We start from the raw sequence: 56348 nt of genomic DNA on the forward strand, positions 1-56348 counted from the left end.
CGCCCTCCAGCTGGCCGTCGAGGCCCGCGACGCCCGCCGGCCGCTCTCCATCGGCCTCCTCGGCAACGCGGCGGAACTGCTTCCCCGCATGCTCGCCGAAGGCGCCCCGGTCGACATCGTCACCGACCAGACCAGCGCGCACGACCCGCTCGCCTACCTCCCGCTCGGTGTCGACTTCGACGACATGGCCTCGTACGCCGCCGAGAAGCCGGCCGACTTCACCCAGCGGGCACGCGAGTCGATGGCCGCGCACGTCGAGGCGATGGTCGGCTTCATGGACGCGGGCGCCGAGGTCTTCGACTACGGCAACTCGATCCGTGGCGAGGCCCAGCTCGCGGGCTACGCCCGGGCGTTCGACTTCCCGGGCTTCGTGCCCGCGTACATCCGACCGCTCTTCTGCGAGGGCAAGGGTCCCTTCCGCTGGGCCGCTCTGTCGGGTGAGGCGTCCGACATCCACAAGACGGACAAGGCGATGCTCGAACTCTTCCCGGAGAACGAGTCGCTGCACCGCTGGATCAAGATGGCCGGCGAGCGCGTCCACTTCCAGGGGCTGCCCGCCCGCATCTGCTGGCTCGGCTACGGCGAGCGCGACAAGGCCGGCGAGCGCTTCAACGACATGGTGGCGAGCGGCGAACTGGCCGCCCCGCTGGCCATCGGGCGCGACCACCTGGACTGCGGCTCGGTCGCCTCGCCGTACCGCGAGACCGAGGCCATGCTCGACGGCTCCGACGCGATCGCCGACTGGCCGCTGCTGAACGCCATGGTCAACGTGGCGTCCGGGGCGTCCTGGGTGTCGATCCACCACGGCGGCGGCGTCGGCATGGGGCGCTCCATCCACGCGGGTCAGGTCACCGTCGCCGACGGTACGAAGCTCGCGGGCGAGAAGATCCGCCGCGTACTGACGAACGACCCGGGCATGGGTGTCATCCGCCACGTCGACGCCGGATACGACATCGCGGAGTCGGTCGCCGAGGACAAGGGCGTACGCGTCCCGATGACGGAGGGCGAGTGACCGCCACCGCGGACAACACCCACGCGGCCACCTCCTTCCATGAGATGTGGCGCGACCTCGCGCCCATCGGGCGCCACGCGGACTCCGGTGGATACCGGCGGTACGCCTGGACCGGTGCCGACGCGGACTGCCGGGACTGGTTCCGTACGCAGGCGGAGGCCCGAGGCCTCACCTGCGAGGTGGACCGCAACGGCAACCAGTGGGCCTGGCTCGGTGACCCCCTCGCGGGCGACGCCGTCGTCACCGGCTCGCACCTGGACTCCGTGCCGGACGGCGGCGCCTTCGACGGCCCGCTCGGCGTGGTCTCCTCCTTCGCCGCGCTCGACGAACTCCGCCGCAGGGGAGCGGAGTTCGCCAGGCCTCTGGCCGTCACCAACTTCGGTGACGAGGAGGGGGCCCGCTTCGGGCTCGCCTGCGTCGGCTCCCGGCTGGCCGCCGGGCAGCTGACCCGGGAGAACGCCCGTCTGCTCCGCGACGGGGACGGGGTGTCGCTGCCGCAGGCCATGGCAGCCGCCGGATACGACCCGGACGCCATCGGCCCGGACCCCGAACGGCTCGCCCGTATAGGCGCGTTCGTCGAACTGCACGTGGAGCAGGGGCGCGCCCTCGACCTCACCGGCGACCCGGTCGGCATCGCCTCCGCCATCTGGCCGCACGGACGCTGGCGCTTCGACTTCCGGGGCGAGGCCAACCACGCGGGCACCACCCGGCTCGCCGACCGCCGCGACCCGATGCTCACGTACGCGGAGACCGTGCTCGCCGCCCGCAGGGAGGCGGAGCTCGCCGGCGGTCTCGCCACCTTCGGAAAGATCGCCGTCGAGCCGAACGGCGTCAACGCCATCCCCTCCCTCGTGCGCGGCTGGCTCGACTCCCGCGCCGCCGACCAGGCCACCCTGGACACCGTCGTCACGGCCGTCGAGCGCGCCGCCCGTGACCACGCGGAGCGGGCCGGGATCGACCTGGACGTCGTACGGGAGTCCGTCACCCCGGTGGTGGAGTTCGAGCACGCCCTGCGGGACGAGATCGCCAGGCTCCTCACCGCCCGCCCGTCCCACGACACCGACCGGCCCGTACCCGTGCTCGGTACCGGAGCGGGGCACGATGCGGGCATTCTGTCCGCTTCGGTGCCTACCGCCATGCTGTTCGTCCGCAACCCCACCGGCATCTCGCACTCGCCGGCCGAATACGCCGCCGAGGACGACTGCGTGGCCGGTGTGCTCGCACTCGCCGACGTACTGGAAGGCCTCGCGTGCCGCTGACAACCGAGCCGGGCCCGGTGCCGGCCGCACCCGTCTCCACCACCTACTGGCTCTCCCAGGCCTGGCTCGGCGGTCACGTCGAGCCAGGCGTGGTCCTGGACGTCGCCGGCGGACGGATCACCGGTGTGCGCACCGGCGTCGGCACACCCCCGCCCGGCGCCGCGGTGCTGCGCGGACTGACGCTCCCCGGGCTGGCCAACACCCACTCGCACGCCTTCCACCGGGCCCTGCGCGGCAGTGTCCAGGTGGGCTCCGGCACCTTCTGGACCTGGCGCGAGCTGATGTACGGGACGGCCTCCCGGCTGACCCCCGACACCTACTACGACCTGGCCCGCGCCACGTACGCCGAAATGGCCCTGGCCGGCATCACCTCCGTCGGCGAATTCCACTATCTGCACCACGCGCCGGGCGGCACTCCCTACGAGAACCCGAACGCGATGGGGGAAGCGCTCATCGCCGCCGCCGCCGAGGCCGGAATCCGCATCACCCTGCTGGACACCGCCTACCTCGCGGCCGGATTCGGTGAGAAGCCCGGACGCCAGCAGCTCCGCTTCTCCGACACCACCGCCGACGCCTGGGCCGAGCGCGCCTCCCTCCTCAAGGGGGACGACCACGCGCTGATCGGCGCCGCCATCCACTCCGTACGGGCGGTGCCGGCCGGGCAGCTCGCCACCGTCGCCGAGTGGGCCGAGGAGAGGGAAGCGCCGCTCCACGTCCACCTCTCCGAGCAGACCGCGGAGAACGAGGCCTGCCTCGCGGCCCACGGCCGCACCCCCACCCGGCTGCTCGCCGACCACGGGGTGCTCGGCCGCCGCACCACCGGCATCCACAACACGCACCTCACCCCCGAGGACATCGGTCTGCTGGGCTCCTCGGTCACCGGCACGTGCATGTGCCCGACCACCGAACGCGACCTCGCCGACGGCATCGGACCCGCCGTCGCCCTCCAGCGCGCGGGCTCCCCGCTCTCGCTGGGCAGCGACAGCCACGCCGTGATCGACCTCTTCGAAGAGGCGCGGGCGATGGAGCTCAACGAGCGCCTGCGCACCCATGTGCGCGGCCACTGGACGGCATCGGCCCTGCTCCGGGCCGCATCCGCCACCGGGCACGCCGCACTCGGCCGCCCGGAAGCGGGCATCATCGAACCCGGTGCGCCCGCCGATCTCACCACCGTCGCCCTGGACTCCGTCAGAACAGCGGGACCGCCGCCCCGGCTGGCAGCCGAAGCGGTCGTATTCGCCGCCTCCGCCGCAGACGTGCGGCACACGGTCGTGGCAGGGCGGCACATCGTCCGGGACGGTCACCACACCCGGGTGCAGGACGTGCCCGCAGCACTCGCCTCGGCCATCGCGGCCCTGCACGGCTGATCCAGGAACCTCCGGACCCTCGCGCAAGGAGAAAAAGACTCCTCATGACGACGACCGCCGTCATCAACATCGCCAGCCTGGTCACCAACGACCCCTCCCTCGGAAACGGGACCCCCCTGGGCCTGATCCGGGACGCGGCCGTCGTCATCGAGGGCGACCGCGTCGTCTGGACCGGTGAATCAAGCAAAGCACCCGCCACTGACAACGCCGTCGACGCGGGCGGCCGGGCCGTGATCCCGGGCTTCGTCGACTCCCATTCCCACCTCCTCTTCGCGGGGGACCGCACCGAGGAGTTCAACGCCCGGATGTCCGGCGTGCCCTACACCGCGGGCGGCATCCGAACGACCGTGGCCGCCACCCGCGCCGCCTCGGACGACGAACTCGCCGCGAACGTCTCCCGCTACCTCGCCGAGGCGGTACGGCAGGGCACCACCACCTTCGAGACCAAGTCCGGCTACGGCCTCACCGTCGAGGACGAGGCCCGGGCCCTGCGCATCGCCGCCGACCACACCGAAGAGGTCACCTACCTCGGCGCCCACGTCGTACCACCGGACTACGCCGACGACCCGGCCGGCTACGTCGCCCTGGTCACCGGTCCGATGCTGGACGCCTGCGCCCCGTACGCCCGTTGGATCGACGTCTTCTGCGAGAAGGGCGCCTTCGACGGCGACCAGGCCCGCGCCATCCTCACCGCGGGCCGCGCCAAGGGGCTGCACCCGCGCATCCACGCCAACCAGCTCGGTCACGGACCCGGCGTCCAGCTCGCCGTGGAGCTCGACGCGGCGTCCGCCGACCACTGCACCCATCTGACCGACGCGGACGTCGACGCGCTGGGCCAGGGCGACACGGTCGCCACTCTGCTGCCGGGTGCCGAGTTCTCCACCCGGGCGACCTGGCCCGACGCCCGCCGCATCCTCGACGCGGGCGCCACCGTCGCCCTCTCCACGGACTGCAACCCGGGCTCGTCCTTCACGTCCTCCATGCCCTTCTGTATCGCCCTCGCCGTACGGGACATGGGCATGACGCCGGACGAGGCGCTGTGGTCCGCCACCGCGGGCGGCGCCGCCGCGCTGCGCCGTACGGACATCGGCGGCATCACCCCGGGCACCCGCGCCGATCTGGTCCTCCTCGACGCGCCGAGCCATGTCCACCTCGCCTACCGGCCGGGAGTGCCGCTGGTCAGCGCGGTCTGGCAGCGCGGACAGCGCGTCCTCTGAGCCCCGTTGACCCGTCCGTTCCTCTGACAAGGCCCCACACATGCGGAAGGACCCGCCCGTTGTCGGGCAGGTCCTTCCGCAAGAATTCACCGGCCGGGCCGGGAATGTGCTGGGCCGGGAAGTGCCGGGCCGGAATGGGCCGGGCCGGGAACGCCCCGTCCGGCAGGTCATTCCTCCAGGGTCAGGCCCTTCCTGAGCTTGACCAGGGTCCGCGAGAGCAGCCGGGACACGTGCATCTGCGAGATGCCGAGCTCCTCGCCGATCTCCGACTGCGTCATGTTGGCGACGAAGCGGAGGGAGAGGATCGTCCGGTCACGCATCGGGAGCGAGGCGATGAGCGGCTTCAGGGACTCGACGTACTCGATGCCTTCGAGCCCGTGGTCCTCGTAGCCGATCCGGTCCGCCAGCGCGCTCTCGTGATCGTTCTCCTCGGGCTTGGCGTCCAGCGAGCTCGCGGTGTACGCGTTGCTCGCGACCATGCCCTCGACGACCTCGTCGTCGGTGATGCCGAGGCGCTCGCCGAGCTCCGTCACGGTGGGCGCCCGGTCCAGCTTCTGGGAGAGCTCGTCGCCCGCCTTGGCCAGGTCGAGCCGCAGTTCCTGCAGGCGACGCGGGACGCGCACGGACCAACTGGTGTCGCGGAAGAAGCGCTTGATCTCGCCGATGACGGTCGGCATCGCGAACGTCGGGAACTCGACGCCGCGGCTGAGCTCGAATCGGTCGATCGCCTTGATCAGCCCGATCGTGCCGACCTGGACGATGTCCTCCATCGGCTCGCTGCGGGAGCGGAACCGGGAGGCGGCGAACTTGACGAGGGCCATGTTCAGCTCGACGAGCGTGTTGCGTACGTACGCGTACTCGTGGGTGCCCTCTTCGAGGGATTCGAGCCGCGCGAAGAGGGTCTTCGACAGCGCCCTCGAATCCACGGGCCCCAGTTCGGCGTAGGGCGGGATCTCGGGCAGGTCCTCCAGCCACTCCAGAACCTCCAGCCCCTTGCCGTACTCGGCGGCGGAGGCATCGGCGCTGTCGGCGCCGTCAGTGCTGTCGGCTGTGCTGGTCATACCGGTGGAGCTGGTGGTGCCGGTCTTGCTGGTGGTGCCGGTGGTGCTGGTGCGCGGGCCGGGTACGGCGATCGCGGCAGGGGGGTCGGAATCGGTCGGTCCCTGAGGACATATCGACGGCACATCGTGGGTACGCGCTACGTCGAGCCGGGGTGACATGCTTCTCCTCCATCGGTCTCGGCATATGGCTGCCGATGCCCATACGTGTTCCTGCGGTGAAGCGGCGCCTCCAAAGCCACGAAAATTGTTACCCCCTACCCTTACCCGCTTCCTGCTGGGACTTACAAGCTTCAAATCACCCACTATGTCTGCTTTGTCAAGGTCTTCGGCTACCGCGTGGCGTACTAAACGCGTAGAGTTTTACGAACGTCGGCGACAGCTGGGCGGACAGCCGCGCACATCTCCGCGCGGATGGTTACGGACGACAAAGAGGAACGGCATGGACCGCGGGACGGTCGGCAGTGCGAACCGGGGTCGGCTTCAGGTCGAGGTCCGGACCGAGGGGCGCAGCGAAGTGGTGACGCCGGTGGGTGAGCTCGATCACCACACCGCGGATCTGCTGCGGGAACCTTTGGAGAATGCGGTCGAGCAAGGGCGCGTGCGCCTGGTGGTCGACTGTTCGCAACTCGAGTTCTGCGACTCCACCGGGCTGAACGTGCTGCTCGGCGCCCGTCTCAGCGCGGAAGCCGCCGGAGGTGGCGTCCATCTGGCCGGTATGCCTCCCGTGGTGGCGAGAGTCTTCGAGATCACCGGGGCCGAAGCGGTTTTCACCGTCCACGCCTCGCTCGAGGACGCTCTCAACTCCTGACCGCGCACGCACCTCCGCAGTCCCCGGCGCACCGGGTGTCGCTCTCGTCATGCGATCGCGTGGACCAAGTGGGTGTTGTCACGATTCCCCCGGGCAGGAGACATCTCGATGGCGTCCCTGACAGCCCGCACACTCTGTATCTGATCAGTATCCGTTCAATGGCGACATGTTGAATCGGTGAGGTGAAGCGCTGATGAGCACCACCCGGCAGCATCCGCCGGGCGACCTCGGCCGCGAGCCGGACGACGCGGGGCGAGACTCCGCCGCTCCGGAGAGTCGGCAGTGGCGCACGATCTCACTGGGACAGGCCAGTGGCATCGTGCCCATGGCCCGGGATTTCGCCCGGCAGGCCCTGTACGACTGGGGCTGGCTCCCGGCCGCGGGCGCCGACCGGCGTGCTGCCGCAGAGGACGTGCTGCTGGTCGTCTCCGAGCTGGTCACCAACGCGTGTCTGCACGCGGAGGGCCCCGAGGAGCTCCGCATCGCGTGCACGCCGAAGGCGCTGCGGGTGGAGGTCGTCGACCGCGGCGCGGGCCAGCCCGAGCCCCGGAGCCCGCACCGCGCGGGACGGCCGGGCGGTCACGGCATGTTCATCGTGCAGCGCCTCTGTCTGGACTGGGGCGTCACGCGCGCGCCCGACGCGCCGGGCAAGACCGTCTGGGCGGAGCTGGCCGCGCCCGCGTGATGCCGCCGGGCCGGGCAGGCCCCGGATCGGCACGCCGAAGAAGCACGCACAGCGACACCTGAAGAAGCACCACGGCGACACCCGAAGAAGCATCACGGCGACACCCGAAGAAGCATCACGGCGACACCCGAAGAGCGCACCGGATCGGTGCGCTCCTTTGTCTTCCCTCCAAAAGGCCCCAGGCGTACCTTGGGCGCCAAATCTGATGCGTCGTCAGTAAAACGCGGCCGTACGGAATCACGCGGCCCGCTCGGCGACTCCCGGCATGAGGGGAACTCGAGGTGTCGAACCAGTCGAACCGGAAGAGGACAGCTCTCGCTGCGGTGTCCGCGATGGCGGGCGCGGCGGTGCTGCTGGCGGCGCCCGTCGCCCATGCCGAGGTCGTGGACGTCAACTACCAGTGCCAGACGCCGATCGGCCCCAAAGGCGCGGTGTCGCCCATCGACATCAAGGGCGTCAGGAGCGGCAGTGGCTACACGCTCACCATGTCCTTCCAGAAGGGCGTCTCCTCCAGCCCGGTGGAGCTGGGCAAGGGCGCCATGAAGCCGAGCGCGGTGATCGAGACGGGCGGCGCCGAGAGCGGCAGGATCCAGGTCAGCGGGCCGGCGAACACGGCAGCCGTTCCCGCCAACACCCCCATCAAGATCAGCGACTTGTCGGGCACGTACACCCCGAAGAAGTCGGGCAAGGTCACCTTCACCGCCGGGGTGCTCACCATCAAGGCCCTGGGTACGACGACGACCTGTACGCCGAAGAACAACCCCAAGCCCTCGCTCGAACTCGACGTGACGGGAGGCGTCCCGGCCGCGCAGGACGCCCCGGCGGGCGGCGGCGAGCTCCCGAAGACCGGCCCCCTCGACTCGGCCGCCGCGCTCGGCACGCTCGGCGGCACCGTCCTGCTGACCGGCGCGGCCGGAGTGCTGTGGCTGACCCGGCGCGGACAGCGCGCCACGGGCTGACCCGAGCCCGCCCCACCCAGCCAGGCCCGCCGCAAGCACCCGTACCAGGGGAGCCGCCCATGTCGCTGTCGACCGGCCACGCCGCCCGTGCGGCGCTCGCCGTAATCCTGTGCGCCCTCGCCGTGACCCCGGCAGCCGGCACCGATCGCCGGGACGCCGCCCCGCAGGGCTGGTCCGCGGGACCCACCGGCGGCGGTGCGCGGCCGAGCGGCGACGGACGGCCGTACTTCTACCTGGAGGGCGCCCCCGGCGCCGTACTGGAGGACAGGCTCTCGGTGACCAACCCGGGCCGCACCCCGGTCACCGTGCGGCTGCGGGGCGCCGACGCGTACGACACGACGGACGGCGGCTTCGCCGTACGGGAGAAGCGCCCGACCGGTACGGGGGCCTGGCTGCGGCTCGCCTCGCGCGAGGTGACCGTACCCGCCAGGACCCGCGCCGAGGTCCCCTTCGCCGTCACCGTCCCGTCCGGCGCGGCACCCGGTGACCACCCCGGCGCCGTCCTCGCCGCGAGCGGGGGGCGCGAAGTGGGCGTGCGCCTGCATCTGCGGGTGAGCGGGCCGACGCTGGCCGCGCTCACCGTCGAGGACGTCACCGTTTCCGGGCAGACCATCCGTTACGCCCTCGTCAACCGGGGGAACGCCGCACTCGTGCCGCGCCTGGCCCTCACCGCCGAGGGCCTGACCGGAGCGTTCCCGGCCCGGAAGGCCCGCACGCTGCCGGTGGAACTCCTGCCCGGACAACGGGTCGAACTGACCGAAGTCTGGCCCGACGCGCCCGCCTTCGACCGGGTCACCGTCCGGCTGCGCGTCACGGCGGCGGGAGGAGCGCGCGGTGAGGCGTCGGCGTCGGCGGTGTACGTCCCCTGGGTCCCCCTGAGCGTCGGCGCGCTGCTGGTGCTCGTGGCGACCGGCGCGGGTGCCTGCGCGTTACGCCGACGCGGGCGTGGGCGCCGTGAGGCTCCCGAAGACGGCCCGATCGACCCGCCCGCGGACCATGAACCAGCCACCCCGGACCGGCACTTGGCGAAGACAGGAGCGCACTCGTGACCACAGCGCCCGGAGCGGTGCCCGTCCGGTTTCCCGTCCTCCTGCTCGTCCTTCTGCCGGCCCTCCTGTTCCTGCCCGCTCCCTACGCCTCGGCCGCCGAAGGGAAGCCCGCCGTCACTCTTTCCGCCCCTCAGGCGGGCAAGGGCGGCGAGATCACCGTCAAGGGCCGTGACTGGCGCCCCGACACCCTGCTGATGATGCTGATCTGCGGACAGGCCACGGCCGCCGGGGGCGTGATCGGCGGCACCAACTCCTGTGCCAACGCCGAGGGCCGCGCCGTCACCACCGACGAGGCGGGCGCCTTCACCAAGGACATGCCCGTAGCCGAACCGCCCGTGCCCTGCCCCTGTGTCGTACACGTGGCCACGGTCACCGGTGAACAAGCCACCGCCGACGCGGTCTTCGTGGTCGCGGGGCACCCCACCGCCCCACTTCCCCAGGAGACCGGGGGCGGGAAGCTCGCCGTGCTGGCGACCACCCGGCTGGCGGGCGACAGCGGGCTGCTGACCTGGTTCGGGGCGCCGGCCTCCCGGAAGCTCGTCTTCACGGTCGGCAACCTCGGCTCCGCGCCGGTCAAGGACCCCGTTTTCGAGATCGGCACCGCGCACGGCGTCTACGCCCCGCAGTGGGAGGAGCGGCAGTGGCGCGGCACCGTCGCACCCGGCCGCAAGGCGCAGATCGAGCTGCCCGTCGAGCTGGCCGCCGGCGCGCACGGCGACTACCAGGTCTCCCTGCGGTACGGGACGAAGGTGCTGGCCGAGCAGCCGTGGCGGGTGGGCCGCCCCTGGGGCGTCACGCTCTTCTGGATCCTGCTGTGCGTCGTCGTACCGGCTGCCGTCTTCCGTGTCGGCATGGCCGTCGTCGACAAGGTACGGCCCCGCCCCGCCGCGAGCCGTTCGCCTCTCGTACGTCACCGCCCCCGGCGGCGTACCGGAGCCGCCTCGCGCGTGAGCACCACGACCACGGCACCGCTGCCGTGGTTCACCCCGGATTCCGCACCGTCCGAGAACAGACCCACGACGAAGGGACATTCGTGAGCACGCAACGGAGGATGAGCGCGGCGGGAGTCGCGCTGATGCTCGGCGGGGCGGGGATTCTGCTGGCCGCGAGTCCAGCCCAGGCCGCCGACGTCTCGTACGCGACGGAGTGCATTCCGCCCCCGATTTCCGGACTGCCACCCGTCCAGGGCACCACGAAGGTGCGGCTGACCGCTCCGGCGGAGGCCAAGGTCGGGGACGAGGTCGAGGTCGTCTGGAAGACGGTCGAGGCCGCCTCCAGGAACCCCGATGTGCTGGACCTGGACAAGGACACGGTGAAGCCGACGGGCAGGGTGAAGCTGGGCGGGGCGGCGAGCGGCGAACTGAGGCTCGAAGGTCCGCGGCAGAACCCGCCGATTCCCAAGAGCAGCCCCATGGTGCTGCCCGACATGAAGGGCACGCTGAAGCTGGAGAAGGCGGGCGAGCTCACGCTGACGCCCGGGGCGTACGACATCAACGTGTCCAAGCCGATCTCCACGGACACCAAGTGCGCTCCCAAGGAGGCGGTCCAGCCGGGCGTCACCATCAAGGTGACGGAGGGCGGCACCACATCCGGCGGCACCACATCCGGCGGCACCACATCCGGCGGTACGACATCCGGCGGCACCACCGCAGGAGGCACGACAGCGGGCGGCACCACCTCCGGCGGCGGTGATGCCGGCGGTACGGCATCGGGCGGTACGACATCCGGCGGGTCCGGCGGCTCCGGCGGCTCCGGCGGCTCCGGCGGGGGCCCCGGTGGCGGCACCGACTTCGAGGGCAAGGAGATCGCCGTCGCGTACACGTGCAAGACCCCCATCGGGGACAAGAACGCCACCTCCCCCGTGAAGATCAACGCCAGGAAGAGCGGCGGCGGCTACGCCCTCACGGTGAAGTTCGGCAAGTCCGTGATGGACAGCCCCATCGACATTCCCGCCGACTCGGTGAAGCCCTCCATGGAGGTCGGGCTGGGCGGCGCGGACAAGGGCACCGTGCATGTCGAGGGCCCCACGAACAAGGCCCCCATCAAGGGCGGCGCCCCGATCGAGATCCCCGACCTGACCGGCACGTACAAGCCGGGAGCGAGTGGGAAGTCCACGCTCAGCCCCGGTGTCCTCACGGTCGCGGCGCTCGGTACGACGACGACCTGCACCCCGCCGGCCGGGGTGGCGGTCTCGCTGGAGCTCGACACCGCGGCTCAGCCGGGCGGTGCGTCCGGCGGCGGATCGTCGGCGGGCGGCGCCGCGGCAGGCGGTACGGACTCCGGCGGCGGCCTCGCGGACACCGGGGCCGAGGAGGACGGCGCACTGCGGGCGCTGGGTCTGGTCGCCGGTACGGCGATCCTGCTCGGCGGCGCGGTGTTCACCTTCACCCCGTGGCGCAGGCTGCGCGCAATGCGCTGAGGCCGGAGGGCCGGGGGCGTCGGCCGGAAAGAGGAAGCTCTTCCGGCCGACGCCCCCGAGGCCTGCCCGAAGCACCCGGCCCACCTTGCCCATTCAAGATCGACAACGATAGGTTTCCCTATGCCTCTTCGCAGGAGCGAAGAGATGTCGCGGAGGTGCGGAGCAATGGCGGTCTTGACCAACCGCCCGTGCCGCACGAGTTGAGAATAGGAACAACATGAACGTGACCTGGGGGAAGAGGGCTGTGACGGGTGCGCTCGCGGCTCTGCTGATGACGTCCGGACTGGCGCTGGCCACCGCCGTACCGGCCGAGGCGGCCGGAGCGAAGTACACCTGCAAGGCAAAGGCCAGCCTTTCGCTGGGGCGTCCGGTGTCGACCTCCGCCTGTAAGAAGTCCGCCAAGGGGAAGACCGTCAAGAAGCACCGTGCCGTGCTCGTCTGCGACGTCGTGCGCGGGCGCGGCGCCGAGCACACCATTGCGTGGACGGTGAAGGGCGACTGGAAGAAGCCCACCCAGAAGTCCTCGGTGAAGTGCGGATTCAGCAGCTTCCTGCGAAGCGTCAAGGTGGAGACCAAGTAGCGGTAGCTCCCTGACGGACGACGGTCCACGAAATACGGAACGGGTCCGCACGAACCTCTCGTGCGGACCCGTTCCCTGCGTTGGTGCGCTTACTTGACGTTGCCCATGAGTGCGCGGATCTTCCTGCCCGCCACCATGAACGCGAGGCCTGCGGCGACCGCCACGATCGCCTGCAACGTGTAGTAGGCGGCGTCGCCCAGGGGCGCGTTGAGCTTCGTGGTCCAGCCGTTCAAGGCGTTGCCCGTCGACGTGGCCAGGAACCACAGGCCCATGATCTGGCCCACGAACATCTTGGGAGCCAGCTTCGTGGACAGCGACAGGCCGACGGGGGAGAGGCACATCTCCCCCATGGTCTGCGCCAGGTAGACGGCGAGCAGCCAGAAGACGGTGACCTTGCCGGTCTCGCTGTTGGCCGCGGCGGCGCCCGCCAGGCCCATGATGCCGAAGGAGCCACCGATGAGGAGCATCGCCAGCGCGAACTTCATCGGGGTGCCGGGCTCACTGTTGCGCGTGGCCAGCTTCACCCAGAGCGTGGCGAAGATCGGAGCCAGGATGATGACCATCGCGGGGTTGACCGACTGCAGCCAGGAAGCCGGGAACTCCCAGCCGCCGATGAAGCGGTCCGTCTTGTTGTCGGCGAAGATCGTCAGTAGCGAGCCGGACTGGTCGTAGATCATCCAGAAGAGCACGGCCGTGACGAAGAACCATACGTACGCCTTGATCTTCGGCCGGTCCTCGGCGGTCAGCGCCGGGTCGCGGAAGATCGAGGCGAAGTAGATGATCGGCACGACGACGCCCAGCACGGCCAGGACGTTGACGATGTGCTCGATGTCGTAGGTGCCCAGCGCGAGGTCGAGCAGCAGCGCGGCGACCGCGAGGCCGGACCACAGGCCCACCTTGCGGAGCATCCCCTTCCGCTCCTCGGGGGAGGCCGGTTTCGCGGGCACCTTGCCGATGTCGCCGAGGTGCTTGGAGCCCAGGACGTACTGGATGACCGCGAGGCTCATCCCGACACCGGCCACACCGAAGCCGAGGTGCCAGTTGACGTGCTCACCGAGGTAGCCGACGATCAGCGGCGCCGCGAGGCCACCGATGTTGATCGCCATGTAGAAGAGGGTGAAACCGGCGTCGCGACGCGCGCTGGACTGGCCCTCGTAGAACTCGCCCACCATCGCCGAGATGTTCGGCTTCAGCAGCCCCGTACCGACCGCGATCATCGCGAGGCCGAGGAAGAACGCGAGGTCGCTCGGCACCGCGAGGGTGAAGTGGCCGAGCGCGATGACGATGCCGCCGACCAGAACGGCCTTGCGGGCACCCCAGAGGCGGTCGGCGACCCAGCCGCCAGGCATCGCGGCCATGTAGACGACGGCGTTGTACACGCCGTAGATGGAGGCGGCGAGCGCCTCCCGGCCCTCAAGGGGGCCGTCGAGCACGGCGGCCACCAGGTACAGGGTGAGGATGGCCCGCATTCCGTACCAGGAGAAGCGTTCCCACATCTCCGTCATGAAGAGGGTGGCCATACCGCGGGGGTGGCCGAAGAAGGTCTTGTCGCCGGGACTGGCCGAGTCCTTCGTCAGACTGGACGCCATGGTCGATCCTTGCTGGTCGGGACGCGTCGCCTCGTGAGCGGTACGCGCCCGGTGGGGGGTGGCCGGCACCGGCGCGGCCGTGCCCCGCCCTCTCCACTCGAAGGGGACCGGCTCAGGTCATCGCTCTCCGTGCGGAGTCGATGCCGGAGCCGGAAGGCCGACCGAATCGGGATCCACACCCGCCGCGCGTGAGCGCGCCGGGCCCGGCCCACAGGTCATGCGCCCTCAGGGCCGGCGGGTACCGGCCCGCACAGAAAAGTGACCCTTGGCGCTCATGGCGGCCCAAAGGTCCTTCGGCAGTGCATCAGGCGTCGGAACACCATACGACACGACAGTGCGGCATATGAAAGGACTTGAGACATGGATCACAGGTGATATCGGCGCCATGCTCCCCTATTCGAAGGCGCGAGCTGGATTCGCATCCCAGGTACAGAGGTCCTCGCCAGCGCCTCACTTCCCGCGCCCCGTGCGGACTACCATCACTGCATGACCCGTGTACTGCTCGCCGAGGACGACGCGTCCATCTCGGAGCCACTGGCCCGCGCACTGCGTCGGGAGGGCTACGAGGTCGAAGTCCGGCAGGACGGTCCGACCGCACTGGACGCCGGACTCCAGGGAGGCATCGATCTCGTCGTGCTCGACCTGGGGCTTCCCGGCATGGACGGCCTCGAAGTCGCACGCCGGCTGCGCGGCGAGGGGCTCGCCGTACCGATCCTGGTGCTCACCGCGCGCGCCGACGAGGTCGACACCGTGGTGGGACTCGACGCGGGAGCCGACGACTACGTCACCAAACCCTTCCGTCTCGCCGAACTGCTGGCCCGGGTCCGCGCCCTGCTGCGCCGCGGCGCCACCGAGCCCGCCGTGCCGACCGCCACCCACGGTGTCCGGATCGACGTCGAGTCGCACCGGGCCTGGATGGGCGAGGAGGAACTCCAGCTCACCGCCAAGGAATTCGACCTCCTGCGCGTCCTCGTCCGGGACGCCGGCCGGGTCGTCACCCGCGACCAGCTGATGCGCGAGGTCTGGGACACGACCTGGTGGTCCTCCACCAAGACGCTCGACATGCACATCTCCTGGCTCCGCAAGAAGCTCGGCGACGACGCCGCCAATCCCCGCTACATCGCGACCGTGCGGGGCGTCGGCTTCCGGTTCGAGAAGAGCTGACGTACAGAGACAGTCATGCGCCGTCGACTGATCAACTCCACGCTCGCCGTGGTGCTCGTGGTGATCGCCGTCTTCGGCGTCTCCCTCGTCCTGGTGGAGAGCCGCACCATCAGCACCAGCGCCCAGGAGAGCGTCGACTCCGAGGCCCTGCGGCTGATCAGCGTCGTCGACAGCCGGCTCCTCGGCGAGGAGCGGATCACCCCCGGCGTCCTGGCCGAGCAGGTCGACTCCAGCCGCTACGCACGGGTCGAGATCCCGGACCGGGCGCCCATCGAGGTCGGCGAGCGCCCCAGCGGCAGTGTCATCCGCAGTACGGCGACGGGGGAGCAGGGCGAGAAGGTCACCGTCGAGGAGTCCGGTTCGGCCGTCACCCGCGAGCTCGGACGCACCCTCCTGATCATCGGCGCGGTGGCACTCCTCGCGATCGTCTCCGCGGTGCTCCTCGCCGTACGCCAGGCCAACCGGCTCGCCTCACCGCTGACCGACCTCGCCGAGACGGCTGAACGCCTCGGCTCCGGCGACCCGCGCCCCCGCCACAAGCGCTACGGCGTTCCGGAGCTGGACCGCGTCGCCGACGTCCTGGACTCCTCCGCCGAGCGCATCGCCCGGATGCTGACGGCCGAACGCCGCCTCGCCGCCGACGCCTCGCACCAGCTCCGTACCCCGCTGACCGCGCTCTCCATGCGGATCGAGGAGATCTCGGTGACGGAGGACCTGGAGACGGTGAAGGAGGAGGCCCACATCGCCCTGACGCAGGTCGAGCGGCTCACCGACGTGGTGGAGCGGCTCCTGACGAACTCACGCGACCCGCGTACCGGCTCCGCCGTCGTCTTCGACCTCGACGAGGTCGTCAAGCAGCAGATCGAGGAGTGGCGCCCCGCCTACCGCAGCGCGGGCCGCGCCGTCGTCTGCTCGGGCAAGCACGGACTGCGGGCCGTCGGGACGCCCGGCGCGGTGGCGCAGGTGCTCGCCGCGCTGATCGAGAACTCGCTGATGCACGGAGGCGGCACCGTGGCGCTGCGCACCCGCGTCACGGGCAACCAGGTGGTCATCGAGGTGACGGACGAGGGCCCGGGTGTGCCCGCCGACCTCGGTGCGCGGATCTTCGAGCGCACCATCAGCGGCCGCAACTCCACCGGGATCGGCCTCGCCGTCGCCCGGGACCTCGCGGAGGCGGACGGCGGGCGGCTGGAGCTGCTCCAGCAGCAGCCCCCGGTGTTCGCCCTCTTCCTCAGCAGGGTGGCCAGGAAACGCAAGGAGCCGGACCGCCCGGTGCGCTGACTTACCGGTACCGCGCTCCCGACCCGCCCGTGCCGCGCTCTCAGTTGTGTACGGGACCGGACTCCACCCGGTCGTGTACGGGACCGGTTCCCACCCGGTCGGGCACGGGACCGGACTCCGCCCGGTCGGGCACGGGACCGGACTCCGCCCGCGAAACCTGCTCGACCAGCGGTACCGGTGCACCCTCCGTGGCCACGACCGCCTCCGCTACGTCCTCTTTGGCAGGCAGCGCCCTGAAGACCCAGGTCCGGTACGACCAGAACCGGAACAGGGTCGCGATCCCGATACCGACGATCTTGAAGATATTGTTCTGGAGCGGGGTGTCCCAGCCGAACCAGTACGTCGCGGCGTAGAGCACGCCGACCTCGATCACCGCACCCACGGCGCTGAACGCCAGGAAGAGCATCAGCTCCCGCGTCCGGCGTCTCTTGTCGCGGTCCCGGTAGGTCCAGTAACGGAAACCCACGTAGTTGAAGAGGATGGCCACGCAGGTCGCCATCAGGCCCGCCCGGACCACGGGAATCTCCGTCGTGCGCCAGATCAGGTTGGAGACGGCGATGTTGACCAGCACCCCGACGGCACCGACCGCGCCGAACTTGGCGACCTCCCGGCCCAGCTGATCGATGCGGGCCCGCAATGCGCCACGTTCGTCCATGGTGATCGCTCAGCCCCGTCCGTTCGGTTTCGTCAACTCAGCCATGCTAACCAGCCCTCCCGTGTGATGCCGGTGAGAGCGGCTGAGGGCGGCGACGCCGTGACATGCGTCCGCCGTCGGATGCTGTCGGACCGCTGCCCCCGTCCGCTGCCGGTCCACCGTCCGGGAAGCCCCGGCGCGCCGGATACTCTGGAGGGGTGACGTTCCCGGTAGTCGGCATGGTCGGCGGCGGTCAGCTCGCCCGCATGACCCATGAGGCGGGTATCCCCCTCGGCCTGAAATTCAAGCTCCTCAGTGACACCCCCCAGGACTCGGCCGCTCAGGTGGTGAGCGAAGTCGTCATCGGCGACTATCGCGACCTGGACACGCTGCGAGCCTTCGCACGCGGATGTGACGTGATCACCTTCGATCACGAGCACGTCCCGACGGAGCACCTGCGCGCCCTGGAGGCGGACGGCATCCCCGTCCGCCCCGGCCCCGACGCCCTGGTGCACGCCCAGGACAAGGGGGTGATGCGGGCCAAGCTCACCGAGATCGGTGCGCCCTGCCCCCGCCACCGCCTGGTGAAGGACCCGGCCGACGTCGCGGCCTTCGCGGCCGAGGCCGGCGGCTTCCCCGTGATCCTCAAGACGGTCCGCGGCGGCTACGACGGCAAGGGCGTGTGGGTCGTGCGCTCCGAGCAGGACGCCGCCGAACCGTTCCAGGCCGGCGTTCCCGTCCTCGCCGAGGAGAAGGTCGACTTCGTACGGGAGCTGGCGGCCGGCATCGTCCGCTCGCCGCACGGCCAGGCCGTCGCCTACCCGGTCGTCGAGTCGATCCAGGTCGACGGCGTCTGCGACACCGTCATCGCGCCGGCCCCCGGGCTGGACGAGAGGCTGGCGGGCGAGGCCCAGCAGCTCGCCCTGCGCATCGCCGCCGAGCTCGGAGTCGTCGGCCACCTCGCCGTCGAGCTCTTCGAGACCCGCGACGCGGACGGGACTCCCCGCATTCTCGTCAACGAACTGGCGATGCGCCCGCACAACTCCGGGCACTGGACCCAGGACGGTGCGATCACCTCGCAGTTCGCCAACCACGTCCGGGCGGTCCTGGACCTCCCGCTCGGCGACCCGCGCCCGCGCGCCACGTGGACGGTCATGTGCAACGTCCTCGGCGGGGACTACCCGGACATGTACCAGGCGTACCTGCACTGCATGGCCCGCGACCCGCAGCTCAAGATCCACATGTACGGCAAGGACGTGAAGCCCGGCCGCAAGGTCGGACACGTCAACACCTACGGCGACGACCTGGCGGACGTGCGGGAGCGCGCCCGGCACGCGGCCGACTACCTGCGAGGAACAATCACCGAATGACCTCCCCCGGTACCGCCCCCGTCATCGGCATCGTCATGGGCTCGGACTCCGACTGGCCCGTCATGGAAGCAGCCGCGAAGGCCCTCGACGAGTTCGAGATCCCCTACGAGGTGGACGTCCTCTCCGCCCACCGCATGCCGCGCGAGATGATCGCGTACGGCGACGCGGCCGCCGACCGCGGTCTCAAGGCGATCATCGCGGGCGCGGGCGGCGCGGCCCACCTGCCCGGCATGCTCGCCTCCGTGACCCCGCTGCCCGTCATCGGGGTTCCCGTCCCGCTGAAGTACCTCGACGGCATGGACAGCCTGCTCTCCATCGTGCAGATGCCCGCCGGAATCCCGGTCGCCACCGTCTCGGTCGGCGGAGCGCGCAACGCGGGCCTCCTCGCCGCCCGCCTCCTCGCCGCCCACGACAGCGAGCTGCGGACCCGGATGAAGGACTTCCTCCAGGAACTGAACGACCAGGCCACCGAGAAGGGGAAACGGCTCCGGGCCAAGGTCGAGGGCTCCGACTCCTTCGGCTTCGGGAAGTAGGGGACCGTGGACCATCTGGACCGGGCCCGGGAACTCCTCGCCGTCCACCCCGTCGTCGACGGCCACAACGACCTGCCGTGGGCCCTGCGCGAACAGGTCGGCTACGACCTGGACGCCCGGGACATCGCCACCGACCAGACCGGCTCCCTGCACACCGACATCCCCCGGCTGCGCGCCGGCGGCGTCGGAGCGCAGTTCTGGTCGGTCTACGTCCGCAGCGACCTCGCCGGTGACGCCGCCGTCAGCGCCACCCTGGAACAGATCGACGTCGTCACCGAGCTGCTGGCCCGCTACCCCGCGGACCTGCGGCGCGCACTGACCGCCGACGACATGGAGATCGCCCGCGCCGAGGGCCGTATCGCCTCCCTGATGGGCGCCGAGGGCGGCCACTCCATCAACAACTCGCTGGGCACCCTGCGCGCCCTGCACACGCTCGGCGTGCGCTACATGACGCTGACGCACAACGACAACATCGACTGGGCGGACTCGGCGACCGATGTCCCGCGCGTCGGTGGCCTGTCGGCGTTCGGCCGCGAGGTCGTACGCGAGATGAACCGCATCGGCATGCTGGTCGACCTCTCCCACGTGGCCGCCACGACCATGCGCCAGGCGCTCGCCACCTCCACCGCGCCGGTGATCTTCTCGCACTCCTCGGCCCGGGCGATCTGCGACCACCCGCGCAACATCCCCGACGACGTGCTGGCCCAGCTGCCCGCCAACGGTGGTGTGGCCATGGCGACCTTCGTACCGAAGTTCGTCCTCCCGGCCGCCGTCGCCTGGACGCTGGCAGCCGACCGCAACATGCGCGAGCACGGTCTGCACCACCTGGACACCACCTCGGCGGCGATGCGCGTCCACGCCGACTTCGAGGCGGCCTACCCGCGCCCCGAGGCCACCGTCGCCACGATCGCCGACCACCTCGACCACATGCGCGAGGTCGCCGGGATCAACCACATCGGCATCGGTGGCGACTTCGACGGCACGGCCTTCCTCCCGGAGGGCCTGCGGGACGTCGCCGGCTACCCGAACCTGATCGCGGAGCTCCTCGGCCGCGGCTGGTCCGACGCCGACCTCGCCAAGCTGACCTGGCGCAACGCCGTACGGGTGCTGCGCGACGCGGAAGCCGTCGCCCGCGACCTGAGCGCGCGTTACGGCCCCTCCCACGTCACGATCGGTGAGGTGGACGGGCACGCGATGTGAGACGCCCTCGTCACGGGCCCGGGCGCACCCGGGCCCGTGACCGAGCACGATCGAGCGCAGCCCGCACCCGGCCCCCGGCACCGCCGGGCCACGCGACTACGCCTTCGGCCGTCCCATGGCCCGGTACGTCCAGCCCGCCTCACGCCACACCGCGGGATCAAGCGCGTTGCGCCCGTCCAGAATGATCCGCCGGGCCGCCACCTCGCCCAGTTCCGCCGGGTCCAGCTCACGGAACGCCCGCCACTCCGTCAGGTGCAGCACCACGTCCGCGCCGCGCACGGCGTCGAGCACCGAGTCCGCGTACGCGAGCGTCGGGAACAGCCGACGGGCGTTGTCCATGCCCTTGGGGTCGAACACCGTGACCTGGCCGCCCTGGAGGTGGATCTGCCCGGCCACGTTGAGCGCCGGTGAATCCCGTACGTCGTCCGAGTCCGGCTTGAACGTCGCTCCGAGCACCGCCACCCGCTGCCCCAGGAACGAACCGCCGCCCACGGCCTCCCGCGCCAGCTCGACCATGTGCCCGCGGCGCCGCATGTTGATCGAGTCGACCTCGCGCAGGAACGTCAGCGCCTGGTCCGCGCCCAGCTCACCCGCGCGGGCCATGAACGCCCGGATGTCCTTGGGAAGGCAGCCGCCACCGAACCCGATGCCCGCCCGCAGGAACTTCTTCCCGATGCGGTCGTCGTGCCCGATCGCCTCGGCCAGCTTCACCACGTCACCGTCGGCCGCCTCGCAGACCTCGGCCATGGCGTTGATGAAGGAGATCTTGGTGGCGAGGAACGAGTTCGCGGACGTCTTGACCAGCTCGGCGGTCGGATAGTCCGTCACCACGAACGGCGACCCTTCCCCGACCGGCCCCGCGTACACCTCACGCAGCAGCTTCTCGGCCCGTTCGCTCCGCACCCCGACCACGATCCGGTCCGGGTGCAGCGTGTCCTGGACGGCGAAGCCCTCCCGCAGGAACTCCGGGTTCCACGCCAGCTCGGCATCCGCACCCACCGGAGCCAGTTCGGCGAGCCGTGCCGCGAGCCGCGCGGCGGAGCCCACCGGCACCGTGGACTTCCCGACGACGAGGGCCGACCGGGTCAGCTGCGGCGCGAGGGACTCGAAGGCACTGTCCACATAGCTCATGTCGCAGGCGTACTCGCCGTGCTTCTGCGGAGTGTTCACGCAGACGAAGTGGACGTCACCGAAGGCGCCCACTTCCTCCCAGGAGGTCGTGAACCGCAGCCGGCCGGTAGATCCCTCGATGCCCGCGACATGCTTGCGCAGGATCTCTTCGAGCCCCGGTTCGTACATCGGCACCTTGCCCGCCGAGAGCATCTCGATCTTCTCCGGCACGACGTCGAGCCCCAGGACGTCGAAGCCCAGCTCCGCCATGGCCGCGGCGTGGGTGGCGCCGAGGTAGCCGGTGCCGATGACAGTGATCTTGAGGGCCATCGAGTGCTCCAGGGAGATACGGACAGGCGTGCGGAGCCGAGCATAGTCGGGCCCTGGATCCCGGTATTTCCCCCACCCCGGCCCCCGGGCGGCCCCCACCCGCCCGCCACGCGCCCGGTCCCATCCCCTACATGCCCGCTACAGACCCTCTTTGTCCCACCCCTGTCGTCAAGCTCACGCGCCGTCCGCGTATGCCATTGCGCGCCCGGCCCACTAAAATTGGGTTACTTAACGGTAGTTAGCACATTTGGGGAGTGAGAGTCTTGGCGGGTTCGACCGATTTCGACCTGTACCGTCCGGCGGAGGAGCACGACATGCTCCGCGACACGGTCCGCTCGCTCGCCGAAGCGAAGATCGCCCCGTACGCGGCAGCGGTCGATGAGGAGGCCCGCTTCCCGCAGGAGGCCCTCGACGCCCTCGTCGCCGCCGACCTGCACGCGGTCCACGTGCCCGAGGCGTACGGCGGCGCCGGCGCCGACGCGCTCGCCACGGTCATCGTCATCGAGGAAGTGGCCCGCGCCTGCTGCTCCTCCTCCCTCATCCCGGCCGTGAACAAGCTGGGCTCGCTCCCGGTGATCCTCTCCGGCTCCGAGGACCTGAAGAAGAAGTACCTGGGCCCGCTCGCCAAGGGCGAGGCGCTGTTCTCGTACGCCCTCTCCGAGCCGGACGCCGGTTCGGACGCGGCGGGCATGAAGACCAGGGCCGTCCGCGACGGCGACTTCTGGGTCCTCAACGGTGTGAAGCGCTGGATCACCAACGCGGGCGTCTCCGAGTTCTACACGGTCATGGCCGTCACCGACCCGACGAAGCGCTCGAAGGGCATCTCGGCGTTCGTCGTCGAGAAGTCCGACGAGGGCGTCTCCTTCGGTGCCCCGGAGCGCAAGCTAGGCATCAAGGGCTCGGCGACCCGCGAGGTCTACCTCGACAACGTCCGTATCCCCGCCGACCGCATGATCGGCGAGGAGGGCACGGGCTTCGCCACGGCGATGAAGACCCTGGACCACACCCGCATCACGATCGCGGCCCAGGCGCTCGGCGTCGCACAGGGCGCCCTCGACTACGCCAAGGGCTACGTCCAGGAGCGCAAGCAGTTCGGCAAGCCGATCGCGGAGTTCCAGGGCGTGCAGTTCATGCTCGCGGACATGGCCATGAAGATCGAGGCCGCCCGCCAGCTTACGTACGCGGCCGCCGCCAAGTCGGAGCGCGGCGACAGCGACCTCACGTTCGCCGGCGCCGCGGCCAAGTGCTTCGCGTCGGACGTCGCCATGGAGGTCACGACGGACGCGGTCCAGCTGCTCGGAGGCTACGGCTACACGCGTGACTACCCGGTGGAGCGCATGATGCGCGACGCGAAGATCACGCAGATTTACGAAGGTACGAACCAGGTTCAGCGGATCGTCATGGCAAGGAACCTGCCGTAGCAGGGTTTTCGCAGGTCAGTCGCCTTTTCCGGTGATCCCGGAGAGGTGATCGGCTTCCGGTCCGTTCGGGCCCGTTCCGGACCCTTCCTGGGCGTCATGCTGGGGGAATCCTGGGCGGACTCTGGCCCCGGAACGGCTGCTGACCTGCATAAACGACAAGGCCCCCGGCGTGATGCCGGGGGCTTTTCGTATGGGCTGGGTCAGGCGACTTCGTCTCGCTCGGTGGGGTCGTCCGCGTCGGGGGTCAGCATGGTGGCGATGGCTGCGCGCCCTCGCTGCTCGGCACCCTCGAAGATGTAGTGATAGTGCTCGCGGAGCACGTCCGTGCTGCTGTGCCCCATCCAGTCGGCAACGTCGTTCTCAGGGACGCCCGCATAGAGCAGCCGGGACCCGTAGTAGTGCCGCATGGAGTGCGGCTTGCAGTAGGTCACCTCACCCTTCGTCAGGGCGACCAGCCAGATTTGCCGGTAGAAGTACGAGGCGTACAGGTACCCGGTGCGAGTGACGTTGGGGAACAGCAGGCGCTCTGATCCCCAGACGCCGTGGTTCTTGATGTGCCTGCGCAGCTCGAAGGCCACGTTCGGCGGAAGGGGCACCACTCGCCCCGGCTCCTCTTCGTCACGGGCCTTGATGTGCCGCCGCTGTAGCGCGCTGTTCTTTCCTGACTCGGATTCACCGTCCTCCGCTATCTGGAAATCGACGCGTAGGACCCCGGCCTGGAAGTCGATCTGATCGCGTGAGACCGCCATGGCCTCGCCGATCCGGAGACCGCATCCCGCCATGAGCCAGAGCATCGCCCGATATCGGGGCGGGACCCCGTTCAGCATGGCCAGCACTTCCCGAGTCGTCAGCCGCCGGGCGTTGCTCTTGTGCTCGCGTATTTCTTTGGCACGGCTGCCTGCGTGCCTGATCTTCTTGCACGGATTGCGCCCGATGATTTCGTTGACGACAGCCCAATCCATCATCCCGGAGAAGAACGAAAACCGCTGACGCCGAGTCCGGGCAGAGAGGTTTCTGTCCTGCTCCATCCACAGCAGCCATTGTTCGATGTCCGCGACCTTCAAGGACACGATGGAGCGGGCCTTGAAGAACGGTTCCAGGGTGGTGTTCTGGATCGATCTGTACTGCTTCTTGGTGCTGTTCTCCAGCCTCCTTTGCTGCGTCCACTGCTCCCAGACACTCGTCACCGGCTGCTTGCCCAACCTGTCATCCAGGTAGGTACCAGCGTCGAGTTCCTGTTCCTTGCGCTGGTCGTCGGCGCGCTTCTTAGTCTCAAAGGATTTTTGCCGCTGCTTCCCATCCGGGTCGTACCAAAAGGTCGTCCACTTCTTCGGGTCGTCTGTCGACCTTGCTACCCAAGCCCTTGCCACTGGCGAGCCCACCCCTTCAGCCATCGAGCCCGCTGACCGGGCCCTCACTAAGTCTGCGTCATGACCACCCAGGGTTGTCAACACAGGGTGGACCACCCTGTGTGGTGCTACAGTGGGAGGTGTGGAAGCAGATGAGAGCGGGTTTGAGATCAGTCAGCAGCAGGGAAGTTGGGTAGTACGGATGTGGTGGCCGACCGGCCCTGTGACAGGTGGCCCGCAGCGGATGACCGTGGAGCCTGCTGCGGACGCGCCCACTCGTGACGTTGCCCGAGGCATCTCTACGACCGTGCTGCGCAGGCTGGACATCGCGGCAGCGATGAACGTAGCCAAAGTGGCTCCAGAGGCTCAGCGCACGCTGGAGGACGTGGCTCGGAAGCTCGAAGAGGGCGGACGGGTCGCTGGTGAGATCTTGGCTAGTGAGGGAGTTTCTGAGCGGTACTTGGCGATGTTGGCCGCCACCTATACCGGCATGGCGGACAGTGGGGCTCCCGCTCCCGTCCCGTGGCTGGCCCGAGTGATCGGGCGCCGCCCTGAGACCGTCAAGGATCACTTGAAGAAGGCTCGCCGAGAGGGCTTCCTGAGCACGCTTGCTGGCAAGGCGGGAGGCGAGCTGACTGAGAAGACCAAGGACGTATTGGGCGCTGTGCTCAAGTCTGGGAGTTAATGACTCCATTCCATATTCAAGATTCACATGCCCCCGAGGCCACTCGGGGGTTTTTTATTTTCGGAGGACATATTGACCAAGCTCATGACTTTGAATGATGTGGCTGAGTTTCTGGCTAAACCCCGTAGTTGGGTGCACGAGAACTGGAAGCGGGAGGAGATCCCATTTCGGAGGGTCGGGCAGTCGCTCCGGTGCCGCCCTGTGGATCTGGACCACTGGCTGGACAGGCAGGTGACGCGGTGAGCTACCGATTTGCCAAGGTCTACCGACCGGAGCGCTCGAACCCTGCCATTGGGAGCGCCGCTCTCCATCTTGAAACCCGCATGTGGCTGCTTGCTCTGGACCGGATGCAAAGGGGCGGACATGCACCCTTGGGGTCCGGTGAACTGGAACTCATCCTGACCAATGAGAAGGGGCAGACGTGCAGCGCGGGTCGGTACCGCCAGACGCGCTGCAGCCTGATCAGGGCCGGGTTGCTGGCTCCGTCCGCTTCGGCTCGGTGCCTGCTGATTCCGGGCACGGTGGCGTCTATGGATGCACCCTCGAAGAAGAAGCGGGAGGAGTGCGCCACACACGGGCACAACATCCCATGGGACGCCCGCCAGGGAGATTGGATGTTCAGTACGCAGGGTGACGCTCAGCACTGGGAAGCGGAATGCGACAACATCGCCAGGGGCGGGAGTCCATTCCCCTCCAGCGCGTGGGCACATGGCGTACGGGTGGGCGGAGGAGGAGGCGTTAACGAAACGGTGGCCTCGGCCCCTTGATACCAAGGGCGAGTCCTACGCCCCTTCACTGACGTATGCGTGCAACCGCGGATTGGCGACCAGCTTATTTCCTGGGGGCAGCCATGGTCGATGTTCCTCTCATGAGAACCATCTGACCCTCTGTCATCATCTTCCGCATCTCGGGGGAACCTCACTGCTGGGAGCGGGTGTATGCGTTCTTCCGCCGGTGGCGGGAGCACGGGTTGATCGCCGAGCTCCACGACCGGCTGCGCGAGCAGGTCCGGACGCGGGCAGGCAGGAACCCGCAGCCGAGCGCGGGGATCGTGGACTCGCAGTCGGTGAAGGCCGCCGCCAACGTTCCGGCCGCCTCACGTGGTTACGACGGAAACAAGAAGATCAACGGGAGGCGTCGGCACATCGTGACCGACACCCTGGGGCTGCTGCTGAGCGTGCACGTCACGCCTGCCGACACCGGCGACCGCGACGCGTTCCAGGCCCTCCTGCCCGTCCTGAGCAAGAAGTTCGACCGGCTCCGCCTCATCTGGGCCGACGGCGGCTACACCGGCCCCGTCCTCGCCGGCGCGGCAAAGGCGCTGAACATCGTGCTGGAGGTCGTCAAGCGTACTGACGACACCAAGGGCTTCAGGATTCTTCCCCGCCGTTGGGTAGTGGAACGGTCTTTCGGCTGGCTGATGCGCTCGCGTCGTCTGGCCCGTGACTTCGAAACCACGGCCGTCAGTGCCGAAGCGATGGTCCTGTGGTCGATGACCATGGTCATGAGCCGTCGCCTCGCAGACCGTCCGCGAGCGTGAACCGCCCCGCCCGCACCTCGATGAGCCACCCACGGGCCACCATCTTCTTCGCCTTCGACCGCACCCCCTCCACCTTCGCCGGCACCAACTCCAGGCCCAGCCCAGCGGCGATCTCCCTGCAGATCATCGACCGGTCACCATCCGCCCCGTCGGCCTCCCGGCCGGCCAGGACACCGATGATGCGCTGATAGTCCGGCGTGAGCGCGGACACCGACAGTCCCTCCCGCCACTGCGGCACCACCGACCCCGCCACGACCGGCGGAGCCGACAGCACATCCTCCACTTCCACCCCGCCGCCCGCCACGGACTCCGGGCCCACGGCCAAGGCGTCATCGACTTCTTCCAGCGCGACGACCTTCCGCTCCCAGAACGCCTCGGCCTCCCGCAGCGCGGCCAGGACCCGCTCGGCCTCCTCACGCAGCAGCTCCACCCGCTGCCTCGCCGCACGTTCCCGCTCCTCCAGCAGCCCTTTCACCGACGGCATTCCCCGCACCTCCATGCTCGGACAACCATGACGCCCGAACCCTTCCGCACCCAGCCCACTTCATGCCTGACCAGCGGAAACGCAACCCTCAAGACCGTTTTAACAACAGCTTCTAAGGACCGCACAGGGGTCGTGAGTGACGACCTGTTGACGGTTGCCTCAGTCGCACGGCGCATCCCCATGGACAAGGCAGTGCGATGTACCGCCGTGATCATTCCGGCGGACGGGGGCGACATGCTCCCCCTGCTGCGCAAGACAGCCAAGGACCCCCATACGCAGACCAAGGACGGCGGCTGGTGGCGCCCTGTCGTCCCTCTCAACCGAACCAACTCCCAGGAAGTGACAGCCGCATGAACACCCCCGTTCTCTACGGCCCGATAGGCCGTTCCGTCCGCAAGATCTCCCCGTACCTGGAAACGGATGAACTGGGTGTGTACGTGTCCGCTTTGTCGATGTGGTCGGCAGCCATCGGCGGAACCGTCAAGGTCTCCTCCCGTGGCAACGGCCGTCCGGTGCTGCTGTGGAGTGCGTTGGTCGCCGGTACGGGACGCGGGAAGGGGTCGGCACTTCGGGCAGCACACCATGTTCTGGAGAAGTCCGTAAGCCGCTTCCTGGTGACCCACACCACATCCGGGATCACGTCCGGGGCGAGCCTGGTCAACCACTTGTGGGGCCAGCAGGAGGCCACAGCCGAGACGGAACAGGGGCGCGACGTGCGCACCCTCGTAGTGGAAGAGGAATGGTCGGAAGTGCTCCGCAGGGGCAAGCGTGACCCCTCGTTCACGACCAAACTCCGGGCGGCCTGGGACGGTGCCACGCTCCGCAACACCACCAAGGAAGAGGCTCAGGAAGTACGCGACCCCGCCATGGTCCTGCACTGCCACGTCACCCCCTCCGACTGGACCAAATACGTAGGGGAGTCGGAAGCGGCCGGAGGCTCGTACAACCGCATCCTCCCCTTCCTGTTGGGATCAGTTCCCATGCTCGACGACGACCGCGTGAGCCTGCCCGACATCGACAGCCGAGAACTGGCCGACGCCTACGGATGGGCCACTGCACGCACCCGCGTCATCACACTCTCCGACGGTGCCCGCCCCCTGTGGAAGGTCGTACGCCGATACGCCCGCATCCTGGGTGAGACCCTGCCCGACGGACAGGCAGTATTCATCGAACGGACCGCAGAACAGACACTCAGGGTCGCTGCCTGCCTGGCCGCGTCCGAGTGCTCCGAGTCCATCACGGGAGAGATCCTTTCGGCCGCTTTCAGCCTGGTCCGGCGCTCCGTCCAGGACACTGTTCGCATTACCAAGGGGGCCACGTCCCCGAAGGCGAACCGTCAGCCCCTCAGCCTCGCGGACAAGGTCCGGGCACGCATCGAGATGCACGGCGGTCGGGCCACGTCCTCACAGGTACTCCCGTACGTGGGAGCCACCGCCGGTGAGGTCAAGGTGCTTCCCGGCATCACGGTGACCGTGGAACGGTCGGGGAAGACCGGCCGACCCTCCACCGTCTTCACACTCGAAGACGGCAGTTCCGCTCACGCTGTGCCCCAGCCGGCCAGCGCGGACCGTAAGCAGAACCGATGCGACGTTTCCCGAAGCCCTCTGTCGCGGCCGGCTGACCCGGAGCGTGATGAGAAGCGCGCCACGGTCGTACAGATCGACACTTACAGAACAGCACCGAAGCAGTCACCGGAGCCGATGCCAGTGAAGCAGCCGGAACCGGCCAGAGGTTTCAACCCCTTCCACGCGCTCCTCTGATCACCCGAACAAAGCAAATGAACGCCCCTGCCATTCTCGGCAGGGGCGTTCATTCGTTGGTCAGTGTTGCCGTACGCGCGCGGTCAGCACGCCAGCGCGCGTACGAGCATCGTGCCCACGGTCCTGTCCTGCGGCGGATCGATAAGCGATGCTGACACCGCCGTGAATCCGTGGCTTGTGAGCAGACGCTCCCATGCGTCGAGGCTGTGATTGTGCCGCAACCCTGCCCCGCCTAGTTTCACGTCTTGGATTCCGGCGGGGAGGTGGGAGAACGCGAGAGTGCCGCCCGAAATCATGCGTGATCGAATCAGCGGTAGCAGGGTTCGCGGATCGACGAACCACACGGCACCAAAGATTGAGAGCACGACGTCAAACGTCTCGTCCGTCTCGGTCAGGAATGCCGTCACCTCTGCGGTGCGAAACTCAAGACCGGCCAGGCCAGCCCAACGCTCCTTCGCGACCGTTTCGCGGGCAGGTGCAACGTCCACTCCCAGGCCCGTCGCACCGAGCGTGACCAGGTGCGCCAGGTTGCTCCCGCTGCCTGAGCCGAGTTCCAGCACCCGACGTCCGGCGACGGGTCCTAGAACGCTCTCGTTCGGTCCGTGTTCGGCGTACTGAGTCCAGTTCAGCCACGTCGTCTCGCCCGTGGCGTTCACTGCCCTGCGCGGCTTGCTTCCGACCGCGTATTTGTCCCAGGACTCAGCCAATGACATGCGGTGATCCTTTCCAGCAGAAGGGGCCTACTCCCAACGTACGGGGTAGGCCCCAACTCAACGGCTATGCAGTTCTACTTGGGTGAGTCGTGGCACCCGGCGTGGCACTGGTTGCAGTCGGCTGCACTCTCCATGCCCCACAGGTCGGGGTCGATCTCGAACCCGGCCGCCTTGATGGCCTTGATCGTCTGCTCCAGGACCAGCGGGCCGCCGGTCCTGGAGTCGTGCCCGTCCCGCGTCGCCTCGTCGTCGCTGAGACATTGGACCCCGGCCCTCGTTCCCGGAAGCTCGGGAACGTGGTGGATGTACCGGCCGAAGTGCCGGTTGGTGAAGTGGTGATAGGGGATCGAGTCGAGCATGAACGAGTGCCACGCCTCGTCCACCTGCTCGGACGGACCCATGAGAAGGTCCGGGTTCTCGCCGCACGTGACCAGGTAGGCGATGGCCTGCCCGAACTTGGCCTCCGCGAGTTCGCGGGTGTTCTCCGGGTTCCGGAGGAGGAGGGTAACCTCCCGCTCCCACACGTCCGGCGTGACGTACGTCTTCGGGTCGCGGATCACTACTGCCGTACTCATGCTGGCCTACCTCCACGTAGTTGGATGTCCGACGTGCTCCGTTCATGCCGCCCGCCTCTGCACCTCGGGCACAGGCACGGGGGCATAACGCCAGTCGCGAGGGGCGCTCCGCCCTCACCCTCGTACAGGGTTCGCGACTCGGTCTGCGTACCGTCGGCTCTCACCTTGTAGGCGCTGATGCGGATGGACATGTCGACCATGCTCCGGATTAACCTCGACCATTGCGGCGACGTTCGAGACGACCCTCCGGCGTCATCTCGACGTCGTTCCGAGGGCGTCAAACCGGTGTCATTGGAGGTCCCGCGTCGCTAGCCTCGGACCATGACGACTACGGCCGAGCGCGAGCGAGTTCCCAACGACGTCCTGACCTCCGTACGCAAGTCGATGAATCTCAGCCAAGACGAGTTCGCCCAGGGATTACGTGGGGCGGGGGAAGAACTGGGCGAACCGAACGATGCCTCCAAGCGACTTGTGCAGCGTTGGGAGTCCGGGATGACCAGGACGTGCCGCCCGCTGTACGCGCGAGCGCTAAAACAGTTCACTGGCCGCGCCCCCGAGTCACTAGGCTTTGCGATCCCCATGACACGCGTCCACTCAGACGGCGCAGGAGGCCACGATATGGAAGCTGGGGAAGTCGGCACGACCAGTGCCGTCACAAGTCCGGAGCCGGAGACGCAGGGAGAGTACGCAGGTATCTGGCTGTCTCGGTACGAGTTCTACTCGTCCAGCCGTGACGAGACTTTCGACTGCAAGCACCATGTCGTCATCGTCCAGCACGGCAACAGGCTGACAGCCCAGAGCCTGCCCGGGGCGTCGACCAACCCGGACAGCCCCCTGTCTTTGGACCTGACCGTGGACCGGAACATCATCACAGGCACGTGGACGGAACAGACGGCGCTGGACGGCTACTACCACGGTGCCCGCTACCACGGTGCTGTTCAGCTACTGATCGAGCCGACGGGTCGCCGTATGGCAGGCAAGTGGGTGGGGTTCGGGAAAGACTTCGACGTGAACAGTGGGCCCTGGGAGCTGCGCCTACTCGACCGCTCCACCGGACGGGCCAGCGTCGAAAGGTACTCGGCTTCCCCAGAGTGAGCGCCAGGTTGGTTACGTTCCTCGTGCGTGAGAGCACCGCTTCTGGACTGATCCTGGGGGAATCCTGGGCGGCCCCTCACTTTCAGTGTGTTTTGGCAGGCCAGGTCGATGTATGCCGTAGAGCACGCAGATCTACGAAGGCACGAACCAGGTCCAGCGGATCGTGATGGCGCGCAACCTGCCGTAACCCGGCTGGGCGGCGCATCAGCGAGACGGCCCTCGGAGCGCGATCCGGGGGCCGTCTCGCGTGCTCGGACGTATCGCCGGACGCGAAGGGGAAGTCCGCACGGGCTGGTGCCGCGTGGCGGAGGAAGGCGCCCATGCGCGCTCCTTTCGGCCGCCCCGGGCCCCCCGGGTCCCCGCAAGGGCGGAGACGACGTCTCAGGCGCGACGGACCCGCCAGAGCCACGCCGCCGTGCCGGCCAGCAGGGCGAGCGTCGCCAGGTTGGCCAGGAGCGCCGTGGTGTCACTCGACGGGGCGGCGCCGGACGAGACCCAGATGCTGATGGCGACGGTCGGCAGGACGGCTGTGAGCAGCACGCCGGTCGTCTTGTGGACGGCGGTCCAGTGCACCGAGGTGCAGAGGAGCACCGCGCCGATGACGCGGAACAGGGTGCTGCAGAACTGTGCGGCGGCCACGTCGGGGAGGAGCGCCGCGACGAGGTACGGGAGCGTGAGCATCAGGAGGGGGACCAGGGGGTGCACCTTGCCGCGCCGGACGGGCGCGTCCGCACTGCCCCCGGCCGGGCTCCCGCCGGCCCCGACAGCCCCGGTCCCCGCCTCGGCCAGCGCCGTCGCCGCGATCGTGCGGGGGTCGCCCAGCGCCGCCAGGATCTCGCCGATCGCGGCATCGGGGCGTTCGGCGCGTGACACCTGGATGTGTTCGGTGAGGTCGGCGAGCAGTTCCTGGCGGCGGTCTGCGGGGAGTGCGGAGGCCTCGCGCTCGACGGCCGAGAGGTAATCGCGTACAGGGTCGGCAGAGGTCTTCATGCGAGGTCTCCGGTGGAGGGGGGCGGGGTGGTCAGGAAGGCGTCGACGGCATCGCGGAAGCCGGGCCAGACGCGGGTGAACTCGTCGAGTGCGGCCCGGCCGCTGTCGGTGAGCGCGTAGTAGCGACGGGGTGGTCCGGAGGCGGACTCCTGCCACGTGGTGGTGACCAGGTCGTCGCGGCGGAGCCGGGAGAGCAACGGGTAGACCGTGCCCTGGCTGGTGGCGAGGGCCCCGGAGTCCTGGAGGGCGTGGAGGAGTTCCACGCCGTAGCGGGGGCGGTCCCGCATCAGGGCGAGTACGCAGTACTCCAGGACGCCCTTGCGCAGCTGGGCGGCTGCCCGTGCCTGCTTGGTCGAATCACCTGGTTCCATGCGATGCAAGATACCTGGTGAGGCAAGTGGATGGGAAGGGAGGGTGCGCTACGCGGCCCTGGCGAGCTCGGACCGGCAGTCGCGGCAGTGTCCGGGTTCCGTGGAGCGGAAGGCGCGGTCGCAGCCTTCGCAGTTCTGGAGGGGGACGGTGCGGCGTACGGGGGTGTGGACCGGCGAGCCGGGGAGCGGGGGCGGCAGAAGGGCTGTCAGGCGGTGCCTCAGGAGCTTCGCCGGGTGCTTCAGCGGGTGGGGCAGGTCGGCTGTGAGTGTGCGGCGGACCGCGTCCGGGTGGGCATCGCGCTCCAGCCAGGTGGCGACGGCGGGAGCCAGCAGCTCGACGTCGCCTGTCGACAGCACCAGTTGGGGCGCGTCGCGGCGGAGTCCGGCAAGGAGCGCGGTGGCGGCGCTGTGCAGCTGCGGGGTGAGCGCACCCGGCCGGGGGAGCGGCGGGGGCGGTGGCTTCGGTGCGGTGGGAGCCGGTAGGAGGACGGGGGGCGGTGCGGGTGCGGGAGCCGGTACGGGAGCCGGTACGGGCACGGCGACGGCTACGGGTTCCGGCGCGGGTGGCGGTGGTGGTGGAGGAGGTGCTGAGGCCGTCGGCACCAGGTCGGCCACGGTCGCCCTCGCCATCCGTTCCACAGGCGCCGGTTCCTGGCCGGCCCCCGGCCGGTTGTAGGACACCGTGCGCGTCACGATCCGGCCGCTGGGCAGGCGGCTGCGCGTGCGTCGCAGATAGCCGTGCGACTCCAGCTCCCGCAGGGCGGACGCGATGCGGGTCTCGCTCTCCGGGAAGCGGGCCGCGAGGATCTTGATGCCGATCCTGGCCCCGCCGGGCAGCGACTGGATGTGCACGGACAGCCCGATGGCGACGAGTGACAGCTCGCCGTGCTGGGCGAGATGGTTGCCGACGATCGTGAACAGCCGGGTGTGCGGGACCACGACGTGGATCACGCCGGAAGGGCCGGGAACCTCGGCCAGGGCGCGCGAGAGCGCGTTAATCTGCTGGGTAGCCATCAGGAAGGTCTTGCTTCCTCGTTGGTCAGGCCCTCGGTCGGGATTGTGAGTCCCGGTCGGGGGCCGACATGTTTGCGGTGGTGAGCGTGAGCATATGCCCACCAACCCACCGAAAATCCAGCTCAGTTGGCAAACCTCACCCGTGTGGGTGACCGAGCCTCCGGGAGAGGCGGGGTGGGTTTGGTTGGGTCATTTCCCAAGTTCTTTAAGTCTTTGATGTCGCGGGTGGCCGGGTCGCGGTCCACCGGGTCGTGGATTCCCGCGACCCGGTGGAGACGGTCACGGTAGGAGGGCACTCGCCGTCCGAGTTGCGTCATGACATGACCGGGCGAAGAGTTGTTCTCGTAGCGCTTGTGAACCGTTGAGCAATGGATCTCCGGTCCTCCTCGGACCGTCTGACGGACCCGAGCCCACGAGGGCACCGCAGCACCCCTCCCAGCGCACCTGGAACCGCTATGCCCAGAGTCATTCGGCGGCAGATGTCCCGTGTCGTGGGCGCCTCCTGCCTGGCTGCCGCACTCGCGGTGCCTACGGGGATGGCCACTGCTGTGGCCGCGCCCGGCGTCGTCGCGCAAGCTCCGATCGCGCAACCTACGCCTCCCCCTCCTCCCCCTCCTCCCCCTCCTCCGCCCACTCCGCAGGAGCCCCAGCCGCAGGAGCCCCAGCCCGAGTCGCCGCAGACGGAGCAGCCGCAGCCCGAATCCCCGCAGGAGGAGTCCCGGACCGAGTCGCCCCAGGAGGACGAGAGCCGGCAGGTGAACCCCGAGAAGTCGAAGGTGCCCGCGACGGAGCTGCAGAAGGAAGTGGAAGGCCGGATAGAGGCTCTGGACGTACCGGAGGCGGAGAAGCAGAAGCTGAAGGACACGCTGGCCAGGACGCTGGCGGCGATCGACGACCCGAAGACGGATCCGGACGACAGAATCGCGTACGAGCGGTACGTACAGGGACTCAACGAAGCGCTGAAGGTGGTCGGAGACCCGAAGGCGTCGCCGGATGACCGGGCCACGTACACGAGAATCGCCATCGGGCTCAACGAGGCGATCAGAAGGAGTCTGGACCCGAAGGCGTCGCCGGATGACCGGGCCACGTACACGAGGCTCGCGGACATCATGTCCGCCACTCTGGTGGCGCTCTCGAAGCCGGGCGTGCCGGAGGCGGTCAGGGAGTTCGCCACGCGCGCCTTGGAGTTGATCAGCTCGGCACTGGCGGCCTTCACGAACCCGGAGACGTCGCCGACGAATCCGACGGACCGGGAGAAGATCCGGAAGGTCCTGGAGAAGAACGCCAACGCGCTGAGGACCTATCAGAACCCGGACGCGTCTGCGCAGGAGCGCAACGAGGCGAAGAGGGTGCTGGACGAGCAGGCGGACTCGCTCCGGAATCCGAAGTATCTGGAACTCGTGAAGGAGCTCAAGCGCCTCAAGGCACCGGAGGGCTGTCTCGACGCGGTGGAGAACCGGACGCGGCAGGCCGGCTGGCCGGACGGATCGCTCTGGGGCCTGTCGGACGCCACATGCGAGGAGACCGTGGCCGAGGGCGCCCAGGACACCAGCAGCCCGTGGCGCGACCTGTTCGAGTGCGTGCGGAACGACCCGTTCTCCACGTGTGCGGTGCGCATCCCCAAGGACTGAGGGGCCGAGAGAATGCCCCCGCGACGTCGCTTCGTCGCCGGGGGCATTCGCCGTCCTCACGGTACGAGGGAGAGCTCCGCCCACACCGTCTTGCGGGGCACGGGCCCAGGGGTGACCCCCCAGTGGTCGGCGAGGGCGTCGACGATGAGCAGACCGCGCCCGGCCTCCGAGTCCTCGGCGGGCGGCTTGACGGCGCCGGGACCCGGCGGCAGGCACTCCCCACGGGCGTCGGAGACCTCGATGCGTAGCAACGAGCCGTGCCGGACGGCGAGTTCCAACCGGAAGTCCCGACCCGGTACCCGACCGTGCACCGTGGCGTTGGTCGCCAGCTCGGCGACGATGTGCGCGGCCGAATCGGAGGGCAGCCCCCAGAGGTCGAGATGCGCCACGGTGAGCAGCCGGGCAAGGCGGGCGCCCCGACGGGTGGGGGACAGCAGCACCGTGAACGACCGGGTGTCGACGGGTCGTCGGGAAAGCGTGGTTTCTGGGTTCACGTCACTCAGCGTGCCCGCGCGTGCGTACCGTGAACAGTGACGAAGCCCTTGCGTACGGTAACTGTCCTGGGCTTGTCCGGTGCTGTCCCGGCTGTCCGGCGTGACGTGCGGGGAACAGAGGCGGTTGAGGACGTACGGCACGTGGGTCGGGAAGTGGGGCACGTATGAGCGTGGGCGGCGACGGTACGGAACGCGGCAACGGCGGTGCGGACGAGCCCGGTTGGGACGTCGATCCCGACGACGAGTCGGGGGTGGCGGTGGTAGCGGCGGTGGGCCGCCAGATCAAGGCCTGGCGCGAGGCGGCGGGCCTGCGGGCGGCGGAGTTCGGGGCGGCGGTCGGCTACGGCGAGGACCTGGTCTACAAGGTGGAGGGCGGTCGGCGCATCCCCCGCCCGGAGTTCCTGGACAGGGCGGACGACGTCGTGGGCGCGGGCGGGAAGCTGTCCGCGATGAAGAAGGACGTGGCGGAGGTCCGGTACCCGAAGAAGGTGCGGGATCTGACGAACATGGAGGCTCGGGCGGTGGAGGTGGGGTTGTACAGCAACCACAACATCCACGGCCTGTTGCAGACGCCGGAGTACGCGCGGGCGCTGTTCGAGATGAGGCGGCCCGCGTACTCGGAAGATGAGGTGGAGAGGGTGTTGGCGGCGCGCATGGCCAGGCGGAGCATCTTTGAGAGGTCACCAGCTCCTGCCCTCAGTTTCGTTCAGGAACAGGTGACCCTCTGTCGTCCGATCGGAGGCACAATGGTGCTGCGCCGCCAACTCGAACGCCTGCTGGAAGTAGGCAAATTGCGGAGCGTCGAGATTCAGGTGATGCCGACCAGCCGTGAGGACCACGCCGGAATGGGCGGTGGGATCGAGGTATTGAAGTTTGCGGATGGCACAGCGGTGGGTCGGTCGGAGGGCGCCTTTGCAGGCCGTCCGGTATCCGACCCGAAGCAGCTCAGAATCCTTGAGCTGCGCTATGGGATGATCCGGGCCCAGGCTCTGGCTCCACGGGAGTCGCTGGCCTTCATTGAGCAAATGCTGGGAGAGACATGATCAGCAAGACCTCTGCCGGAGACGCTTCCGCGCTTGAGTGGTTCAAGAGCAGCTACAGCAGCAGCAGTGAGGGCGACTCATGTGTTGAGGTCGCGGCCGGCCACGGCACAGTTTACGTCCGCGACTCCAAGGAACTCCAAGGCCCTCAGCTCGCCTTCGGCCCGGGAGCATGGACAGGTTTCGTCTCGTACGCTTCCGACAACTGACGTCCAGGGGGAGCCATGGTCAACCAGGCCGCGCTTGGGTGGTTCAAGAGCAGCTACAGCGACAGCAGTAACGGCAGCGAATGCGTCGAGGTGGCGTCCACACCCCACACGGTCCACGTCCGCGACTCCAAGGACGTACAGGGCCCCCGGCTCGCCTTCGGCCCCGGCGCATGGGCGGGCTTCGTCTCGTACGCCTCCGGTAACTGACCCCGGGCGCGCGCCCATCCGCCCTGTCGAGGTCCGGACGGGTGGTCGTCCGGACCCTTCCGTCCGGGTCAGCGGCGTCGGCCGGTGGCGAAGGCCAGGAGCCAGGCCATGGCCGCCGCGAGCACGAGGCCGAGCAGGGAGATCCATTCGGTGTCCCCATGGCTGCCCCACCAGACCTTTGCGGGGATGAACGGGTCGTCCTCCATCATGTCGCCGACAGCGGCCATCCCGCTGATGTCGGCGATGATCATCGGCACCGCGTTGGTGTGGCCGAAGAAGACCCCGAGCGGAGCGATGACCGCGCCGCTGATCCACGCACCGCTCCTGCGGCGCGCCATCAGCCCGATCAGGGTTCCCACGATCGCTCCGTTGAGGAGGGCGTGGGCTATGTACAGGATCTGCGGGGTGTTCCGCGTCTGGTCCTCGTACGTGGCCAGGACCAGGACGCTGTAGGCGAGCGAGACGACGACCGAGGCGAAGTAGCCGAGGAAGAACGCGCCGACCGGATGGCCGCGCTGCTCCCGCTGCCCGAACGGCATCGGCTGCTGCGGGTACGGCTGGCCCGGCGGCATCGGCGGCTGCTGCCAGGACTGCATGGGCGGCTGCCCGGCGTACGGCTGCTGCGGGGCGCCGAACCCAGGTGGGGACGGGGGCATGGCGGGCGGTTGGCTGTACGGGTTGTACGGCGGCGGCTGGCTCATGGTTCCCCCGAAGAGCTGAAGACAAGCAGATGCAGCCCAAGTTACCAACGGGACGGGCAGGTTCTGACCGGCCGGCTGCGTCGAGTGGGAGGACAAACGGCAGAGAAGGGGGCGGGACACGACCGGCGTCCGGGAGTGAACGTGTGACGCGGGTCGGGGCCACTGCCAGACTGGGCACATGCAGGACAATCACTTCTCGCTGACCAGGGTCCGGCTCCGGCACTACCGCAGCATCGCGGAGACCGATGTCGAGCTGGGGCGGCTCTTGCTGCTCGTGGGGCCCAATGGTTCGGGCAAGAGTAACTTCCTCGATGCGCTCAGGCTGGTCTCCGAGTCATTGCAGACCTCGCTCGACCAGGCGCTGCGGAGCCGCGGTGGTGTTGCCGAAGTCCGTCGGCGCTCCACCGGGCACCCGACGCACTTTTCCATCGACCTGGAATTCCGTGGTCCGGGTTACGAGGGCGAGTACGGATTCGAGGTGGCCGCCGTACAGGGCGGAGGCTTTCGTGTCGCGCGCGAGAACTGCGGGCTGTGGTTGGACGCACACCACGGGCAAGGGAAGCGTGTCGCCGACGCCCGCTTCCGCGTCGAAAGGGGTGCGCTGGCGGACCAGACCGAACCGGTGATGCCCCCTGTGAGCGAACAGCGTCTCTACCTTGTTTCCGCGGCGGGACTCGATGTCTTCCGTCCGGTGTTCGACGGCCTGGCGGGCATCAGTGTGTTCAGCCTGAACCCCGATGTCATGCGGCAGCCACAGACGCCGGACTCAGGCGACTTCCTGCACCGGGACGGCGCCAACATCGCCAGTGTGCTGCACCGGTTGGAGCCTGCCGACAAGGCCAGGGTGGAGGCGTATCTGCAGCAGATCGTCCCTGGCATGCATGAGGTGACCCGCTCGGATCTGGGGAACTGGGAGACGCTGGAATTCGCCCAGGATGTGCCCGGGGCGAAGAGACCATGGCGCTTTCAGGCCCAGTCGGTCTCCGACGGGACGCTCCGTGCACTGGGTGTGCTCGTAGCTCTGTTCGCCGGGACGGGAGCCACGCTCAGCACGGTCGGCATCGAGGAGCCGGAAAGTGCACTGCATCCGGCAGCGGCAGGTGTCCTGCTTGATGCTCTGCGGGACGCGAGCGAGCGGCGCCAAGTGATCGTGACGAGCCACAGTCCCGACCTACTGGACCGCCATGACTTCGAGTTGTCCCAGTTGCGCGCGGTGCGTTCGATCGGCGGCGTGACGAGAATCGGGCGGCTCGACGCCGCCGGAGCGCTGGCCATGAGGGAACAGCTCTACACGCCAGGCGAGTTGCTGCGTACGGACCAGCTGTTGCCGGAGTCCGCCCAGTGACCGTGTCGGTGGTTGCCCCGATCGTGGAAGGGCACGGAGAGGTGACAGCCGTACGGGAGCTCGTCACCCGGATTGCTGCGGAATTCTGCGGGACCTGGGTGGAGGTGGCGCAGCCCTTCCGTCTCGACTCGGGAAAGATGCGTAAGCCCGAGGAACTTGGCAAGGCCGTACGCTTCCAGGCTGCGCGTGTACCGGGCCGGGGCGGTGTGCTGGTTCTCAGGGATGGCGACGACAGCGACGTCACCTGCCCGGTCGAGCTCGCCCGCGCGCTCGCACCGGCAGACGGGCTTGTGACGGTTCCTGTGGAGATCGTTATCGCCAGGCACGAGTACGAAGCATGGTTTCTGGCGGCCGTCGAGTCGCTGTGTGCGCACCCCGCAGTGAAGGACGACGCCGTGGCGCCGGGTGATTCCGAAGCCAAGCGGGGAGCCAAGAGCCAGCTGGAAGGTCTGATGACGGAGTCCTACAAAGAGACCCTGCACCAGGCCAAGTTCTCGGGCGTGATGGACCTGCGCGCGGCAGCGGCGGGGAGCCGGTCGTTCCGACGGATGGTTCACGCCGTGGAGCTTCTCCTCGGCCAGACCGTCTGATGGGTGAGCGACTCGGCTCAGGAGGCACCGAGCCCGTGGCGTACCTTCCCTGTCCATGACCGACATCGACAAGCTCACCCGTCTCTTCGAGGCGCTGGGTGCCGACGACGCGCAGGGGTGGGCCGAATCCGAGGCCGAGGAGAACATCCCTCAGCTGGCCCGCTACCGGTTCCTGCGCATGGTCTGGCAGGACATCGACGTATGGAGTGCGGCGGCCCCCCTCTGGGTCGAGGCGTACCGCGCGCACGGCCCGGCGAGCGGAGTCGTCGAGCGGGCGCTGGGGCTCGGGCTGACGCCCGGCGAGCTGGGGGAGATCGCCCGCGAGGTGGCCAGGGAGACCGCGTTCGGGCTGCTCCACGGACTGGCCGATCCGGCGGACGGCGACCTCCCGCCCGAGGTCGAGTCACAACTCCCCCGGTGGCGCCTGGCCGAGCTGTCGCCGCAGGGCGAGCCCACGGGGCGAGTCCTTGGCGCGCTGTACGAGGACCTGGGTGAAGTGGAACCGCAGGGCCCGACCGGAGGCGTCGTGTGAGCCCGTGGCCCGACGCGGAGGGGCCCGGACGGTGACGCACCCCGTCCGGGCCCCTCCGCCGATCGCGCGGTCGGCGGTCAGTCGCTCGTGACGGTGACCTTCTCGTCGTTGTTGAGCTCCTGCACCAGCTGCTTGACCTTCGCCTTGTCCCAGACCAGGTTGCCGTTCACGCTGCCCGAGATCGGGATGTTCATCGACGTACCGTCGCCGCCCGTGATGCCCTTCATCGCGAAGAACATCTGGCTCAGGGACCAGAGCGACATGTCCTTGTCGACGATCAGCGTGTCCAGGCCCGCGCCCATCGTCGGGTAGAGCTTGAACGGGTTGAGGATCGTCGACGGGGTCGCCGTCTGGCTCGCCAGCGCCGCGAGGAACTTCTGCTGGTTCTTCGTACGGTCCAGGTCACTGCGCGCGAACGCGTACCGGGTGCGGACGAAGGCGAGGGACTGCTCGCCGTTCAGCGTCTGCTTGCCCGCCTGGAAGTCGGCGCCGGACTTCTTGTCCTTGAACGCCTTCGGGATGTCCATCTCCACCCCGCCGATCGCGTCCACGATCTGGGCGAAGCCGCCGAAGCCGATCTCGACGTAGTGGTCGATGTGCAGGCCGGTGTTGAACTCGACCGTGCGGACCAGCAGTTCGGGGCCGTCCTCTGCGTACGCGGCGTTCAGCTTCACCGTACGGCCGGTGCCCTTGAACGACTTGCCGGACTCGGACCCGACGAACGACGGTATTTCGACGTTCGAGTCACGCGGCAGGGAGATCAGCGTCGGGCCGTTGGAGCCGTCGTGCAGGATCATCATCGAGTCGGTCCGCTTGCCCTCCGCGGAACCGGTGTGCAGCTTCTTCTTGTCCTCGGCCGTCATGCCCTCACGGCTGTCGGAACCGACGATCAGGTAGTTGGTCCCGTCGCCCTCGGACGGACGCTCGATGACCTTGGAGAGGTCCACTTCGCGCTTGAGCTTCGAGTCGGCCCAGAAGTACGTGGAGACCGAGACCGCGAGCACCACGACCACCAGGGTCAGCGAGCCGATCTTGAGCCGGCGGCGCCAGTCGACAGCCGGGCTGCCCTGGACGTAACCGCCGTCGCCGTAGTTCCGGCCCTCACCCCCGCCGCGTCCGCCGCCGCCCTGGCCGCCGCCGTTCCCGCCGCCGTAGACCTGGCCCGTGTTGTACCCGCTGTCGTAACCGGGGGTGTTCGCGTGGCGGTCGTCGTAGCCCTGGCCCTGCGGGGGGACCTGGGGCGCCTGCGGCGGCGCGGGGCGCCGCTGGATGTGCGGCATGGCGCGGGCGCCCTCCGGCTGGGGGCTGGAACTTCCCCGGCCGTAGCGGTCACGGTCGCCGGTCCGTCCTTCGGGCCAATCATTCATGCGGACCAGTGTGCAGGGCGGGCCCACGGCCTTTACAGGGGGTGAGCGAAACTGGTCCAGGGCTGTTGCGAAGCTGATGCATTCTGCGGCACGCAAGCCCGCGCATAAGGTGGAGGGCATGACAGATCAGGCCCAGCGCCCGGAGGGCGAGATTCCGGGCAAGCCGACCGCGGCTTCACGGACGACTCTCAGCCACATCATGACCGGCAGCGACACCAATCTCCTCGGTACGGTGCACGGCGGCGTGATCATGAAACTGGTCGACGACGCGGCGGGCGCCGTGGCCGGACGGCACTCCGGCGGTCCCGCGGTGACCGCGTCCATGGACGAGATGGTCTTCCTGGAGCCGGTCCGCGTCGGTGACCTTGTTCACGTCCGCGCCCAGGTGAACTGGACGGGCCGCTCCTCCATGGAGGTCGGCGTCCGCGTCATGGCCGAGCGCTGGAACGAGTCGACGCCCGCCCAGCAGGTCGGCAGCGCGTACCTCGTGTTCGCGGCCGTCGACGCGGACGGCAAGCCGCGCACCGTACCGCCGGTGGTCCCGGAGACGGAGCGCGACAAGCGGCGCTACCAGGAGGCCCAGATCCGCCGTACGCACCGGCTGGCCAGGCGCCGAGCGATCAAGGAGCTGCGCGAGAAGCGCGTGGCCGACGGCATCGACGACTGAGCCGCAGCCGAGCGGCTCACGGGCAGACCACCTCGTCGCCCGTCTGTGCCCCGAATTCGCCGTGCTGCGGGCCCTGCGCCTTCACGCGCTGCACCGAGCGGTAGTCGGACCCGGCCGTCACCCTCAACGTCTGTCCCTGGCCTTTCACGGCCTTCAGCTCGGATCCCGGCAACGCGGCGGCCAGGGCCTTCGCCGAACGGTCCCAGCGGGGGTCGTACGTCACCAGGGTCCGCTTCAGATCGCTCAGGTCACCGTTGAGCGGGGCGCGCGTGGTGTTGAAGCCCGTACCGCGCAGCGCCGCGTCGACGTCCTTGCCGAGCCCGTCCTTCGGGGTTCCGTTGTAGACCTGCACCCGGATCTCCTGCGGCGAGACGTCGACGAGCTTCGCCCCGGGCCGCTGCTTCGCGGGGGCCGGCGCGAGCGGCTTGTCGTCGCGCAGCGCCTGGAACAGCTTCTTCGACTTCTTCGCGTCCCACTTCACCGTCGAGCCGATGCCCTTGACCGGGAACGAGGGGTTCTCGATCGGTACGGAGGTGAACTCGGACGAGGCAGGGGTGAAGCCGCGCATCGCCTTGCCGAGGGCCAGCATCTGCTTCGTGCCGAAGCCCCTGTCGGCCCGGACGGAACCCAGCATCGACGAGACGACCTGCTGGAACTTCACCGGGTTCATGAGCACGCCGCTGCTGGTGGCCTGCCTGATCAGCGCCGCCATGAACGCCTGCTGGCGCTGCATCCGCCCCAGGTCCGCCGCGCCGTCGATGTGCCGGGAGCGGACGTACTGAAGGGCCTGGCCCCCGTCCAGCTCATGCGTACCGGCCGCGAGGTCGAGCCCCGTGTACGAGTCCTTCATCGGCCGGGGCGTGCAGATCTTCACCTTGCCCACGGTGTCGACCGTCTTCATGAAGCTGGTGAAGTCGGCCTCCAGATAGTGGTCGATCTTCACACCGGTCATACGCTCCACGGTCCGGACGGTGAGGTTCGCACCACCCTCCGCGTACGCGGCGTTCAGCTTCACCGGGTGGCCTCCGTGCTGCTTCCCGGTCGTCGCGTCGATGTGCGCGGGCATCTGCGCGTAACTGTCGCGCGGCAGGCTCACCACGCTGGCCCGCCTCCTGTCGGCCGAGAGGTGCACCAGCATGACCGTGTCGGTGCAGTGGCAGGGGGCGCCGCCGAGCCTGTACTTCTTCTTCTCCCCAGCGGTGATCTTGTCCCTGCCGTCCGTGCCGACGAGCAGGAGATTCAGGCCGTTACCGCCCTGCGGCCGGTTCTTCATGTCCTTGAACGCGTCGACGCGGTCGATCCCGGTCTCCAGGCTGGTCACCACCGCGTGACCGATGCCACCCGCGCCGAGCACCAGCACGGAGATTCCCGTGGCCACGCGCATGCCCCAGCGGGGCCGCTCGTCCTGTGTGCGCGAGCGGGGCGCCGGGCGGGGGGCCGCTGTCTGCTGCTTTCTGGGCCTGCGCTGCGGGGGAGCGGTGCGGGGGTGCGGTGAACGGGGCGAGCGGTGAGGCGTGGGCACGGGGGGACACCTCCGCGGTGCAAGGGGGACTTTCGCACGGTAGGCCCATACGATCTGCATTCCGGGTTGCGACCCGGCGGCGCGCGAACGTGTCCCTCGTTCGCGGTAACGTGGCGGCCGCATAGCGCCGCCCTCCGGGGTGCTGACCCCGGCGCCCCCGAGGACCCCCTGAGGACCACATGTCTGCCGCGCAGTACCCCTCCGTCTCCGTGATCATGCCGGTGCTCAACGAGGAACGTCACCTCCGTAACTCGGTCCGGCACATCCTGGAGCAGGAGTACGCCGGCGAGATGGAGGTCGTGATCGCGCTCGGCCCCTCCACGGACCGCACCGACGAGATCGCCGCCGAGCTCGTACGGGAGGACCCCCGGGTCCACACCGTCCCCAACCCCACCGGCCGCACCCCCGCCGCGCTCAACGCGGCGATCAAGGCGTCCCGCCACCCGGTCGTGGTGCGGGTCGACGGCCACGGGATGCTCTCGCCGAACTACGTCTCCACCGCCGTCCGCCTCCTGGAGGAGACGGGCGCGCAGAACGTCGGCGGCATCATGCACGCCGAGGGCGAGAACGCCTGGGAGGACGCCGTCGCCGCCGCGATGACGTCGAAGATCGGCGTCGGCAACGCGGCCTTCCACACGGGTGGCGAGGCGGGACCGGCCGAGACCGTCTTCCTCGGGGTGTTCCGCCGTGAGGCCCTGGAGAAGGCCGACGGCTACAACGTGGAGTTCATCCGCGCCCAGGACTGGGAGCTGAACTTCCGCATCCGCGAGGCGGGCGGCCTGATCTGGTTCTCGCCCGAGCTGAAGGTCCGGTACCGTCCCCGCCCCTCGGTGCGGGCGCTGGCGAAGCAGTACAAGGACTACGGCCGCTGGCGCCACGTCGTCGCCCGCTACCACCCCGGGTCGATCAACCTGCGCTACCTGGCGCCGCCGACCGCCCTCTGCGCGATCGCGGCGGGTCTCGTGCTCGGTGCGGCCGTCACCCCGTGGGCCCTCGTCGTGCCCGCCGGATACGTCGCGGCCATCGTCGGCGGGTCGCTGCCCGCCGGGAAGGGGCTGTCGCTCAAGGCGCGCGCCCAGATCCCGGTGGCGCTGGCCACCATGCACATGTCGTGGGGTTACGGCTTCCTGACGAGCCCGCGTGCGCTGGCGAAGAAGGTCATCGCGTCGCGCCGCCCGGCCGCCGATCAGATGACGACATCACCTTCGAGGAACTCGGCGGCCTGACCACAGGCGGTACGAGAGGAGGCCACCCGGTGATCCGGGTGGCCTCCTCTCGTAGCCGTGCAACCGCGTAACGCGGTCAGATCCTCACGGCGTGCGGTACGGCCGGTAGACGTCCATGCAGGCGCCCTCGTCCGCCGCGTTCTCCGCCTCGGTGCCGTCCAGCGGGTCGGTGTCGTCGTCCAGCGCCTTCGGATAGGTGTCTCCCGTCCGCCAGTCCGAACCGACGGTCAGCGTCAGGGAGTCGACCTCCGACGACACCTTCACCGCGGAACCGGGAAGCCCCAGAGCCTTGGTGAGCGACAGCGCGTCCACCTTGCCCTGCGCGCCCCCGGACTTCGGGTACGTCACCTGGGTGGTCAGCGCCGATCCGGGGTCCGGCGCCGACTCGGCCTTGGCGAAGCCCTTGGTCCGGAGCAGCTCCGTGATCGCGCGGGCCCGGCCCTCGGTCGCCGCGACGCCGTCCGCGCCGGTGCCGTTGACCACGGTCACGTCGAGGGCGTCGGCAGCGGCCGGACCGGGAGCGTCGGCCGCCTCCTGCTCGGCCTGCTCCTTCTTGTGCTTCTCGGCCTCCGCGTCACGGCCCTTCTTGTCGAGCGGCCGGTCGTCGCGCAGCAGCGACCAGAGCTTGTCCGCCGCGCCGGGCTTCGGCAGCACCCGGTTATCCGGGTCCAACGGGTCCGGGACGCGCGGCATCGTCAGCATGTTCAGGCGGTCCAGCGGCACGTTCTCGAGCTGCATGGCCAGATCGAACAGCTTCTTGACCGTGCCGATCTCCTCGGACACCTGGAGCGACTCGGTGGCCGTCTCCGCGAGGTTCATCAGCCGGCCGGTGTCGGTGAAGGCGTTCTGGCTCTTCAACTCGCGGATCACCGCGTTCATGTACATGTGCTGGGCCTTGGCCCGCCCGAAGTCGCTCTCGAAGGCGTGGCGGGTGCGCAGCCACTGGAGGGCCTGCTTGCCCTGGATCTTGGTCCTGCCCGCCTCCAGACGCAGACCGGAACCGCCAGGCACCCTGGGCTTGGGGAGGTCGTAGACGTCGTCCTTCACACAGACCCACGCGCCGCCGATCGCGTCGGCCATCGAGACCACACCGGCGAAGTCGACCATCATCCAGTGGTCGATGTAGATGCCGGTCTCTTTTTCCCAGGTGTCGAGCGTGCAGCCGGGGCCGCCGCGGCCCAGCGTCTGGTTGATGAGGGCGTTGGTGGCGGGCGCCTCCTCACCGCTCTCCGGGTCCACGCACGCCGGGATGTCGACGCGGGTGTCACGCGGGATGCTGACCACCGAGGCGTTCTTGCGGTCGGCGGACACGTGCAGCAGCATCTGGACATCGGCGAGCGGCTTGGCGCCGACGGACTGCTTCGAACCGCCCAGCTTGAGGTTCGCGGCCGAGTTACGGCTGTCCGAACCGATCATCAGGATGTTCAGCGGGGTCTGGCCCGCGGCGTTCGGCTCGGTCTTCTGGGCCGCGCTGTTGCCCGCGCTCCGCTTGCCCTTGCGGAGCTGGCTGTTGAGGTGCTCGTAGTAGAAGTAACCGGCGGCGCCGGTGGCGAGTATGAGCAGGGCGAGAACGGACGAGAGCCAGCGGAATATGCGGCGCTTGCCGCGCTTGGGTGAGCGCCTGGAGCCGCGGTCGGGACCCCCGCGCCGACGCCCGCTCTCCGGTGGGCCCGGCGGCCTGCCGCCGCTGCCTCGGCCGGTTCCGCCCCTGCCCCGGCGCCCCTCGCCCCGGGCGGCACTCCGGCCTCCGCCGTCCTCGCTCCGATGAGAGTCATCCTCCCTGCCGGGTTGACGGTCGTGCCGGCCGCGCGGCCGCGTCCCCTCCCCAGGCGTACTGCTCCGTCCCACCAGGCCCCCTGCTCAGACTGTCCGTGTGGCGCGCTGACACCAGGTCACTTGGCGCACTCCGCCTTGTCGGCGCTTGCCCTCTGCATGTCGTCCGGCGCCTTTGCCGGACCGGTGACGGGCACGCCCGCCCCCTTGAAGTCGGCTCCCAGAGTGAGCACCATCGCCTGGAGCCCCTCGGCGTCGGTGGTGCCCGGCTTCATCGCCGTGGCAGGCAGCCCCATCAGGTCGGCGAGCTTGCGGGCCTGGTCCGCCTGGTTCGGCGCGTACTCCAGCGTGGTCTTCTTGATCTTCGCCGGGGCGTTGGCCCTGTTCGTGGACTTCAGTACGCCCTGCTCGTTCTGGAGCCAGCTGACGGTGGTGCCCGCGGCGCCCGCGATGCCGCCGCCGTTCAGGACGTCCACGCGTACGTCGGCCGCCTGTGCCCGCGTCCCCTCCAGCAGCGCCGCCTGCTTGCTCGCGGCGGCCTTCTCCTGCTGCTTCTCCTTCTTCTTCACCTCGGTCAGCGAGATGTCGTCGCGCATCATCGAGAAGAGCTGCTCGCCCTTCGTCGGGGCCACGACCACGGTGATCGGCTTCGGCTCGGCCGGGTTGTCGATGACGGGCATGGTGACGAAGGTGATGTTCTTGGTGTCGACCTTGCCGAGCACCTTGGCGAGGTCCATCAGCTTCTTGACCGATCCGATGCCGGAGTCGACCGTGAGGGCCTTGGTCGCCGTGTCCGCGAGCTTGTAGAGCTTCGAGGCGCTGGTGAGCGTGTCGTTCGACTTCATCTGCCGGATCATCGAGCCGAGGAACTGCTGCTGGATCTTGATCCGGTCAAGGTCGCTCTTGTTGCCGAAGCTGTTGCGGGTGCGGACGAAGGCCAGGGCCTGCTCGCCCTGGACCGTGGACTCTCCGGCCGGCAGATCGAGATGGGAGTCGGCGTCCTTGACCGGCTTGGCCAGACAGACCTTGACGCCTCCGACAGCGCTGGAGAGCTCCTTGACGGCGTTGAAGTCCACCATCATGAAGTGGTTCGGCGCTATCCCGGTGATCTTCTTGACCGTCCGCATGGTGCAGCCGGGGTCGCGGCCCTCCTGGCCGAGGCTGACGTTGAAACGGGCGTTCTTCGTGCCCGGGACGACTTCCCGCGAACCGTCCGGCTGCGTGGTCTCGCAGTCCGGTATGTCGGTCATCAGGTCGCGGGGGATGCTCATCGCCGTCGCGTTGGTGCGGTCCTCGGAGACGTGGAAGAGGATGTTGGTGTCGGCGTGACCGGTACTGCCCTTGTCGCCGTACCCCTCGTTGCCGCTGCCCGTCCGCTTGTCCGTGCCGATGATCAGGATGTTGAGCGGACCGTCGGCGGCGACGCTCTTGCTGCCCGCGTCGCCCACGTCGATGGTGTCGAGATTGCCGTTGAACTGCTGGTAGAGCGCGTACGCACCGGCGGAGCCCGCGACGAGTACGAAGGCCGTCACCCCGCCCGTCCACAGCATCGCCGTCTTCTTGCGGGACTTCGGAGGCTTGCGCTTACGGCGGCCGACGGAAGCGGCGGCGGGTGCGGCGGCGGTTTCGGGGGTGCGCTGGGGGCGCCCGTTGCGCCCGCGCTGACGCGGTACGCGCGTTTGGCGGGGCTCCGCGCCGGATCCCGGTCCACGACCGGCGGCGTCGGACTCCGGTCCACGACCGTCGGCGGCCGCGTCGGTGCCGCTCGTCGGATGCGGTCCGGAGTGGTCCAGTCGCAGTTCGTAATCACCGGTGTGCGGGTTGAGTACCCACTGGTCTGCGGCGTCGGTTCCGTCCGTCCGCCCACGGCTTTGCGCATCCACGGTTGCTTGGGCCCTCCGTCGGTGCCACGCGAGGCGCCTCCCCCGAAAAGGCGCTCGGTCCTTCGCTGAAGCAGTGCGCGACCTGAGGGTCGGGAGCACCGGATCGCGTCACACTATCCGGCCACTTAGCCCTCAAGCGACGGTCGTGACACATAGCACGCCCTTTATAACCGGGCATACTTCCCATTCCTCACCGATTGTCCTCGGTGGCTTGGGAATTGCTTTACTGCTTACACAGGTCATCCGCGGCATTCGAGCCCGAAAAGGTCGGTGCGGGACTCGGATCCGCGGAGTCCGAATCGTCCGGCTTTCCGTTGGACGGTTCGCTCTCGGTGGGGTCGGCGCCGGGAGATTCGGACGACTTGATTTCATCGGCCGGCACCACCGCGACGGGTGCGTCCTCGCGCAGCTGCTTGAAGAGGCGGCCCGCGTCCGGTTCGACGAGCTCATCCCGGTTGATGTTCGCCCGGTACGGCTGCCGGGGCACGGTCAGGAACTGCACCTTGTCGGTGGGTACGTTCCGCATTCCGCGCACCAGGTCGTACAGATCCCGCAGAGAGGCCAGTCCGGGGTCGGTGGTCAGCGACTTCGTCGCCGCGTCGAGAACCGGATAGAGGCGCGTGGGGTTGAGCAGGACACCATTGCTTTGCATCTTGTTCACCAGGGCGCCCAGGAACTTCTGCTGGCGGTCCATTCGTTCGGTATCGCTGCCGTTCCCGATGGATTTACGGGCGCGCACGTATCCGAGTGCCGCCTCGCCGTCGAGTTTCTGCCGTCCCGCCGGGAGTTCCAGATGGGCGTCGGCGTCCTTGACGGGCTCCTTGAGGCAGACCTCGACACCGTCCACGGCGTCGACCATGTCCTTGAAGCCGTTGAAGTCGACGACCATGTGATGGTCGACCCGGATGCCGGTCATCCGCTCCACGGTACGGATCGTGCAGGCCGTGCCACCGACCTCGAAGGCCCAGTTGAACTGGGCGAACCGCTCGGTGGTGGTCTTCTTGTCGGCCGTGTGGCAGGCGGGGATGTCCGCCATCAGGTCGCGTGGAATCGATACGGCCGTGGCGCTCCGCCGGTCGGCGGCGAGGTGCAGCAGAATCGTCGTGTCCGAGCGCTGACTGCCGCCGTCGTCGCGGCCGTACTTGCTGTTGTCGCCGGACCGGCTGTCGGACCCGATGAGCAGGATGTTCTGGGCGTCAACCGCGATCGGTGTGGGCCGCTCCTTCTCGTACGCCTTCAGTTCGGCGGCGGCGCCCGTATCGGTCTTGATGTTGCCGTCGAGCTTCTTGTACAGCCACCAGCCGGCCCCGGCGGCGACCAGGACGACGAACGAGGCGCCGAGGGCCGTCCACCGGAGCCAGTGGCGCCTGTAGCCCGGCGGCAGTGCGTCCTTGGGCCGCTCGGACCAGGCCTGCTCGCCGTCGCCGGCCTCGGCCGGCGTACTCCGTGCCTCCGGCCCGCCCTTCGCATCCGCTGCGGGCCCGGCTTCCTCACCGGCTTCGGTCGCGGCCTTCGTGCCGGCCTCCGGCTCGGTTTTGTCGCGGGCTTCGGTCGCGGCCTTCGTGCCGGCCTCCGGCTCGGTTTCCTCACCGGCCTCGGTCACGGCTTCTCCACCCGCGTCCGGCCCGGAACCGCTTCCGGCCTCGGGCGCGGCACCACTCCCCGCGTCGGTCCCGGAACCACTCCCCGCTTCCGGATCCGCGGGGGTCCCGGACCCGGGTGCACGCGGTCCGTCCTGCGGGGCGTCCGCCCCGGAACCGTCCTGCTTTCCCGCCTGCGGCTCGTCCTCGGGGCCCGGCTGATCCGGGTCGGCCGGCGTGCCAGCACTGTCCGTCACGTCTGCGTCCATCCTTCACGGTCGGCGGCGCGATGGGCCGCCGGTCGCAGGAGTAGACGGCTGAACCTCACGCTTGGTTGTGCGCCTCGGGAGACTGGTCTGTACCGCCGATCATGTACCGCGGTTGACGCTCAACCCCGGGGACTCGGCCCGCCATGGGCCGTACAGGTGACCCTCAGGGCGCATGTCATACCGCGGTGTTGGTGACGCGCTCGCTCTCGGCACGCTTCGCGAGGCCCTCTTGGTCCAGCTGCCTGAGGTGACGGCACAGCACCACGGAGGCCCCGGCGGCCAGCGGTGCGAAGAGCCCTGCGGTGAGCCCGTCCCAGGTGTCGTACGTAAGGCCCGACAGCAGACGCGACCCGGGCGCCAGTCCAAGACCGGCGGCGTCCTGACGGGCTCGCGCGACCAGTTGTGCGCCCGTCAGCTCCACACCGTCCACGACCAGCGCGAGCGCGTCCGGGTCCACGGGCGCGTACGGCGCGAAGCGGTCGCCCTGGCTGGGCACTTCCACCGCGTAGTCCGCGAATCCCTCGGGCGCCTGCGGGAAACGGCCGCCCAGCGGTCGCAGGGCCAGCGCGACCCGCTCGCCGCGGCACGCGCGCGCCCGGTCCAGGCTGTCCGGACCGGTGACGACGACATCGGCCGCCGCCGGGTCGCCCTGGATGTCGGCCACGACACCGACCGACGAGCAGGCGAGCAGCCAGACGGCGGACTGCCAGTGCGCGGGGAGCAACAGGGCGACCCGGTCGCCCGGTTCCGCCGCCAGGTCGCCCTGGAGCAGATTGGCGGTCTTCGCCACCCAATTGGCGAAGGTGGCCACCGACAGTTCGACGCGCTCTCCGGTGGCGTCGTCGTAGAAAGTGATCAGGGGGCGGGCCGGGTCCGCGGCGAGTGCGGATCGCAGCAGGTCGGCGGGGGTGCGGTCGCTGGAGTTCATCCGCGCAAGGGTACGCGGCCGGGGTGGCCGTGCGGGGTGAACCGGGCACCCGCGTACACCGGTTCGGCAGACGAGACGTCAGGAGCTACGGCACATCCCGGTGGCCGGAGTTGTCCCTTTATGCCAAGGATCATGTGTATGCGTGCTCTTCTTGCAACCTCCATCGGCGTCACCTGCGCGGCGGCCCTCACCTTGCCGCTCGCCGCGCCCACAGTCGCCGCCCCCGCCCCCGCCATCCGTACCTCCGCGGCCCAGGCCGCACCCGCCCCCGCACCCGCCCCCGCCCCCGCCCCCGCACCGGACCCGGCCTCCGCCGAAGCCACTGCCGAACCACCCGCGGAAGCCCCCGACACAACCGAGCGGGCCGAAGTGCCGGGATCGACCCGGTCCCTGCCGCTGTCGCCGCTCACCCAGGCGGACCCCCGGGCCACCGGTGCGCCCACCGCGGCCACAGGACAGGGCCTCCGGAAGCCGGACGTCCGCCCGTTCTCGCTCGTCGGCGTCGTCTGGGACGACGCCGACACCGAACTCCACGGCACCGTCCAGGTCCGTACCCGCGCCACCGGCTCCACCCGCTGGTCCGACTGGCAGGACGTCGAGACGCACAACGCCGAGCATGCCGCCGACCCCGGCACCGCCGAGCGCGAATCGGGCAGGGTACGAGGTGCGACGGCGCCGCTCTGGGTCGGCGACTCCGACGGCGTCGAGGTCCGCGTACAGCCCGCAGCCGCCGACCCGCACCACCGGGCGGCCACCCCGCAGGGACTCCCCGAAGGGCTGCGCCTCGAACTCGTCGACCCGGGCGGGGCCGCACCGCCGCCCCCCGCCACGGGCAGCCCGGCCGCCAACCGCGTCCCCGAGCCCCCGGCAGCCGCACCGCTCGCCGTAGAGTCCGTCGAGTCCGTCGAGTCCGTCGAGTCCGCCGAAGCCGCAGCCGTCAACGCCGACCTCGCCCCTCTGGGCGCCACGGTGATCCCCGCCCTGAGCAAGGCCGAGTCGCAAGCACAGGCCGGCGTCGCAGCCGGTGCCAAGCCGTACGTGGGACCCCGTCCGCGCATCATCACGCGCAAGGGCTGGGGCGCGGACGAGAGGCTGCGCGAGCGCCAGTTCGCCTACACCACGCGGGTCAAGGCGGCCTTCGTGCACCACACCGCCACGGGCAACAACTACCGGTGCTCGCAGGCGCCGTCCGTCCTCCGCGGCATCTACCGCTACCACGTCAAGAGCAGTGGCTGGCGCGACTTCGGCTACAACTTCGCCATCGACAAGTGCGGGAACATCTACGAGGGTCGTGCGGGAGGCGTGTCCAAGCCCGTACTGGGTGCGCACACGCTCGGCTTCAACAGCAACAGCATGGGCATCGCGGTCCTCGGAACGTTCAGCTCGGTGAACCCGCCCGCGGCCTCCGTGAAGGCGGTCGCCGAACTCACCGCCTGGAAGCTCGGCCTGTTCGGCGCCAACCCGAAGGGCAGGACCACGCTCGTATCGGGCGGGAGCAACCTGTTCAGGAAGGGAACGAAGGCCCGCCTCAACGTCATCTCAGGGCATCGGGACGGTTTCGCAACCGAATGCCCCGGAGGGCGTCTCTACAAGAAGCTCGGGACGGCCCGGGCCGGGTCGGCCCGCCTGCAGGGCCGCTGACAGGGGGCGATCCCCCGGTCTGCCTACACTGGCCAGCCGAATCGAGCCCGGCCCCAGCAGGAAGCAGAGACAGTGCTGTGACAGAGGCAAAAGAAGCGATCCTCCTGGTCGGCGGCAAGGGCACCCGGCTGCGCCCGCTCACGGTGCACACCCCGAAGCCGATGGTGCCCGCGGCGGGTGTCCCCTTCCTCACCCATCAACTGGCACGGGCCAGGGCGGCGGGCGTCGAGCACATCGTTCTCGCGACGTCGTACCTGGCGGAGGTCTTCGAACCGTACTTCGGCGACGGTTCCTCGCTGGGCCTGTCCATCGACTACGTCACCGAGCGCGAACCGCTCGGCACCGGGGGCGCCATCCGCAACGTGGCGTCCCGGCTGACTTCGGGGCCGGACGAACCGGTGCTCATCTTCAACGGCGACATCCTCACCGGCCTCGACATCCGCGCGCTGGTCACCTCGCACGCCGCGTCCGGCGCGGACGTCTCCCTGCACCTCACCCGGGTCGAGGACCCGCGCGCCTTCGGCCTCGTGCCGACGGACGGTACGGGCAGGGTCACCGCGTTCCTGGAGAAGCCCCAGACGCCCGAGGAGATAGTCACCGACCAGATCAACGCGGGAGCGTACATCTTCCGCCGGTCGGTCATCGACACCATCCCGGCCGACCGCCCCGTCTCCGTGGAACGCGAGACCTTCCCCGGACTCCTCGCCTCCGGCGCCCACCTCCAGGGCATGGTCGACTCCACGTACTGGCTTGACCTCGGAACTCCCCAGGCGTTCGTACGCGGCTCCGCCGACCTCGTCCTGGGCCGCGCCCCGTCCCCGGCGGTCCCGGGCCGCTGCGGCGACCGCCTGGTCCTGCCCACCGCATCCGTCGCCCCCGACGCCAAACTCACCGGCGGTACGGTCATCGGCGACCGCGCGGTCATCGGCGAGGGCGCCAGGATCGACGGGTCCACGGTGCTCGCCGACGCGGTGGTGGAACCCCATGCGGTGATCACCGACTCCCTGATCGGGGCGGGTGCCCGCATCGGCAGCCGTACGGTGCTGGCGGGCGCGGTCATCGGAGACGGGGCCCACGTCGGCGCCGACAACGAACTGCGTGACGGAGTCCGCGTCTGGTGCGGCGCGACCCTCCCGGACGCCTCGGTGCGCTTCTCCTCCGACCAGTGACCGGACACCGCGCTCCATCCGCCGGCCGGCCTTACCCTCGATAGGCACCCCCGACTATCGAGGACCTCACCCGTGGCAGGACGTTTCGTACCCCGCACCCACCGAGCGGCGCTTCCGCACCAGGCCAAGCCGCCGGTCGCGGAGGGCCCGGTGGTGTCGGAGGCCGTCACACGGGAGTGGACGCCGCCGGGGCCGCTGGACCTGCGGCTCGTGCTGGGCCCGCTGCGCCGTGGGCCGGCGGACCCCACGTTCCGGGCGCTTCCCGACGGGTCGTTCTGGCGGGCCACCCGTACGCCGGCCGGCCCCGGCACGCTCCGCGTGACCGCCCGCGACAGCCGTATCGAGGCATCCGCGTGGGGGCCCGGCGCGCAGTGGCTGCTCGACCAGCTTCCCGTGCTGCTGGGCGGGACGGACGACCCGGACGCCTTCCGGCCGCACCACCGCCTGCTCGCCCTGTCCCGGCACCGCCGCCCGGGCCTGCGGCTGCTGCGCACGGGTCTGGTTCTCGAATCCCTGATCCCGTCGATCCTGGAACAGAAGGTCACCACCGACGAGGCGTACCGCGCCTGGCGCCTCCTGCTCCGGGCCCATGGCACCCGCGCCCCGGGCCCGGCGGGCCCCCGCTTCGCCGCCCTCCAGCTGTACGTGATGCCGGATGCCCGTACCTGGTCGCTGATCCCGTCCTGGGAGTGGCACCGGGCGGGAGTCGACGCCAAACGCTCGGCGACGATCCTGCGCGCGGTCCGCGTGGCGCGCCGCCTGGAGGAGGCGGCGGCGATGGACCTGCCCGAGGCAACCGCCCGCCTGGAACTCATCCCCGGCATCGGCCCCTGGACCTCGGCCGAAACGCTCCAGCGCTCGAACGGAGCCGCCGACGCGGTCTCCGTGGGCGACTACCACCTCCCGGGCATCGTGGGCTTCGCCCTGGCGGGCAACAGGAACGCCGACGACGAAGAGATGCTGGCCCTGCTCACCCCGTACGCGGGCCAACGCCACCGGGCAAGCCGTCTGATCCTGCTCACCGGCCACACCCCACCCCGCAGAGCCCCCCGAATGACCCCGCGCGACATCGCCCCCCTCTGACGAGCCCAGCCCTCACCGAGCCACCCGGCCCCACACACCGAGCCCCGCCCGGTCCCGCGCATCGCCGCGACGAGCCACCAACTCAAGCCCGTCCGGCATCGAGGACGAACGGCACCCCGCGGGCGGCCCCAGGAGCTCGCCCGGCCCCACCTCACCGCACGGCCACGAACCCCTCCACCGCCCGGACCTTCCGCTCAGCCGGCGCAGCCCCCGCATGGCCCACGGCCACCGCGCCCAGCGGGTCCCAGGAGTCCGGCAGGTCGAGCACCTCCCGCACCACGTCACGGCAGAACATCGTCGAGGACACCCACGCCGAGCCGAGCCGCTCACCCGCCAGCGCCACCAGGAAGTTCTGCACACCCGCACCCGCCGCGACCACGAACATCTCGCGCTCCGCCGTGTCCCGCCGTGCGTCCCCGTACGGGTGCGAGCCGTCCATCACCAGACACGGCACCGCCAGATACGGCGCGCGGCGCAGCACATCGCCCCGCCGCACCCGCCGCTCGATCGACTCCTCGCTCCTGCCGTCCCGTCGCAGATCCGCGATCCAGGCATCCCGCATCGCGTCCAGCAGCCGGGTCCGCGACTGCGCCGACTCCAGCAGGACGAAGCGCCATGGCGTCGTGTGATGCGGCGCCGGAGCCGTCACCGCGGCGGCCACCGCCCGACGCACCGCCCCCGGGTCCACCGGCTCATCGGTGAACTCCCGCACCGTGCGCCGCAGACTCACCGCTTCCCGTACCGCCTCGGACGTCCCGAGCCGGAACATGTCATCGGCCGCACCCCGCACGATCGCCCGGGCACCCGTGTCGTCGGCGTCCACCACCACATGGGACAGCCCCCGCACCACCGCGACCGGCAGCCCCG

The 56348-nt window shown here is 69.5% G+C and carries 55 protein-coding genes (2 of these 55 cut by a window edge); 35 read left to right on the top strand and 20 right to left on the bottom strand.

What is annotated here, in order from left to right:
- The 4 genes in view from hutU to hutI are tightly spaced (at most 44 nt apart) and all read left to right on the top strand, a layout consistent with a single transcriptional unit that may run on beyond the window.
- Positions 1-1012 carry the 3' portion of a urocanate hydratase gene (gene hutU, locus F0344_RS21915; protein ID WP_185300426.1) on the top strand. It extends 647 nt beyond the left edge of the window, so only the last 1012 of its 1659 coding nucleotides appear in the window; the start codon falls outside the window, past its left edge; its stop codon occupies positions 1010-1012.
- A 44-nt stretch (positions 1013-1056) separates the two neighbouring features.
- Positions 1057-2271: an allantoate amidohydrolase gene (locus F0344_RS21920; protein WP_185302820.1), complete on the top strand. Its 1215-nt coding sequence runs from the start codon at positions 1057-1059 to the stop codon at positions 2269-2271.
- Complete coding sequence (locus F0344_RS21925) at positions 2262-3638, top strand: formimidoylglutamate deiminase (RefSeq protein WP_185300427.1); 1377 nt, start codon at positions 2262-2264, stop codon at positions 3636-3638. Before F0344_RS21920 ends, F0344_RS21925 begins: the two co-directional genes overlap by 10 nt.
- Positions 3639-3682: 44 nt before the next feature.
- The gene (hutI, locus tag F0344_RS21930; RefSeq protein ID WP_185300428.1) at positions 3683-4855 is read left to right on the top strand and encodes an imidazolonepropionase; all 1173 of its coding nucleotides are present in this window, start codon (positions 3683-3685) and stop codon (positions 4853-4855) included.
- A gap of 167 nt (positions 4856-5022) precedes the next feature.
- Here hutI and F0344_RS21935 read toward each other — a convergent pair whose 3' ends face one another.
- Positions 5023-6075, bottom strand: a complete 1053-nt coding sequence (locus F0344_RS21935) for an RNA polymerase sigma factor SigF (protein ID WP_185300429.1) — start codon at positions 6073-6075, stop codon at positions 5023-5025.
- Between the two features lie 280 nt (positions 6076-6355).
- Here F0344_RS21935 and F0344_RS21940 point away from each other — a divergent pair, with 280 nt between their 5' ends.
- The 7 genes from F0344_RS21940 to F0344_RS21970 all read left to right on the top strand — a co-directional run bounded on the left by F0344_RS21940 (position 6356) and on the right by F0344_RS21970 (position 12416).
- On the top strand, positions 6356-6724 hold the full coding sequence (locus F0344_RS21940) for an STAS domain-containing protein (RefSeq protein ID WP_185300430.1): 369 nt from the start codon (positions 6356-6358) through the stop codon (positions 6722-6724).
- Positions 6725-6917: 193 nt separating this feature from the next.
- Positions 6918-7409, top strand: coding sequence for an ATP-binding protein (locus F0344_RS21945; protein ID WP_185300431.1), 492 nt, complete (start codon positions 6918-6920; stop codon positions 7407-7409).
- Between the two features lie 332 nt (positions 7410-7741).
- Positions 7742-8368: a peptidase gene (locus F0344_RS21950; protein WP_185302821.1), complete on the top strand. Its 627-nt coding sequence runs from the start codon at positions 7742-7744 to the stop codon at positions 8366-8368.
- Positions 8369-8427: 59 nt separating this feature from the next.
- On the top strand, positions 8428-9417 hold the full coding sequence (locus tag F0344_RS21955; protein WP_185300432.1) for a COG1470 family protein: 990 nt from the start codon (positions 8428-8430) through the stop codon (positions 9415-9417).
- Complete coding sequence (locus F0344_RS21960) at positions 9414-10454, top strand: hypothetical protein (RefSeq protein ID WP_185300433.1); 1041 nt, start codon at positions 9414-9416, stop codon at positions 10452-10454. The genes F0344_RS21955 and F0344_RS21960 overlap by 4 nt, the downstream gene beginning before the upstream one ends.
- Before the next feature lie 14 nt (positions 10455-10468).
- Complete coding sequence (locus F0344_RS21965; RefSeq protein ID WP_185302822.1) at positions 10469-11836, top strand: hypothetical protein; 1368 nt, start codon at positions 10469-10471, stop codon at positions 11834-11836.
- Between the two features lie 217 nt (positions 11837-12053).
- On the top strand, positions 12054-12416 hold the full coding sequence (locus F0344_RS21970; RefSeq protein ID WP_185300434.1) for a hypothetical protein: 363 nt from the start codon (positions 12054-12056) through the stop codon (positions 12414-12416).
- 89 nt (positions 12417-12505) lie between these two features.
- Here the strand turns inward: F0344_RS21970 and F0344_RS21975 are convergent, their stop codons facing one another.
- The gene (locus F0344_RS21975) at positions 12506-14005 is read right to left on the bottom strand and encodes a peptide MFS transporter (RefSeq protein ID WP_185300435.1); all 1500 of its coding nucleotides are present in this window, start codon (positions 14003-14005) and stop codon (positions 12506-12508) included.
- 486 nt (positions 14006-14491) lie between these two features.
- On the opposite strand from F0344_RS21975, the gene F0344_RS21980 reads away from it, so the two are divergent.
- Positions 14492-15169 (top strand): response regulator transcription factor, encoded by a 678-nt coding sequence (locus F0344_RS21980; RefSeq protein ID WP_185300436.1) that lies wholly within the window; start codon positions 14492-14494, stop codon positions 15167-15169.
- Positions 15170-15184: 15 nt separating this feature from the next.
- Positions 15185-16450, top strand: coding sequence for a HAMP domain-containing histidine kinase (locus tag F0344_RS21985; RefSeq protein ID WP_185300437.1), 1266 nt, complete (start codon positions 15185-15187; stop codon positions 16448-16450).
- Positions 16451-16490: 40 nt separating this feature from the next.
- Here the strand turns inward: F0344_RS21985 and F0344_RS21990 are convergent, their stop codons facing one another.
- On the bottom strand, positions 16491-17105 hold the full coding sequence (locus tag F0344_RS21990; RefSeq protein WP_185300438.1) for a GtrA family protein: 615 nt from the start codon (positions 17103-17105) through the stop codon (positions 16491-16493).
- A gap of 218 nt (positions 17106-17323) precedes the next feature.
- On the opposite strand from F0344_RS21990, the gene F0344_RS21995 reads away from it, so the two are divergent.
- From F0344_RS21995 to F0344_RS22005, 3 genes are read left to right on the top strand one after another with little or no spacing between them, the layout of a single operon-like run.
- Positions 17324-18454, top strand: a complete 1131-nt coding sequence (locus F0344_RS21995) for a 5-(carboxyamino)imidazole ribonucleotide synthase (protein WP_374940163.1) — start codon at positions 17324-17326, stop codon at positions 18452-18454.
- The gene (gene purE, locus F0344_RS22000; protein ID WP_185300440.1) at positions 18451-18987 is read left to right on the top strand and encodes a 5-(carboxyamino)imidazole ribonucleotide mutase; all 537 of its coding nucleotides are present in this window, start codon (positions 18451-18453) and stop codon (positions 18985-18987) included. The genes F0344_RS21995 and purE overlap by 4 nt, the downstream gene beginning before the upstream one ends.
- A 6-nt stretch (positions 18988-18993) precedes the next feature.
- On the top strand, positions 18994-20187 hold the full coding sequence (locus F0344_RS22005; RefSeq protein WP_185300441.1) for a dipeptidase: 1194 nt from the start codon (positions 18994-18996) through the stop codon (positions 20185-20187).
- Between the two features lie 96 nt (positions 20188-20283).
- Here the strand turns inward: F0344_RS22005 and F0344_RS22010 are convergent, their stop codons facing one another.
- Positions 20284-21627, bottom strand: a complete 1344-nt coding sequence (locus F0344_RS22010; RefSeq protein ID WP_185300442.1) for a UDP-glucose dehydrogenase family protein — start codon at positions 21625-21627, stop codon at positions 20284-20286.
- Positions 21628-21890: 263 nt separating this feature from the next.
- Here F0344_RS22010 and F0344_RS22015 point away from each other — a divergent pair, with 263 nt between their 5' ends.
- Positions 21891-23048: an acyl-CoA dehydrogenase family protein gene (locus tag F0344_RS22015; protein ID WP_185300443.1), complete on the top strand. Its 1158-nt coding sequence runs from the start codon at positions 21891-21893 to the stop codon at positions 23046-23048.
- A 200-nt stretch (positions 23049-23248) separates the two neighbouring features.
- Here F0344_RS22015 and F0344_RS22020 read toward each other — a convergent pair whose 3' ends face one another.
- On the bottom strand, positions 23249-24418 hold the full coding sequence (locus F0344_RS22020) for a tyrosine-type recombinase/integrase (RefSeq protein WP_185302823.1): 1170 nt from the start codon (positions 24416-24418) through the stop codon (positions 23249-23251).
- A 121-nt stretch (positions 24419-24539) separates the two neighbouring features.
- Between F0344_RS22020 and F0344_RS22025 the strand changes: the two genes are divergently transcribed.
- From F0344_RS22025 to F0344_RS22035, 3 genes are all read left to right on the top strand, one after another.
- A complete protein-coding gene (locus F0344_RS22025; RefSeq protein ID WP_185300444.1) occupies positions 24540-25082 on the top strand; it encodes a hypothetical protein in 543 nt (180 codons plus the stop codon).
- Between the two features lie 84 nt (positions 25083-25166).
- Positions 25167-25325: a helix-turn-helix domain-containing protein gene (locus tag F0344_RS22030; protein WP_185300445.1), complete on the top strand. Its 159-nt coding sequence runs from the start codon at positions 25167-25169 to the stop codon at positions 25323-25325.
- Between the two features lie 727 nt (positions 25326-26052).
- Positions 26053-26622 (top strand): IS5 family transposase, encoded by a 570-nt coding sequence (locus tag F0344_RS22035; RefSeq protein ID WP_258050045.1) that lies wholly within the window; start codon positions 26053-26055, stop codon positions 26620-26622.
- On the opposite strand, the gene F0344_RS22040 is transcribed toward F0344_RS22035, so the two are convergent.
- Positions 26585-27106: a hypothetical protein gene (locus F0344_RS22040; RefSeq protein ID WP_185300447.1), complete on the bottom strand. Its 522-nt coding sequence runs from the start codon at positions 27104-27106 to the stop codon at positions 26585-26587. The genes F0344_RS22035 and F0344_RS22040 overlap by 38 nt on opposite strands.
- 180 nt (positions 27107-27286) lie before the next feature.
- Between F0344_RS22040 and F0344_RS22045 the strand changes: the two genes are divergently transcribed.
- Together F0344_RS22045 and F0344_RS22050 are read left to right on the top strand one after the other, a co-directional pair.
- Entirely contained in the window at positions 27287-27460 is a 174-nt protein-coding gene (locus F0344_RS22045) for a hypothetical protein (RefSeq protein WP_185300448.1), read from the top strand.
- Complete coding sequence (locus F0344_RS22050; RefSeq protein WP_185300449.1) at positions 27457-28866, top strand: DUF3987 domain-containing protein; 1410 nt, start codon at positions 27457-27459, stop codon at positions 28864-28866. The genes F0344_RS22045 and F0344_RS22050 overlap by 4 nt, the downstream gene beginning before the upstream one ends.
- An 83-nt stretch (positions 28867-28949) precedes the next feature.
- Here F0344_RS22050 and F0344_RS22055 read toward each other — a convergent pair whose 3' ends face one another.
- Both F0344_RS22055 and F0344_RS22060 read right to left on the bottom strand, forming a co-directional pair.
- Positions 28950-29579 (bottom strand): class I SAM-dependent methyltransferase, encoded by a 630-nt coding sequence (locus tag F0344_RS22055; protein ID WP_185300450.1) that lies wholly within the window; start codon positions 29577-29579, stop codon positions 28950-28952.
- Between the two features lie 74 nt (positions 29580-29653).
- Positions 29654-30154, bottom strand: coding sequence for a glycine-rich domain-containing protein (locus F0344_RS22060; protein ID WP_258050046.1), 501 nt, complete (start codon positions 30152-30154; stop codon positions 29654-29656).
- A gap of 321 nt (positions 30155-30475) precedes the next feature.
- Here F0344_RS22060 and F0344_RS22065 point away from each other — a divergent pair, with 321 nt between their 5' ends.
- Positions 30476-31249, top strand: a complete 774-nt coding sequence (locus tag F0344_RS22065; protein ID WP_185300451.1) for a helix-turn-helix domain-containing protein — start codon at positions 30476-30478, stop codon at positions 31247-31249.
- A gap of 381 nt (positions 31250-31630) precedes the next feature.
- On the opposite strand, the gene F0344_RS22070 is transcribed toward F0344_RS22065, so the two are convergent.
- The 3 genes from F0344_RS22070 to F0344_RS22080 are packed head-to-tail and all read right to left on the bottom strand — an operon-like array spanning position 31631 to position 33624.
- Positions 31631-32239, bottom strand: coding sequence for an HAAS signaling domain-containing protein (locus F0344_RS22070; RefSeq protein WP_185300452.1), 609 nt, complete (start codon positions 32237-32239; stop codon positions 31631-31633).
- Positions 32236-32610, bottom strand: a complete 375-nt coding sequence (locus tag F0344_RS22075; RefSeq protein WP_185300453.1) for a PadR family transcriptional regulator — start codon at positions 32608-32610, stop codon at positions 32236-32238. The genes F0344_RS22070 and F0344_RS22075 overlap by 4 nt, the downstream gene beginning before the upstream one ends.
- A gap of 48 nt (positions 32611-32658) precedes the next feature.
- A complete protein-coding gene (locus F0344_RS22080) occupies positions 32659-33624 on the bottom strand; it encodes a hypothetical protein (protein WP_185300454.1) in 966 nt (321 codons plus the stop codon).
- A gap of 455 nt (positions 33625-34079) precedes the next feature.
- Between F0344_RS22080 and F0344_RS22085 the strand changes: the two genes are divergently transcribed.
- Positions 34080-35255 carry a hypothetical protein gene (locus F0344_RS22085; RefSeq protein ID WP_185300455.1) on the top strand — a complete coding sequence of 392 codons (1176 nt, stop codon included), beginning with the start codon at positions 34080-34082 and terminating at the stop codon, positions 35253-35255.
- 56 nt (positions 35256-35311) lie between these two features.
- Here the strand turns inward: F0344_RS22085 and F0344_RS22090 are convergent, their stop codons facing one another.
- Positions 35312-35749 carry an ATP-binding protein gene (locus F0344_RS22090; RefSeq protein ID WP_185300456.1) on the bottom strand — a complete coding sequence of 146 codons (438 nt, stop codon included), beginning with the start codon at positions 35747-35749 and terminating at the stop codon, positions 35312-35314.
- Positions 35750-35913: 164 nt separating this feature from the next.
- On the opposite strand from F0344_RS22090, the gene F0344_RS22095 reads away from it, so the two are divergent.
- From F0344_RS22095 to F0344_RS22105, 3 genes are read left to right on the top strand one after another with little or no spacing between them, the layout of a single operon-like run.
- On the top strand, positions 35914-36792 hold the full coding sequence (locus tag F0344_RS22095; protein WP_185300457.1) for a helix-turn-helix domain-containing protein: 879 nt from the start codon (positions 35914-35916) through the stop codon (positions 36790-36792).
- Positions 36789-36998 carry a DUF397 domain-containing protein gene (locus tag F0344_RS22100; protein WP_185300458.1) on the top strand — a complete coding sequence of 70 codons (210 nt, stop codon included), beginning with the start codon at positions 36789-36791 and terminating at the stop codon, positions 36996-36998. Before F0344_RS22095 ends, F0344_RS22100 begins: the two co-directional genes overlap by 4 nt.
- 15 nt (positions 36999-37013) lie before the next feature.
- Positions 37014-37205, top strand: a complete 192-nt coding sequence (locus F0344_RS22105) for a DUF397 domain-containing protein (RefSeq protein ID WP_185300459.1) — start codon at positions 37014-37016, stop codon at positions 37203-37205.
- Between the two features lie 68 nt (positions 37206-37273).
- Here the strand turns inward: F0344_RS22105 and F0344_RS22110 are convergent, their stop codons facing one another.
- Positions 37274-37906 (bottom strand): hypothetical protein, encoded by a 633-nt coding sequence (locus tag F0344_RS22110; protein ID WP_185300460.1) that lies wholly within the window; start codon positions 37904-37906, stop codon positions 37274-37276.
- A 178-nt stretch (positions 37907-38084) separates the two neighbouring features.
- Between F0344_RS22110 and F0344_RS22115 the strand changes: the two genes are divergently transcribed.
- Genes F0344_RS22115 through F0344_RS22125 form a run of 3 tightly spaced genes read left to right on the top strand, consistent with a single transcriptional unit; the run spans position 38085 to position 40373 of the window.
- Positions 38085-39251 (top strand): AAA family ATPase, encoded by a 1167-nt coding sequence (locus tag F0344_RS22115; protein ID WP_185300461.1) that lies wholly within the window; start codon positions 38085-38087, stop codon positions 39249-39251.
- Complete coding sequence (locus F0344_RS22120) at positions 39248-39841, top strand: DUF4276 family protein (RefSeq protein ID WP_185300462.1); 594 nt, start codon at positions 39248-39250, stop codon at positions 39839-39841. The genes F0344_RS22115 and F0344_RS22120 overlap by 4 nt, the downstream gene beginning before the upstream one ends.
- Positions 39842-39896: 55 nt before the next feature.
- The gene (locus F0344_RS22125) at positions 39897-40373 is read left to right on the top strand and encodes a hypothetical protein (protein ID WP_185300463.1); all 477 of its coding nucleotides are present in this window, start codon (positions 39897-39899) and stop codon (positions 40371-40373) included.
- 77 nt (positions 40374-40450) lie between these two features.
- Here the strand turns inward: F0344_RS22125 and F0344_RS22130 are convergent, their stop codons facing one another.
- Positions 40451-41740 carry an LCP family protein gene (locus F0344_RS22130; protein WP_185300464.1) on the bottom strand — a complete coding sequence of 430 codons (1290 nt, stop codon included), beginning with the start codon at positions 41738-41740 and terminating at the stop codon, positions 40451-40453.
- A gap of 118 nt (positions 41741-41858) precedes the next feature.
- Here F0344_RS22130 and F0344_RS22135 point away from each other — a divergent pair, with 118 nt between their 5' ends.
- Complete coding sequence (locus F0344_RS22135; RefSeq protein WP_185300465.1) at positions 41859-42407, top strand: acyl-CoA thioesterase; 549 nt, start codon at positions 41859-41861, stop codon at positions 42405-42407.
- A 16-nt stretch (positions 42408-42423) separates the two neighbouring features.
- On the opposite strand, the gene F0344_RS22140 is transcribed toward F0344_RS22135, so the two are convergent.
- Positions 42424-43929: an LCP family protein gene (locus tag F0344_RS22140; protein ID WP_445585679.1), complete on the bottom strand. Its 1506-nt coding sequence runs from the start codon at positions 43927-43929 to the stop codon at positions 42424-42426.
- 179 nt (positions 43930-44108) lie between these two features.
- On the opposite strand from F0344_RS22140, the gene F0344_RS22145 reads away from it, so the two are divergent.
- Positions 44109-45155 (top strand): glycosyltransferase family 2 protein, encoded by a 1047-nt coding sequence (locus F0344_RS22145; RefSeq protein WP_185300466.1) that lies wholly within the window; start codon positions 44109-44111, stop codon positions 45153-45155.
- An 84-nt stretch (positions 45156-45239) separates the two neighbouring features.
- Here the strand turns inward: F0344_RS22145 and F0344_RS22150 are convergent, their stop codons facing one another.
- The 4 genes from F0344_RS22150 to F0344_RS22165 all read right to left on the bottom strand — a co-directional run bounded on the left by F0344_RS22150 (position 45240) and on the right by F0344_RS22165 (position 51588).
- A complete protein-coding gene (locus tag F0344_RS22150) occupies positions 45240-47003 on the bottom strand; it encodes an LCP family protein (protein WP_185300467.1) in 1764 nt (587 codons plus the stop codon).
- A gap of 44 nt (positions 47004-47047) precedes the next feature.
- Positions 47048-48811 (bottom strand): LCP family protein, encoded by a 1764-nt coding sequence (locus F0344_RS22155; protein WP_185300468.1) that lies wholly within the window; start codon positions 48809-48811, stop codon positions 47048-47050.
- Between the two features lie 223 nt (positions 48812-49034).
- Entirely contained in the window at positions 49035-50660 is a 1626-nt protein-coding gene (locus F0344_RS22160; protein WP_185300469.1) for an LCP family protein, read from the bottom strand.
- A gap of 175 nt (positions 50661-50835) precedes the next feature.
- A complete protein-coding gene (locus F0344_RS22165; protein ID WP_185300470.1) occupies positions 50836-51588 on the bottom strand; it encodes a TIGR03089 family protein in 753 nt (250 codons plus the stop codon).
- Between the two features lie 138 nt (positions 51589-51726).
- On the opposite strand from F0344_RS22165, the gene F0344_RS22170 reads away from it, so the two are divergent.
- The 3 genes from F0344_RS22170 to F0344_RS22180 all read left to right on the top strand — a co-directional run bounded on the left by F0344_RS22170 (position 51727) and on the right by F0344_RS22180 (position 55481).
- A complete protein-coding gene (locus F0344_RS22170) occupies positions 51727-53229 on the top strand; it encodes a peptidoglycan recognition protein family protein (protein WP_185300471.1) in 1503 nt (500 codons plus the stop codon).
- Between the two features lie 77 nt (positions 53230-53306).
- Positions 53307-54398 carry a nucleotidyltransferase family protein gene (locus F0344_RS22175; protein WP_185300472.1) on the top strand — a complete coding sequence of 364 codons (1092 nt, stop codon included), beginning with the start codon at positions 53307-53309 and terminating at the stop codon, positions 54396-54398.
- A gap of 72 nt (positions 54399-54470) precedes the next feature.
- Positions 54471-55481 carry a DNA-3-methyladenine glycosylase family protein gene (locus F0344_RS22180; protein ID WP_185300473.1) on the top strand — a complete coding sequence of 337 codons (1011 nt, stop codon included), beginning with the start codon at positions 54471-54473 and terminating at the stop codon, positions 55479-55481.
- A gap of 151 nt (positions 55482-55632) precedes the next feature.
- On the opposite strand, the gene F0344_RS22185 is transcribed toward F0344_RS22180, so the two are convergent.
- On the bottom strand, positions 55633-56348 hold the 3' portion of the coding sequence (locus F0344_RS22185; RefSeq protein WP_185300474.1) for a coenzyme F420-0:L-glutamate ligase. It continues 601 nt past the right edge of the window; the window shows 716 of its 1317 coding nt (coding positions 602-1317); its start codon lies off the right edge, out of view — the gene reads right to left on this strand; it ends in the stop codon at positions 55633-55635.

Origin of the sequence: Streptomyces finlayi (assembly GCF_014216315.1) — a bacterium.
In the GTDB taxonomy this organism is placed as follows: Bacteria; Actinomycetota; Actinomycetes; order Streptomycetales; family Streptomycetaceae; genus Streptomyces; species Streptomyces finlayi_A.

Coding starts and splice junctions, on each gene's coding strand:
- F0344_RS22080 (WP_185300454.1), bottom strand. CDS start 33,624: ATGGCTACCCAGCAGATTAACGCGCTCTCGCGCGCCCTGGCCGAGGTT.
- F0344_RS21940 (WP_185300430.1), top strand. CDS start 6,356: ATGGACCGCGGGACGGTCGGCAGTGCGAACCGGGGTCGGCTTCAGGTC.
- F0344_RS21965 (WP_185302822.1), top strand. CDS start 10,469: ATGAGCGCGGCGGGAGTCGCGCTGATGCTCGGCGGGGCGGGGATTCTG.
- F0344_RS22170 (WP_185300471.1), top strand. CDS start 51,727: ATGCGTGCTCTTCTTGCAACCTCCATCGGCGTCACCTGCGCGGCGGCC.
- F0344_RS21935 (WP_185300429.1), bottom strand. CDS start 6,075: ATGTCACCCCGGCTCGACGTAGCGCGTACCCACGATGTGCCGTCGATA.
- F0344_RS22105 (WP_185300459.1), top strand. CDS start 37,014: ATGGTCAACCAGGCCGCGCTTGGGTGGTTCAAGAGCAGCTACAGCGAC.
- F0344_RS21945 (WP_185300431.1), top strand. CDS start 6,918: ATGAGCACCACCCGGCAGCATCCGCCGGGCGACCTCGGCCGCGAGCCG.
- F0344_RS22165 (WP_185300470.1), bottom strand. CDS start 51,588: ATGAACTCCAGCGACCGCACCCCCGCCGACCTGCTGCGATCCGCACTC.
- F0344_RS22095 (WP_185300457.1), top strand. CDS start 35,914: ATGAGCGTGGGCGGCGACGGTACGGAACGCGGCAACGGCGGTGCGGAC.
- F0344_RS21995 (WP_374940163.1), top strand. CDS start 17,324: ATGGTCGGCGGCGGTCAGCTCGCCCGCATGACCCATGAGGCGGGTATC.
- F0344_RS22040 (WP_185300447.1), bottom strand. CDS start 27,106: ATGCCGTCGGTGAAAGGGCTGCTGGAGGAGCGGGAACGTGCGGCGAGG.
- F0344_RS22010 (WP_185300442.1), bottom strand. CDS start 21,627: ATGGCCCTCAAGATCACTGTCATCGGCACCGGCTACCTCGGCGCCACC.
- F0344_RS22145 (WP_185300466.1), top strand. CDS start 44,109: ATGTCTGCCGCGCAGTACCCCTCCGTCTCCGTGATCATGCCGGTGCTC.
- F0344_RS21975 (WP_185300435.1), bottom strand. CDS start 14,005: ATGGCGTCCAGTCTGACGAAGGACTCGGCCAGTCCCGGCGACAAGACC.
- F0344_RS22060 (WP_258050046.1), bottom strand. CDS start 30,154: ATGAGTACGGCAGTAGTGATCCGCGACCCGAAGACGTACGTCACGCCG.
- F0344_RS22085 (WP_185300455.1), top strand. CDS start 34,080: ATGCCCAGAGTCATTCGGCGGCAGATGTCCCGTGTCGTGGGCGCCTCC.
- F0344_RS21955 (WP_185300432.1), top strand. CDS start 8,428: ATGTCGCTGTCGACCGGCCACGCCGCCCGTGCGGCGCTCGCCGTAATC.
- F0344_RS22065 (WP_185300451.1), top strand. CDS start 30,476: ATGACGACTACGGCCGAGCGCGAGCGAGTTCCCAACGACGTCCTGACC.
- F0344_RS21990 (WP_185300438.1), bottom strand. CDS start 17,105: ATGGACGAACGTGGCGCATTGCGGGCCCGCATCGATCAGCTGGGCCGG.
- F0344_RS21980 (WP_185300436.1), top strand. CDS start 14,492: ATGACCCGTGTACTGCTCGCCGAGGACGACGCGTCCATCTCGGAGCCA.
- F0344_RS22130 (WP_185300464.1), bottom strand. CDS start 41,740: ATGAATGATTGGCCCGAAGGACGGACCGGCGACCGTGACCGCTACGGC.
- F0344_RS22135 (WP_185300465.1), top strand. CDS start 41,859: ATGACAGATCAGGCCCAGCGCCCGGAGGGCGAGATTCCGGGCAAGCCG.
- purE (WP_185300440.1), top strand. CDS start 18,451: ATGACCTCCCCCGGTACCGCCCCCGTCATCGGCATCGTCATGGGCTCG.
- F0344_RS22070 (WP_185300452.1), bottom strand. CDS start 32,239: ATGAAGACCTCTGCCGACCCTGTACGCGATTACCTCTCGGCCGTCGAG.
- F0344_RS22055 (WP_185300450.1), bottom strand. CDS start 29,579: ATGTCATTGGCTGAGTCCTGGGACAAATACGCGGTCGGAAGCAAGCCG.
- F0344_RS22075 (WP_185300453.1), bottom strand. CDS start 32,610: ATGGAACCAGGTGATTCGACCAAGCAGGCACGGGCAGCCGCCCAGCTG.
- F0344_RS22110 (WP_185300460.1), bottom strand. CDS start 37,906: ATGAGCCAGCCGCCGCCGTACAACCCGTACAGCCAACCGCCCGCCATG.
- F0344_RS21985 (WP_185300437.1), top strand. CDS start 15,185: ATGCGCCGTCGACTGATCAACTCCACGCTCGCCGTGGTGCTCGTGGTG.
- F0344_RS22160 (WP_185300469.1), bottom strand. CDS start 50,660: ATGGACGCAGACGTGACGGACAGTGCTGGCACGCCGGCCGACCCGGAT.
- F0344_RS22045 (WP_185300448.1), top strand. CDS start 27,287: ATGGACAAGGCAGTGCGATGTACCGCCGTGATCATTCCGGCGGACGGG.
- F0344_RS22115 (WP_185300461.1), top strand. CDS start 38,085: ATGCAGGACAATCACTTCTCGCTGACCAGGGTCCGGCTCCGGCACTAC.
- F0344_RS22050 (WP_185300449.1), top strand. CDS start 27,457: ATGAACACCCCCGTTCTCTACGGCCCGATAGGCCGTTCCGTCCGCAAG.
- F0344_RS21950 (WP_185302821.1), top strand. CDS start 7,742: ATGGCGGGCGCGGCGGTGCTGCTGGCGGCGCCCGTCGCCCATGCCGAG.
- F0344_RS22030 (WP_185300445.1), top strand. CDS start 25,167: ATGACTTTGAATGATGTGGCTGAGTTTCTGGCTAAACCCCGTAGTTGG.
- F0344_RS22125 (WP_185300463.1), top strand. CDS start 39,897: ATGACCGACATCGACAAGCTCACCCGTCTCTTCGAGGCGCTGGGTGCC.
- F0344_RS21970 (WP_185300434.1), top strand. CDS start 12,054: ATGAACGTGACCTGGGGGAAGAGGGCTGTGACGGGTGCGCTCGCGGCT.
- F0344_RS22100 (WP_185300458.1), top strand. CDS start 36,789: ATGATCAGCAAGACCTCTGCCGGAGACGCTTCCGCGCTTGAGTGGTTC.
- F0344_RS21920 (WP_185302820.1), top strand. CDS start 1,057: ATGTGGCGCGACCTCGCGCCCATCGGGCGCCACGCGGACTCCGGTGGA.
- hutI (WP_185300428.1), top strand. CDS start 3,683: ATGACGACGACCGCCGTCATCAACATCGCCAGCCTGGTCACCAACGAC.